At 58.3% G+C, this 57,671-nt stretch carries 54 protein-coding genes, 1 tRNA gene, 3 pseudogenes and 2 riboswitches (1 of these 60 running past the window's edge); of the genes and pseudogenes, 15 read left to right on the top strand and 43 right to left on the bottom strand.

The genetic code is table 11. The features are described 5' to 3' along the window. Together NT179_07690 and NT179_07685 are read right to left on the bottom strand one after the other, a co-directional pair. Positions 1–39, bottom strand: partial view of a formylglycine-generating enzyme family protein gene (locus NT179_07690; GenBank protein MCX5721894.1) — the 5' portion only. The gene continues 795 nt to the left of window position 1, outside the view; only the first 39 of its 834 coding nucleotides appear in the window; it begins with the start codon at positions 37–39; its stop codon lies off the left edge, out of view. Positions 40–168: 129 nt separating this feature from the next. Further along, positions 169–246: transfer RNA gene (locus NT179_07685), tRNA-Glu, on the bottom strand. 173 nt (positions 247–419) lie between these two features. Between NT179_07685 and NT179_07680 the strand changes: the two genes are divergently transcribed. Beyond that, positions 420–926 carry a hypothetical protein gene (locus NT179_07680; GenBank protein MCX5721893.1) on the top strand — a complete coding sequence of 169 codons (507 nt, stop codon included), beginning with the start codon at positions 420–422 and terminating at the stop codon, positions 924–926. Continuing rightward, positions 923–1,465 (top strand): hypothetical protein, encoded by a 543-nt coding sequence (locus NT179_07675; protein MCX5721892.1) that lies wholly within the window; start codon positions 923–925, stop codon positions 1,463–1,465. The genes NT179_07680 and NT179_07675 overlap by 4 nt, the downstream gene beginning before the upstream one ends. 25 nt (positions 1,466–1,490) lie before the next feature. Here the strand turns inward: NT179_07675 and NT179_07670 are convergent, their stop codons facing one another. Together NT179_07670 and NT179_07665 are read right to left on the bottom strand one after the other, a co-directional pair. Next, complete coding sequence (locus tag NT179_07670; GenBank protein ID MCX5721891.1) at positions 1,491–1,640, bottom strand: hypothetical protein; 150 nt, start codon at positions 1,638–1,640, stop codon at positions 1,491–1,493. 153 nt (positions 1,641–1,793) lie between these two features. Continuing rightward, positions 1,794–2,495: a MarR family winged helix-turn-helix transcriptional regulator gene (locus tag NT179_07665; GenBank protein ID MCX5721890.1), complete on the bottom strand. Its 702-nt coding sequence runs from the start codon at positions 2,493–2,495 to the stop codon at positions 1,794–1,796. A 382-nt stretch (positions 2,496–2,877) separates the two neighbouring features. Between NT179_07665 and NT179_07660 the strand changes: the two genes are divergently transcribed. Then, entirely contained in the window at positions 2,878–3,261 is a 384-nt protein-coding gene (locus tag NT179_07660; protein ID MCX5721889.1) for a hypothetical protein, read from the top strand. 417 nt (positions 3,262–3,678) lie between these two features. Here NT179_07660 and NT179_07655 read toward each other — a convergent pair. The 32 genes and pseudogenes from NT179_07655 to NT179_07500 form a co-directional block, all read right to left on the bottom strand. Next, positions 3,679–4,407, bottom strand: a pseudogene (locus NT179_07655) (methyl-accepting chemotaxis protein). 42 nt (positions 4,408–4,449) lie between these two features. Continuing rightward, positions 4,450–6,180: pseudogene (locus NT179_07650) on the bottom strand (DUF3365 domain-containing protein). A 168-nt stretch (positions 6,181–6,348) separates the two neighbouring features. Continuing rightward, a complete protein-coding gene (locus NT179_07645; protein ID MCX5721888.1) occupies positions 6,349–6,684 on the bottom strand; it encodes a hypothetical protein in 336 nt (111 codons plus the stop codon). A gap of 181 nt (positions 6,685–6,865) precedes the next feature. After that, positions 6,866–7,534 (bottom strand): response regulator transcription factor, encoded by a 669-nt coding sequence (locus tag NT179_07640; GenBank protein ID MCX5721887.1) that lies wholly within the window; start codon positions 7,532–7,534, stop codon positions 6,866–6,868. After that, positions 7,522–10,875, bottom strand: coding sequence for a PAS domain S-box protein (locus tag NT179_07635; protein ID MCX5721886.1), 3,354 nt, complete (start codon positions 10,873–10,875; stop codon positions 7,522–7,524). The genes NT179_07640 and NT179_07635 overlap by 13 nt, the downstream gene beginning before the upstream one ends. Before the next feature lie 350 nt (positions 10,876–11,225). Further along, complete coding sequence (locus NT179_07630; protein ID MCX5721885.1) at positions 11,226–11,972, bottom strand: ABC transporter ATP-binding protein; 747 nt, start codon at positions 11,970–11,972, stop codon at positions 11,226–11,228. A gap of 1 nt (position 11,973) precedes the next feature. Beyond that, positions 11,974–13,254 (bottom strand): ABC transporter permease, encoded by a 1,281-nt coding sequence (locus NT179_07625; protein ID MCX5721884.1) that lies wholly within the window; start codon positions 13,252–13,254, stop codon positions 11,974–11,976. A 10-nt stretch (positions 13,255–13,264) separates the two neighbouring features. After that, entirely contained in the window at positions 13,265–13,636 is a 372-nt protein-coding gene (locus tag NT179_07620) for a hypothetical protein (GenBank protein MCX5721883.1), read from the bottom strand. A gap of 3 nt (positions 13,637–13,639) precedes the next feature. Beyond that, the gene (locus NT179_07615; protein MCX5721882.1) at positions 13,640–14,338 is read right to left on the bottom strand and encodes a hypothetical protein; all 699 of its coding nucleotides are present in this window, start codon (positions 14,336–14,338) and stop codon (positions 13,640–13,642) included. Between the two features lie 9 nt (positions 14,339–14,347). Continuing rightward, positions 14,348–15,652, bottom strand: coding sequence for a hypothetical protein (locus NT179_07610; protein MCX5721881.1), 1,305 nt, complete (start codon positions 15,650–15,652; stop codon positions 14,348–14,350). A gap of 10 nt (positions 15,653–15,662) precedes the next feature. Beyond that, entirely contained in the window at positions 15,663–16,016 is a 354-nt protein-coding gene (locus NT179_07605; protein MCX5721880.1) for a hypothetical protein, read from the bottom strand. 629 nt (positions 16,017–16,645) lie between these two features. Continuing rightward, complete coding sequence (locus NT179_07600) at positions 16,646–17,476, bottom strand: SHOCT domain-containing protein (GenBank protein MCX5721879.1); 831 nt, start codon at positions 17,474–17,476, stop codon at positions 16,646–16,648. 121 nt (positions 17,477–17,597) lie between these two features. Beyond that, positions 17,598–19,058 carry a hypothetical protein gene (locus NT179_07595; GenBank protein MCX5721878.1) on the bottom strand — a complete coding sequence of 487 codons (1,461 nt, stop codon included), beginning with the start codon at positions 19,056–19,058 and terminating at the stop codon, positions 17,598–17,600. A 139-nt stretch (positions 19,059–19,197) separates the two neighbouring features. Then, the gene (locus tag NT179_07590) at positions 19,198–19,662 is read right to left on the bottom strand and encodes a c-type cytochrome (GenBank protein ID MCX5721877.1); all 465 of its coding nucleotides are present in this window, start codon (positions 19,660–19,662) and stop codon (positions 19,198–19,200) included. A gap of 318 nt (positions 19,663–19,980) precedes the next feature. Then, on the bottom strand, positions 19,981–22,032 hold the full coding sequence (locus NT179_07585; GenBank protein MCX5721876.1) for a TonB-dependent receptor plug domain-containing protein: 2,052 nt from the start codon (positions 22,030–22,032) through the stop codon (positions 19,981–19,983). Between the two features lie 51 nt (positions 22,033–22,083). Next, positions 22,084–22,208, bottom strand: a riboswitch (cobalamin riboswitch). A gap of 64 nt (positions 22,209–22,272) precedes the next feature. Continuing rightward, positions 22,273–23,073, bottom strand: coding sequence for a hypothetical protein (locus NT179_07580; protein MCX5721875.1), 801 nt, complete (start codon positions 23,071–23,073; stop codon positions 22,273–22,275). Between the two features lie 50 nt (positions 23,074–23,123). After that, entirely contained in the window at positions 23,124–24,650 is a 1,527-nt protein-coding gene (locus NT179_07575) for a cobyric acid synthase (protein ID MCX5721874.1), read from the bottom strand. Between the two features lie 20 nt (positions 24,651–24,670). Further along, positions 24,671–26,047 (bottom strand): cobyrinate a,c-diamide synthase, encoded by a 1,377-nt coding sequence (locus NT179_07570; GenBank protein ID MCX5721873.1) that lies wholly within the window; start codon positions 26,045–26,047, stop codon positions 24,671–24,673. Then, a complete protein-coding gene (bluB, locus tag NT179_07565; protein ID MCX5721872.1) occupies positions 26,044–26,781 on the bottom strand; it encodes a 5,6-dimethylbenzimidazole synthase in 738 nt (245 codons plus the stop codon). Before bluB ends, NT179_07570 begins: the two co-directional genes overlap by 4 nt. Next, positions 26,778–28,250 (bottom strand): uroporphyrinogen-III C-methyltransferase, encoded by a 1,473-nt coding sequence (gene cobA, locus NT179_07560; protein MCX5721871.1) that lies wholly within the window; start codon positions 28,248–28,250, stop codon positions 26,778–26,780. Before cobA ends, bluB begins: the two co-directional genes overlap by 4 nt. Beyond that, complete coding sequence (gene cobM / locus NT179_07555; protein MCX5721870.1) at positions 28,240–29,031, bottom strand: precorrin-4 C(11)-methyltransferase; 792 nt, start codon at positions 29,029–29,031, stop codon at positions 28,240–28,242. The genes cobA and cobM overlap by 11 nt, the downstream gene beginning before the upstream one ends. An 11-nt stretch (positions 29,032–29,042) precedes the next feature. Beyond that, a pseudogene (gene cobJ, locus NT179_07550) lies at positions 29,043–30,292 on the bottom strand (precorrin-3B C(17)-methyltransferase). Continuing rightward, positions 30,289–31,428 carry a cobalamin biosynthesis protein gene (locus tag NT179_07545; GenBank protein MCX5721869.1) on the bottom strand — a complete coding sequence of 380 codons (1,140 nt, stop codon included), beginning with the start codon at positions 31,426–31,428 and terminating at the stop codon, positions 30,289–30,291. The pseudogene cobJ and the gene NT179_07545 overlap by 4 nt, the downstream one beginning before the upstream one ends. Further along, positions 31,425–32,207, bottom strand: a complete 783-nt coding sequence (gene cobI / locus NT179_07540; protein ID MCX5721868.1) for a precorrin-2 C(20)-methyltransferase — start codon at positions 32,205–32,207, stop codon at positions 31,425–31,427. The genes NT179_07545 and cobI overlap by 4 nt, the downstream gene beginning before the upstream one ends. Further along, entirely contained in the window at positions 32,204–33,460 is a 1,257-nt protein-coding gene (gene cbiE / locus NT179_07535; GenBank protein ID MCX5721867.1) for a precorrin-6y C5,15-methyltransferase (decarboxylating) subunit CbiE, read from the bottom strand. Before cbiE ends, cobI begins: the two co-directional genes overlap by 4 nt. Then, positions 33,457–34,107, bottom strand: a complete 651-nt coding sequence (locus NT179_07530; protein ID MCX5721866.1) for a precorrin-8X methylmutase — start codon at positions 34,105–34,107, stop codon at positions 33,457–33,459. Before NT179_07530 ends, cbiE begins: the two co-directional genes overlap by 4 nt. Beyond that, positions 34,104–35,210: a cobalt-precorrin-5B (C(1))-methyltransferase gene (locus tag NT179_07525; GenBank protein ID MCX5721865.1), complete on the bottom strand. Its 1,107-nt coding sequence runs from the start codon at positions 35,208–35,210 to the stop codon at positions 34,104–34,106. Before NT179_07525 ends, NT179_07530 begins: the two co-directional genes overlap by 4 nt. A 2-nt stretch (positions 35,211–35,212) precedes the next feature. Next, positions 35,213–35,590 (bottom strand): hypothetical protein, encoded by a 378-nt coding sequence (locus NT179_07520; GenBank protein MCX5721864.1) that lies wholly within the window; start codon positions 35,588–35,590, stop codon positions 35,213–35,215. Continuing rightward, positions 35,587–36,312, bottom strand: coding sequence for an FAD-dependent oxidoreductase (locus tag NT179_07515; GenBank protein MCX5721863.1), 726 nt, complete (start codon positions 36,310–36,312; stop codon positions 35,587–35,589). Before NT179_07515 ends, NT179_07520 begins: the two co-directional genes overlap by 4 nt. 5 nt (positions 36,313–36,317) lie before the next feature. Beyond that, positions 36,318–36,692 (bottom strand): DUF3209 family protein, encoded by a 375-nt coding sequence (locus tag NT179_07510; protein MCX5721862.1) that lies wholly within the window; start codon positions 36,690–36,692, stop codon positions 36,318–36,320. Positions 36,693–36,705: 13 nt separating this feature from the next. Continuing rightward, positions 36,706–37,887 (bottom strand): NAD(P)H-dependent oxidoreductase subunit E, encoded by a 1,182-nt coding sequence (locus tag NT179_07505; GenBank protein MCX5721861.1) that lies wholly within the window; start codon positions 37,885–37,887, stop codon positions 36,706–36,708. Positions 37,888–38,007: 120 nt separating this feature from the next. Then, positions 38,008–38,209, bottom strand: a riboswitch (cobalamin riboswitch). 80 nt (positions 38,210–38,289) lie between these two features. Continuing rightward, positions 38,290–40,227 carry an acyltransferase family protein gene (locus tag NT179_07500; GenBank protein ID MCX5721860.1) on the bottom strand — a complete coding sequence of 646 codons (1,938 nt, stop codon included), beginning with the start codon at positions 40,225–40,227 and terminating at the stop codon, positions 38,290–38,292. A 448-nt stretch (positions 40,228–40,675) separates the two neighbouring features. Here NT179_07500 and NT179_07495 point away from each other — a divergent pair, with 448 nt between their 5' ends. Genes NT179_07495 through NT179_07480 form a run of 4 tightly spaced genes read left to right on the top strand, consistent with a single transcriptional unit; the run spans position 40,676 to position 41,904 of the window. Further along, positions 40,676–41,014: a type II toxin-antitoxin system RelE/ParE family toxin gene (locus tag NT179_07495; protein MCX5721859.1), complete on the top strand. Its 339-nt coding sequence runs from the start codon at positions 40,676–40,678 to the stop codon at positions 41,012–41,014. Beyond that, the gene (locus NT179_07490) at positions 41,011–41,388 is read left to right on the top strand and encodes a helix-turn-helix transcriptional regulator (GenBank protein MCX5721858.1); all 378 of its coding nucleotides are present in this window, start codon (positions 41,011–41,013) and stop codon (positions 41,386–41,388) included. The genes NT179_07495 and NT179_07490 overlap by 4 nt, the downstream gene beginning before the upstream one ends. After that, entirely contained in the window at positions 41,385–41,624 is a 240-nt protein-coding gene (locus NT179_07485) for a HigA family addiction module antitoxin (GenBank protein ID MCX5721857.1), read from the top strand. Before NT179_07490 ends, NT179_07485 begins: the two co-directional genes overlap by 4 nt. A gap of 40 nt (positions 41,625–41,664) precedes the next feature. Beyond that, positions 41,665–41,904 (top strand): RNA-binding protein, encoded by a 240-nt coding sequence (locus tag NT179_07480; GenBank protein MCX5721856.1) that lies wholly within the window; start codon positions 41,665–41,667, stop codon positions 41,902–41,904. On the opposite strand, the gene NT179_07475 is transcribed toward NT179_07480, so the two are convergent. Further along, positions 41,901–42,383 carry a hypothetical protein gene (locus tag NT179_07475; GenBank protein ID MCX5721855.1) on the bottom strand — a complete coding sequence of 161 codons (483 nt, stop codon included), beginning with the start codon at positions 42,381–42,383 and terminating at the stop codon, positions 41,901–41,903. The genes NT179_07480 and NT179_07475 overlap by 4 nt on opposite strands. Positions 42,384–42,392: 9 nt before the next feature. Beyond that, the gene (locus NT179_07470) at positions 42,393–43,535 is read right to left on the bottom strand and encodes an ImmA/IrrE family metallo-endopeptidase (GenBank protein MCX5721854.1); all 1,143 of its coding nucleotides are present in this window, start codon (positions 43,533–43,535) and stop codon (positions 42,393–42,395) included. 112 nt (positions 43,536–43,647) lie between these two features. Here NT179_07470 and NT179_07465 point away from each other — a divergent pair, with 112 nt between their 5' ends. The 3 genes from NT179_07465 (at position 43,648) to NT179_07455 (ending at position 45,565) form a co-directional block, all read left to right on the top strand. Continuing rightward, the gene (locus tag NT179_07465) at positions 43,648–44,481 is read left to right on the top strand and encodes a DDE-type integrase/transposase/recombinase (protein ID MCX5721853.1); all 834 of its coding nucleotides are present in this window, start codon (positions 43,648–43,650) and stop codon (positions 44,479–44,481) included. A 412-nt stretch (positions 44,482–44,893) separates the two neighbouring features. Next, positions 44,894–45,367 carry a hypothetical protein gene (locus tag NT179_07460; protein MCX5721852.1) on the top strand — a complete coding sequence of 158 codons (474 nt, stop codon included), beginning with the start codon at positions 44,894–44,896 and terminating at the stop codon, positions 45,365–45,367. 12 nt (positions 45,368–45,379) lie between these two features. Then, positions 45,380–45,565, top strand: coding sequence for a hypothetical protein (locus tag NT179_07455; GenBank protein ID MCX5721851.1), 186 nt, complete (start codon positions 45,380–45,382; stop codon positions 45,563–45,565). Positions 45,566–46,118: 553 nt separating this feature from the next. Here NT179_07455 and NT179_07450 read toward each other — a convergent pair. From NT179_07450 to NT179_07430, 5 genes are all read right to left on the bottom strand, one after another. Further along, on the bottom strand, positions 46,119–46,982 hold the full coding sequence (locus NT179_07450; GenBank protein ID MCX5721850.1) for a hypothetical protein: 864 nt from the start codon (positions 46,980–46,982) through the stop codon (positions 46,119–46,121). A gap of 33 nt (positions 46,983–47,015) precedes the next feature. After that, positions 47,016–48,200, bottom strand: a complete 1,185-nt coding sequence (locus NT179_07445) for a restriction endonuclease subunit S (protein MCX5721849.1) — start codon at positions 48,198–48,200, stop codon at positions 47,016–47,018. Next, positions 48,197–49,732: a class I SAM-dependent DNA methyltransferase gene (locus NT179_07440; GenBank protein MCX5721848.1), complete on the bottom strand. Its 1,536-nt coding sequence runs from the start codon at positions 49,730–49,732 to the stop codon at positions 48,197–48,199. Before NT179_07440 ends, NT179_07445 begins: the two co-directional genes overlap by 4 nt. 92 nt (positions 49,733–49,824) lie before the next feature. Beyond that, positions 49,825–51,333, bottom strand: a complete 1,509-nt coding sequence (locus NT179_07435) for a putative DNA binding domain-containing protein (GenBank protein ID MCX5721847.1) — start codon at positions 51,331–51,333, stop codon at positions 49,825–49,827. A 26-nt stretch (positions 51,334–51,359) separates the two neighbouring features. Beyond that, positions 51,360–53,777 (bottom strand): DEAD/DEAH box helicase family protein, encoded by a 2,418-nt coding sequence (locus NT179_07430; GenBank protein MCX5721846.1) that lies wholly within the window; start codon positions 53,775–53,777, stop codon positions 51,360–51,362. Between the two features lie 393 nt (positions 53,778–54,170). Between NT179_07430 and NT179_07425 the strand changes: the two genes are divergently transcribed. The 5 genes from NT179_07425 to NT179_07405 form a co-directional block, all read left to right on the top strand. Further along, positions 54,171–54,425: a helix-turn-helix domain-containing protein gene (locus NT179_07425; protein ID MCX5721845.1), complete on the top strand. Its 255-nt coding sequence runs from the start codon at positions 54,171–54,173 to the stop codon at positions 54,423–54,425. A gap of 39 nt (positions 54,426–54,464) precedes the next feature. After that, on the top strand, positions 54,465–55,454 hold the full coding sequence (locus NT179_07420; GenBank protein MCX5721844.1) for a replication initiation factor domain-containing protein: 990 nt from the start codon (positions 54,465–54,467) through the stop codon (positions 55,452–55,454). 193 nt (positions 55,455–55,647) lie between these two features. Beyond that, positions 55,648–55,911 carry a hypothetical protein gene (locus NT179_07415; GenBank protein ID MCX5721843.1) on the top strand — a complete coding sequence of 88 codons (264 nt, stop codon included), beginning with the start codon at positions 55,648–55,650 and terminating at the stop codon, positions 55,909–55,911. Between the two features lie 234 nt (positions 55,912–56,145). Further along, positions 56,146–57,402, top strand: a complete 1,257-nt coding sequence (locus NT179_07410; protein ID MCX5721842.1) for a hypothetical protein — start codon at positions 56,146–56,148, stop codon at positions 57,400–57,402. Next, the coding region (locus NT179_07405; GenBank protein ID MCX5721841.1) for a hypothetical protein at positions 57,399–57,671 on the top strand (273 nt) is incomplete at its 3' end. The genes NT179_07410 and NT179_07405, both read left to right, overlap by 4 nt.

The raw sequence follows: 57,671 nt of genomic DNA, 5'->3' as shown, positions 1-57,671 counted from the left end.
GCCGATCCCCATCCACCACATGATCTGCCATCTACGCATTGTCACCACCATAACTATTCTCAACACACGACCGCGCCGCCGGCCAGTGTAGCCAGCTCGCGGGATAAACTCAACGAAATGAGAAGAGGGGAATGGCTCGTCAACGAGCGAGAGAAAACGAGGAGAAATTGGTGTCCCCAACGGGATTTGAACCCGTGTTACTGCCTTGAAAGGGCAATGTCCTAGGCCAGGCTAGACGATGGGGACGAGAGACGGTGCGTAAAACGAGCTGAATTCTTACCATACTTCAGACTCATGTGTCACTAGAGGAAGCGAGACGCGCCCAGGCGGCTGGTCGCGTTTCCTACTCGAATTCGGTAGGATACAGGCTCGCACGAATATTGGCGCCTCGCCTGGCAGGCGCCCAAGGAGCAGGACTCATGATCAGACCACGATTCGCGACGTACAGATCGGTGCTCCTCGTTGCGGCCGGTCTAATCGTGGCGAGCTGTGCCCACGAGACCCACCAGACCCGCGAGACCTACCAGGAACGGGCGAAACTGATTAAAGATCACGCCGACTCATTCTATGGCAATCTGAAAACGAACCGAGTGGAGTCCGCGATCCAGAACAACCGAAAAATTGAAGCGATGGCACTCCAGATGGGGGACACAGTCAGGAAACGAACCGGCCAGCCAAGCACGCCGGCGGTCGAGCAGGAACTGGCCTTGCTGAACACCGCCAACGCAACCGCCGCCACCAACTGGCTTGCGCTGGGCCAGTACTACACCATCAAGCGCCAGTACCCTCAAGCCCGCGCCACCTACCGCCGCCTGATCGACAGTTATACCAACTCCACAGACCGGCCCTATCGCGAACAGGCCCTGCGCGCCTTAAAAGACTTGGACAGCCGCCATCCACCCACTACGACAACGGCAAACCCATGAACTACCCACAGGTCCTGCGCCAATCCTTTCGACTCCTGCTCGGCGGGCTCCTCTTGCTCAGCTGGGGCTGTGTCCACCGGATTCATGTGGCCCCAACGCCTCCGGCCGTCTCGACTGCCCCTATTGCTCGATCACTGCAAGTCGTCGTGCCCTTCCTCGCAGTGGAAGGAGCCGACCGTATGCCAGGCATCGCCTTGCTCGAATGGCCGGCGCAGGATCTTCGATCCGCCGTGATCGGCTACATCCAATCGCGCCAGACCTTTGCCTCGGCAAGCGACAAACCGGGCGACCTCACCATGACCGTCAAAGCCTGGCTGAGGCTGCGAGCAGGCGACCGCTACCAATACAAGCTGCGCCTGGAAACAACCCTCAGCCATTCTAAAAAGCAGCCGATCAAGTCCTATCTGGTGGAAAAAGACGCGGCAGGCCAGGAAGTCCGCTGGAGCACAGCCTCCGATCAAACCCCCATTGCAGAAGCGGTCCAGGCAGCACTGGACGATCTCCTTACGCAGATCGAAGCCGACCGCCTCTTGTATTGAAAAGTCGAACTGAAGACGGGGGGAGCTAGGAGGCCTGAGACCGTCGGTCGAAAAGACGCATCACCAGACAGCCTGCTGCCAGACCTGCCACAAACATCGCACAGACCAGCCAGCCGGAAGAAACGCCCGCTTGCCTCGTTTCACGACGACGGAGCTCCCGGCTGAGATTCGGCATATGGGACTCGCCCCCGAGCCATTCATCCTCTGCCCCGAGCGAGGCAGGTCTCTGTTGACGCGGATCGTCCTTCTTCGCTCACTCATCTAGTCCTGCGCTCGTACAATCCCACACCCACCGACTCTCGCTGCTTGTACAAATCGAAAACCCGCTTTACGCCGTACCGGAACCGGTGAAATTGGCCCAGGTCTCATCAGCCTGCGCAACGGAAGCCTGCCTGTACTCCTTGCAATCGACGCGCAGCGCGCAATTACCGAACGAAGCGTTCGCCGAGTCACAATGATGCGGGCGCTCGGCATTGGCATGCTGATTGGGGCGGAAGTCCTGACAGGACACGCACATCCTTGCGACCGCAATCTCGCCCTGCGTTTGGAGGCTGTGAATCACCTTCACCAGGGAGGTGAGGAGCACCACTTGCTCCGGCGACGAGAGGGTCGCCGTTGCCGCTCCCAGCCGATCTGGCGCACCGGGAGAGGGAGCACAGGACCGATTTCCTTTGGCCGTCAATTGCGCCAGCACAACCCGTCCATCGCTCAGGTCTCGACGCCGCCGAACCAACTGTTTCTCTTCAAGCGTGGCGATGACCTCCGACGCAGTCGGGAGCCTGACCGCCAACTCATTCGCCACGGTAGAGATACGGGCTCGTTGCCCCGGCTTCGAGCGAAGCAGGGTGAGGACCTGCCGCTGTAACGGGCCAAGACCGGCGCGACCTTCGCGGCGCCACGTCCGGCTCTTCATCGCCAGCCCGACTTTCTCCAGACCGGACACCAACTGCGCGATCAGGGCGGCAGCCTCCTGTCGGCTGGGCAACACAGATGTGGTCTTCTTGCGATTATTCACTCGTAATTTGGCCATCAGCACACCTCCAGGAATACCAATATTTCGCGAGTCTATGGTGTGGGCTCTATCCGAGTCAAGCGGCCAGGGCCGCGCCATTGCGGCGAATCGCTTTAGTTTTCAAAGAGGACAGCCGATAACAAGATTAGGACTGGAGGGTATTACGGTGAAGCTGCTTCCATTCCCTGAACTGGAGCTGGCAAAACGCGCGCGGACTGACGATCTGACTCGTCTGCTGCAACAGCCGACTGATCGGGAGCGCCGTCCCTGCCAAAACTGTGATACTCCGTGTAAATGTTCCGCCCGCTCAACGAACTGTTGCTGCGGCTGTTCTGCCCGTTGTACTGACGCACCACGATTTCTTTCCACTGAGCCGGACCAGCACCCGATTGAACCGCATATGGTGCCCCTGATCTATGCCCTGTCCAGCTTGCGGATTGTACCGCCCTGCTGGTCCTGCGAAGGGCATCTCCGGCCCATCGGCGGACTCACGCGTCTGCCGCAAGTCTGGTTTTATTCCGCCTCCACCGTCTACCCGGAACTCATCGCCTCCTATTTCACAGATATGAAATCTCGCGGGAAACTGGTCCATCAATGGACTGTGTCCATTTGCCCCCATACCCCCGGCGGCGCCACTCTCTTTCAAATCCAACCGGAGGGACTCCAGTCATTCGAGATTCAGGCAAAAGACCTTCCTTCCCTGCAGAATGACCTCTGTACCATCGGCGACTCCCTCGTGATATCGATCCGGCAACTCGCGCTGAACCTGCTCAACCCACGATAACAAAGACGCAGTCCGGTTCCTTCGCGTCCGACTGCGGGCGCCTCTCCAATGAACAGGTCGAGCCGCAGGACTTTGCATCCACACAACAACATGAACCCGCCTGTCACGAACGTCTGCGTGACAGGCGGGTCAATCGCTGTGGCGCTGAATAAAAAAGCCCCTTGGGGACGGCGATTGGCCAACAGAGGAGGGACGAACCAACCCCGCCGACCAACCGGCGCCCCCAAGAGGGAAGACCTAGAATTCCTCGAACTCACTTTCCTTCTGCCGGCGATCCTTGCCGTTCCCGCTGGCGATCGAAGCCGGTTCCGGCGCAGACATAGGGACAACCGCCGGTTTCTTGAACATCGGTTTCTTCGCCGGCCCGGACGAAAGGGCGCCGGGCCGCCCCTGGCTCTGCTCCGGTCCAGTCTGCGCGAGCTTGAAGGACGCGACCTGGTGCATCAGCTCCTTGGCCTGCTCCTTCATGGACTGGCTGGCGCTGGTCGCCTCTTCCACGAGCGCCGCGTTCTGCTGCGTCGTCTCGTCCATCTGCACGATCGCCTTGTTCACCTGATCAATCCCGCTGGCCTGCTCCTGCGCCGACGCCGTGATCTCGGCGATGATGTCGGTCACCCGTTTCACCGAGCCCACGATCTCCGCCAGCGTCTTGCCGGACTGATCGACCAATTCGCTGCCGTCCGTCACCCGCTGGATAGACTCGTTGATCAAGCCCTTGATCTCCTTGGCCGCGGTCGCAGACCGCTGCGCCAGGTTGCGGACTTCGGCGGCCACGACGGCAAAGCCCCGTCCATGTTCCCCGGCTCTGGCCGCTTCCACCGCGGCATTCAAGGCCAGAAGATTCGTCTGGAACGCGATCTCGTCGATCACCGTAATGATGTCGCCGATCTTCTTGCTGCTCTTGTTGATCTCGCCCATCGCGTCGATCGCTTTGGTCGTGACCGCACCGCCCTGTTCGGCCACGTTGCGAGCCGCAATAGCCAACTGGTTCGCCTGCTTGGCATTGTCGGCGCTCTGCTTCACCGCGGAGGTCATCTGCTCCATCGCCGAGGAGGTCTCTTCCAGCGCGGAGGCCTGCTCGCTGGTCCGTTGCGAGAGATCCTCGTTGCCCTTGGTAATCTCCTCCGAGCCGGTACTCACGCTCTCGGCGGCAGTCCGCACGGTCGCGAGAGTGGCCGTCAAATTCGTGATGGCCCTATTCAGGCTGACCTTCATCTGCTCGAACTCGCCTTCGTAAGCACCGGTCATCTGGGTCCGGAGATCCCCCTGCGCAAGGGCTGTCAACACCGTTTGCGCCTCATGCAGCGGGGTCACGACGGCGTCCAACATCGTATTGACGCCCTGCGAGAGGTTCTTGAAGAAGCCCTCGAACTCCTCCGCGTTGATCCGTTCGCCCAACTGGCCGGAAGAGGCCGCCACGATCAAGCGATCCACGGCGATCTGGGCCTTCTTATCGGCGCTGACATCCCTCCATTCGACCACGTTACCAAGATACTCGCCCTTGTCGTTCATGATGGCCGAGGCCGCCAGGTCCAACGTGAGCGGCCCAATCTTGATCTCCGCCGTACGCGGGAGGTTCTTCGGATCGTCCAGCAATTGCCGCTGCTGCGACGGATTCTTGTGGTACATGTCGATGCTCGAGCCGAGCACCTTGTCGACGCGGAAGCCGGGAATAGCCTTCTGCACTTCGCGTTCCATCTTTTGCAGGTTCGTCTGCGAGGATTTGTTGAGGTACACGATCTGGTAGTTCCGGTCGCAGACGAGCATGTTGGCCGTGGCGCTGTCGAGGGCCGACCGCAACCGCGCCATCTCCACTTCCAGCTTGCGGGTCTCGGTCACGTTCTGCCACTCAAGCGTGTTGCCGATGTACTTGCCCTCCAGGTCATTGATGGCGCTGACCGAGAGCGCAAGGGTCAGCGGGCCAGCCTGAATGTTGGCCTTATGCGGCAGGTTCCGCGGATCGTCCAGCAGCCGACGAATCCGTTGCGGGTCCTTGTGGAAGCTATCGATGCAGGTCCCCACCAGCTTGTCGGTATCGAAGCCAGGAAAGAGGGTCCGGAGTTGTGGCTCTAATAGCTTGAACTGTTTTTTCGCGCCCTGGTTCACATAGGTGATCTTGCAATCGCGATCGATCATCGTGACCGCGGCATTCGCGGCGTCGAGCGCCCCCACCATCTCCTGCTGCTTGGCAGATGACGACTGGAGCTTCTCCCCCATCGCATTGAAGGCCTGGGACAACTGCCCCATTTCGTCATGATTCGTCGCCGAAGCGCGGGTCCCATAATGACCCTGGGCGATCTTCTCCACGGCCTCGCCGAGATGTTTCAACGGGAGAATGACCAGGCTGCGCAGGAGCAGAAATACGATCGCGGCCAGGAAGGCGGCGCCCAGCGCCCCGACGGCATAGAGCACGTTGGTCTTGTGGTCGAGCGCAGCCAGCGCCTTTTCCATCGGCATTTGCACCGAGATCGCGCCGACCATGTCGCCCATCTTCTTGTCGGTATGGCACCCGATACAGGCTTGGCTGTTGATGATATCGGGGGTCATGCGGCGGAACATCATGGCGCCCTTGACCGGCTCGACGCGGATCGACTCGGCCGCCCCGGCCGCCAGCGCGCGGAGGCCTTCTTCTTCAAATGACCCCTGGGGGCTATTGGCAGGATTCAGCGGCGTTTTGCTGATGATGCGCGCCGTATAGAACCCGAGTTGGTTGAGCTCTTCCGACATTTCCCGCGTGGCCGTCGCCGGAAGCGGAACGGTATCGGGGGCGCTGTGATCTTGCGCCACCTTGATCATCCCTTGGCCGGAACCCTTGATCTTGGCCACATACTGGCTGGCGAGGTACCCGCGCGTCACTTCGATCTGCTTCTGAATGATCGTGCCCCGCTCCTGGAGGCGGTTCTGCAAATCATCGCGCATCCCCTCTGCCAGCCAATAGGTGAGGGAGCCCATGCCGGCCAGCACGAGCGGGATCGTGAGCGCCAGAACCTTCGACGCCAAGTTCAGTCGGGACCAATATCGTGTCATGGAAGTACTCCCTGCATGAAATAAATATTTCGCTGGCCCGTTTCCATTCCGCTCATCCATTCACTCTGCGCGATCCGGCTGATCTCTCATGGCGCGCAAATAATCCCTCGCCCCCACCTCTTCCGAGGCCGGAATTCTGCGTCGAGGCGTATAGCCCTGCATCAGCTGCTCGACGATCAGCCGGTCGACCGCGGCCTCGGTAATATCGACGCAATCAGGCGATTGGTCCATCATCGTATTGAGCTGCGTGAGAGCCGCCACCGACTGCTGCTGCTGCGCAACCCAGGCCGATAGAACGGCCAGGGCCTGCTCAAGGGACGCGCAGGGCTGTGCCAGGGTCGGCGGGAGCCCTTCGTGAGAACTGGCTGCCCCTTCAAAATCTGATTGATGATGCATGATCCGGCCTTCCTTCGACGCAGGCGCCACCGCCACGATTGAATGCCACCATTCATCACTTCCGCCTAATATTTATCGGCAGTTACGTAAGACAAAGTAGGGGCAAAAAGTCCTGAGAACGCGGGCTAAATGTCCCGCGGGATAAACTAATGGAGAATAATAATGGAGAGGACTGCGAGGACTAGTCGGGAATCGAAGAGGAGTACTGCTTGCTATATACCACCGCGGCCTGGGAACGGCGCCTGGCACCGAGCTTCTTGAACACGGAGGTCAGTAAATTCCTGACGGTTTTGTCGCTCAATCCCAACGCCACGCCGATGTCTTTGTTGGTCTTTCCCTCGACGATCAACGTCATCATCTGCTGTTCCTGCAAAGACAGCGGATGCGGAGGATTCGGGCCGGCGGAGACATTAGGCGATTGCAACAAGGCCAGCACCCGCGCGGTGAGCGCCGGGTCCAACACGGACTGGCCCGCCGCGACTTGTTCAATGGCGCGGACCAATTCTTCCCCAAGCACGTCTTTCAGCAGATACCCCTTCGCACCGGCCAGAATGGTCGCCATGGCGGCTTCCTCATCGACATAGGAGGTAAGAAACAATACCTTGCAGGCCGGAACGATTTCCAGAATTTCCCGGCAGACCTCGATCCCATTGGCATCAGGAAGGCGCAAGTCCAGCAGCACGACCGCGGGGGTCAACCGGCGAACGGCCTCCACCGCTTCCCGCCCGGTGCCGGCCTCGCCGACCACGACAATTCCGCCGACCCGTTTAAAGAGCGACTGCAGGCCCATCCGGACCACTTCGTGGTCATCGACAAGAAGAACCGTAATCGGCTGCGCTACACCCTGCATGTCGTCTCCTTACCTGGAAGTTCCACCACGATTCGAACCCCCTTCCCTCTGGAAGACTGCACCTCGCACCGGGCTCCGATCTTTTCGGCACGAACCGCCATATTGCTCAACCCCAGGCCCCTGCCTGAGACCTTCCGGCTGTCGAACCCCTGTCCATTGTCTTCAATCACCAACCGCGCCCCTCCGTTGTGTAGAGCCAACGTCACCTGCCCGCTGGTGCCGTGCGAATGCCGCTGAGCATTGCTGACCGCCTCTCGCACGATGAACAAGAGATGCTCCTCTGCATCGCCTGCGAGCCGCGAGAGAGCCTCGGAAGCGAGCGTGACTTGAAAGACGATCCCCCGCGGCCCCTGAGCCGCCACGACAAGATCGGTGAGTATCTCCTGGAATGACTTACTGCTGCTGCTGCTGTTTGCAAGAGGCGCTCCCCCGATGATGGACTCTCGCAGTTCCCGAATCACTCCCTTCAGCGCCGCCAACCCTTCACCGACCTGGGCCCGCGCCGCCTCCGTGTTCTCGCCGATCAATTCCTGGCTCTCTCGCAAGGTCAGCCCCATGGCAAAGAGGGATTGGATCACGCCGTCATGGAGGTTCAACGCCATCCGTTCCCGTTCGTCCAACGACGCCCGCAGCAACAACTCGCTCTGTTTGAGCGCCTGCTCTGCGCCTTGTCGCTCCAGCGTCGCGCCCAGGACGTTGGCGACGGCCTGCAGGAAGTGGATATCGTCCTGGCCGAACGCCCGTAGCGCCTTGGTATGGACGCCCAAGACACCCCACGAATGGCCATTGCTATAAATCACCGCGCTCATGCCGCTAACGACTCCATGTTGATGGAGAAGGGGTGGGCCTGAAAATCGCGTTTCACTGCGCAAATCCCGCACCACGATCGGCGCTCTGGACTTCAGGGTATGGCCAGCCTGAGAATCGAGTCCGGCACTCACGAGAGCGTTCCCCACAAGCCCTTCCCGCCATCCCATTCCGGCTCGAAGCAGGCACATATCGCCGGCAGGCAGCAACTCCAGCACTTTGCAGAAATCCGCCTCCAACGCCTCAGCCACCAGACGCGCGGCTTCGTGTAACACCAGATCCGCGTCGTGCGTCGACAGCGCATAGAACCCCAATTGCGCCACGGCAGCCTGTTGCCTGGTGCGGGAGAGCAACGCGACCTCATTGCGCCGACGGTCGGTCACGTCTCGGAGGATGACCGAACAATAGGTGCGTCCGCCGACCATCGTTTTGGAAATGGCCGCCTCAACGGGAAATTCCTCGCCGGTGGCCCGCAAACCGGCAATCTGGCTCAATCCGCCCATCGCCCGTGGCAAGCTGCCCGACTCGATAAATCTCTGCACCAGCGCTGGATGCCCAGGCCGAACGCGCAACGGCAGCAAGACCTCGATCGGCTGACCGATGATCTCGCCGGCTTTCCATCCAAATATCTTCTCAGCCATGGCATTGAACACCACGACCCGCCGATCCTCATCGATCGTCACGATGGCATCCATCGCCGACTCGATAATGCCTTGCAACCGGGCCTCGCTGTCATGCAAAGCTTTCTCGATCTGCTGGCGGAGGGTAATGTCGCGGACGATGCCATGTACGCCGACGACGGCCCCGTATTCTTCAATCGGCGCGACATTGACCTCCGTGGGCACAGCCCTTCCGTCTTTGGCGGTAATGGAGAGCTGCAGCGACGGCAGGAACTCTCCCACCATGGCGGCCTTGAATGCGTTCACAGCCTTGGGGAGCTCCGACACGGAGAAATATTCTGAAAAATGGGACCCGATCATCTCCTGGGGAGTATAGCCGAGGACTTTCTCCGAAGCGGGAGAGACATAGATGATTTGCCCCTGTTCGTTGAGCCGGTAAATCACATCGATGGCACTCTCAGCCAGCAGCCTGAACTTTTGCTCGCTCGCTGCCAGCGCCGCTTCTGCCTCTTTACGGGCAGTGATGTCCTGGATCTGCGACACGAAGTACAACGGATCTCCTTGCCTGCCTCGGACCAGCGAGGTGCTCAAGGCAATCCAAATCGGGTGGCCGAGCTTGTGCAGATAACGTTTCTCTACGTAATAGGCACAGAGCTCGCCGGCCAGCAGTTTGTCCACGCTGGCAAGGTCCGCACCCAGATCGTCCGGATGGGTAATGGCTTGGAACGTCAGCGCCGTCAACTCTGGCTCTGAATAGCCGACGATCTCGCACAAGGCGCGGTTGACCTGCAGCCATCGTCCGTCCGTTCCCACGAGGGCCATGCCGATCGTGGCGTTCTGGAACGCGCCGGCAAATCGTTCCCGACTTTCCTGGAGCGCTTCCTCCGCCTCGCCAGCCCTCGCATGTTCTGATTGGGCCACCACCCCTACACTTTTCAGCCGCCGCAAGGCCCACAGCAGCCCCAGTGAGAGCGGCAGGACTCCCATAAGCCCGAGCAGGCCCACGAACAGCACGCGAGTTCGGATCGGAGCAAGCAACGTGCTGCGGTCCACCCGCAAAAGCACTATCCACTCTGGATTCACAGAATCCCGATAGCCGTGCGTCCTGGCAAACCCGGTCACGACCGGCACATGACGGCGGACATGCAGCTCCTCGACAAAGCCAATCTCTTCGGACTCCGCACGCAGAAACGACGGGACCGCCAGCTCTCTCAGATTCGACGGCACCGCGCTCGCATGCTGCAACGAATTTACAAAGTCGAGTCCTTCGCTGGTCACAAATTGATACTCGAGTGCGGAGAATGGCGTCGTATCGATACTCAATGGCTCCCACTTTCTCGTCACGGTATCTCCCAAAACCGACAGACCCACCCGCGACAGGACCACGCCGCAGAAGAGGCCGCTGGAGTCAGTGATCGGCGCTGCAAAAGACACCCCGGCGCCGACCTCCTGCCCGGCCAGCTTCGTCGATTCCCATTGATATATAACCTTCACGCGACCGTCACGCATCTGCTCAAACCATGGGCGGTGACTGAAATCGCTACTGGCCAGCGAAGCATTCGTCGTCGTCACGACGTGACCCTGCGCATCGAGCATGGACAGCGATTCATACAGAGGATAGGCCTGGCTCACCCACTTCAAGTAGGTCGATATAAAAGATGTGTCGCGACAGCGGCTGGTGAACGCTCGCGCCATCATCTGTGCGTCGCCCCGACGCTCAAACACGATCCGATCCAGCTTGTCGGCGACCTCGCCTGCGGCCAGAGCCAGCGTATGCCCAGTGGTCTCCAGCAGCTGGCGCTCGATGATAGAGAGGGAGATCCATCCAATGAGCAGCGTCACGGCAAGAATGCTGCCGATGAGCAGGGACAACTGTCGCGGCCCATAGGAGATGAAACTTGCATTACCGTTCATGCTGCATGTCCGCGGTGGAGAAATCAGGCGCGCGTTCTGAATTGCGCCAGAGTGTTCGTCCGGCTTCCAGCCGTGGCCCCTCTCGTCATGGAGAGAAAACCGCCTGCACCGTTACCCCAATAGCAATAGACCAATTCCCCCTCTTACCCAAAACAATAGTTCGACGTGGAGGAGGTGAGTAGATATACCCACCCTACCCCAACACCAAAATCCAGGCCACAAATATTGGGAAAATGACTCGTATCTCAAGTGGCGGGAGATCCACTATTCCGGTTTGGAGCCAGAGGGAGCGTCTTCTTAATCGAATCAGGCCGGTGCGATAAGGCTGGGCGGCGGCGAGAGCGGTTCGGCTACGTGCGGGCTGGTACGGGCTTCGGCTTTGGACCGACAGTACCGGGAAGGGTTGCGCCATTCCGGAGATCCTCATCCTTGACGATCCGGCCATCTTCCAGCGTAATGGCTCGGTCCGTCTCATAGCCGAACACTGGGTTGTGCGTCGTGATCAGGATCGCCAGCCCTTTCTCGGCCGCCAAATGTTTGAACAGCGCGATGATGGACTCGCCCGTCGCCTTGTCGAGGTTCCCGGTGGGCTCGTCCGCGACCAGAATCTTCGGATCCACGATCAGGGCGCGCGCGATCGCCACCCGTTGCATCTGCCCGCCTGACAATTCTCGCGGCAAATGGGTGGCCCGGTCGCTCAGGCCGACCATCCTCAGGACCTCCGCGGTTCTGCGCGCATCGGTTCGGCGCCCCAGGAACATCAGCGGGAGCTCGACGTTCTCCGAGACCGTCAGCGTCGGCAGCAGGGAGAACTGTTGAAACACGAACCCCAGCACCCCGCGCCTGACCTCGACCAGCTCGTCCTCGGAGAGCCCGGCGACCGACTTGCCCGCCACCATGAGCGTCCCTGCCGTCGGCGCATCCAGGCAGGAGAGCAGGTTGATGAGCGTCGTCTTGCCCGAGCCGGAGGGGCCGAGAATCGACACGATCTCGCCGGTCCTGATGGAGAGGTCCACCCCGTCCAGCGCCTTGACCGTCTCGCTGCCACGATAGTAATACCGCTTGAGCCCGTGGGCCTCGATGATGGTGTCGTGCATCTCAGCCTCCCTTCCCGATCGCTTCGACTGGCCGCATCGACGATGCCCGCCACGCAGGATAGAGCCCGGCGAAGAATCCCAGCACCACGGTGACAAGCACGGTGTATCCGACGAGGGCCGGAGTAATCTGCACGATCGACCCCGATACGCCCAGGTTAGCCAGCGATTTGATCGCCTGCTCGACAAGGCCCGCGGCAATGACCGCCATCGCCGAACCGGCCAGGGCGCCGACAAAACACACCATCAGCGTTTCCAGCCAGATGAGCTGAAAGATGCTGCCGCGCCTCGCGCCAAGCGCTTTCATAATGCCGATTTCCGCCGTGCGCTCGTACACGCTCATGAGAATCGTGTTGATGACCCCGATGAGGGCGACGATCACGGCGATGGCGGCCACCGCGGCAATCATGGTCTGGGCTGTGGCCACGAGGTTGATCAGCGTGCTCTTCACCTGCTGCAACCCGACCACCTGGACCTCCGGCAGCTTGAGCCAGCGCGTTTCGAACTCGCGCATCTTGAACGAACTGAACTCTTTGAGCTTGATGCCGAGGATCGTCAACTGATTCGGCCGATTGAAATATTCCCGCGTCACATCGATCGGCAGAAAGACCGTTCCATCGTCCTGCGTGCCGGTCCGCTCCAGCACACCCACGACCGTGAATTGATACAGGACGGGATTGGGCTGGCCCGCCGGGGTAATTGAAGCGTAGAAACTGTCGCCGACCTTGCGCTGCTCGTACTCGGCGGCTTCAAAGCCCAGGACCACCTCGTCCTTGCTCCCGGGCGAAAACCACCGGCCATTGGCGTACCCCGGACCCTTCTTGAAGGCGAGCCACGGCTTCATGACCAGGAAACTCGGCACATCGATGCCGCTGATGATCGTGAAGTTACTGGCCGCGCCTTCGTCACGGATGCTGCTGGCCTGCTTCTGCGCCACCCCCACGAAAATCGGCGTGATGCTTTCGATATCCGGATCGCTCTTGACCTGCTGGTAGGTATCGCCAGGCAGATAGAGCAACCCTGTCCCTCCTTTGAGCATCATGGTCGCGGCCTCGTAGGGACAGCCCTTGGCCATGATCATGACCTGGTAACCCAGCATGTCGATGCTCTTGTCGATGGCCCCCCGGTAGCCCAGCATAAAACCTCCGAGCGACACGGCCACCGTCACCGCCAGCGCGACTCCGGCGACGGTCAGCCCTGTGCGCACCGGACGCCTGCGCAGATTCTTGACGGCCAGCACGACATAGCGCCGGAGCACAAACGGATCTCGCGTTGTCTCGTCCATTATGTCCTCCTCACTCGAATTCGACCGCGCTGGCGACAAACTGATACCCGTCGCCATAGGGCACGATCTGCCCCTCCACGCGAGCCCTATGTCCGTTCCTCCTCGGCGCCACCATCGTGATCTGCTCCAAATCGACCCGCAGCATCTTCGTGCCTGAGAGAAAAAAGAAATAGCAGCCCATAGTGGTGCATTGCTGCCGGACCGTACCCTCGATGGCCAGAGTTGTGTGCAGAAAATCCTTCGGCCGCTCGATGAGATCTGCAACCTCAGCCTTCGGCACTCCCGCGAACGAGCCATACTCGTTGGGCAGACTTACCAGGTACCAGATGACCACCGCCCCGACGACGAGGGAGAGCGCGCAGAGGACCAGTATCGTTCTCATACCCTACTCCTTTCGGGCCTTCGCCTTCTCGGCTGCCTGCTTGGCTCGCTCGAAATACGGCTCGAACTTCTTCCCGTACACGAAGAAGTCGATCAGGATTAAATTCTTCCGAATACCGCGGAGGGACGCCTCGTAATCAGGTCTGCCGCTTGGATCGAATGACGGCGGCGTAATGGCCGCTACTTTGTCGGCCTTCGCGCCAGGATCGACGGTGATATAGTAATCGTGCTTGTAGAAGTCCCCGAGCGTCAGGCCCTCGAATTGGTTGAGGAACTCCTTGCTCCTCAGCTGGCGCGCCGCCGGGCTTTCCAACCGCTGGAAAAAGAATCTCCTGATCGCAGCGGTCTGCGGGTCCATCGACAGAAACACCTGGATCACGCCACCCTTCCCTGGCACGTTGACGCCATGAACGACCCCGATCTTACTCTCTCCCTTAAAGACGCTATACACGGTATAGGGGGTCTCGAACGTCTCATAGATCGGATCAAGGTCGCTGCCGAGACGTTCCCGTAGGGCGCTGAAGAGCTCGGCGCCATTCTTGAGACGTGGAAACTCATTGAGGTCCTCTTTGTAGGTCGTCATCTCGGGATAGAGATACTTTAAGTCCTCAGCCGGATTGCTCAACGTGCACCCAATCGCGGCAAAGGCATACTGAGGCAACGCGAGGACCGCGACCATCAGGCACATGACGAGACTCTTCATCCGCGCCTCCTACTGATAGAAATAATATTGCATCGTCGCAATGGTGCTGTGCGGCCCTTGCATCTGCTCGACTTGGCGCTCGACATTGAGTTTGATCCAATGCAAGTTGGAATTACCGATGTCGTTCCTGAAATACCAGGAGATCTCGCCGATGATGGACGCATCGGCGCCCAGCCCCTCCTGCTGAAAGCGCCGATATTGCGTGGAGACGCCCCACTGTCGCGAGGCGTGAAGATATTCGGCTTGATAGAGCTGCGTGAACAGATTGCTGGACAGATCGCGGCCTCCGCTGAGTTCGGACGTGACAGTGAGCAGACCGGTCGGCACCGCCTGTCGATAGCGGCCATCGAGGCCGACCCGCTTCGTCTCCACGCGATTCTCGTTCCCTATGTTTACGGCAAGAATGCGACGGCGCGTGATGGCATCGGGAGACAATCGCTCCCCTCCCAGAATCGATAAGCCACCTTCCAGCCCATATTCGTAACTGTACTTATTCGCCAAGCTCAGCCTGATTGCACCGAGTCCACTCTGGCCTTTGAATTTGAGATCGTACCCGGAGCCGGCCAAATAGTAGACGTCATAATTCACATCCGGACTGATCGCGCCCCAGAATCCTGTATACCAATCCCGCTCAAATCCAAAGTTACGGTCATTGGACAGCTGAAGCACCGTGCCATGCGTATCGGTCTGAAGGTTAAGCCCGAACGGCACATAAAACCGGCCGGCGCGAAGGTTGAACCGCCCGACCGTATCGCCACGCTGTTCATCGCTCAACAGAGGATTGAGCACGTTGTACAGGTCCAGATAGGCGTTGTGATACTCGAATGCCCAGCCGGGCCGACCCTGGCCCTCCATATCGTTCTGCACGGGGTTGAATCCATCTCGACGGACCAACCGCCCCTGGAAATCGAAGCTGGCCAGGGTCGCAGTCGCCGTCGAGAACTTCTTGAGCGCCTCGAAGCCAACAGACTGGCGGCTGGCGGTCTTGCCCCGCTCGTTCATGTCGAACTGCGACATGACTTCCTTCCTGAATCCGAAATTCTCGGTCAACAATGTCTCTCGCCATGAGCGAGAAGCCTGTTCCGGCGTGGCCTGCGGCGCCGGAAGTTCGGCAAGGTCCGCGAACGGGTCTATTTCTGAGCCGGCAGCCGTTTCCTTCCTCTGCTTCTCGTCTGATGGCGCCGCAGATATCGATGGCGCGCACAGGCCAATCGCAACGAGCGCCACTGCCGCGGCAAGGAATTGTTTCTGGATCTCGAAACGCACCACAGATTCCTTGCCGCCAATGACCTGCCAATTGCGCGCGGCGCCCATGAAGACTGCTTTACGAATGCCCCCTCATGTCTCGATGCGCGCCTGCGATCACCTCAGCCTCTTCAGCCGCCTTGGCATAGATGGCCGCGAGGCTTTGGCAGTGCTGGACCATATCGATCTTGGGGGACATCACTCCGCGCGAACCAGCTTCAGGATTCTTCTGATACTCCTCCGCCATGACCAGCATGTCCTTCGCGCGCTGGCGGAGATGGGCGGCCTCCTTCACATACCAGGTTTCCAACCCTGCGTGGTCGTTCTTGGCAACCAGGTCTTGAGGCGGACTGGCAATGACTGCGCATGCCACGACTCCCACCATCATCAGAACCGCAACGAGACCTCTCCATACGTTCTTATTCTTCATCATGATTGCACCCTCCCTTGTTAGACGCATTGGGAATGACCGCCCCAGTTCCATCACGTTCGAAGCCTTGTCTGCATTCCGGTGTTACGCGCCCACGAAAATGAGACAGCAGGCCGGACTCGAAACCGAGCATCGGGCAGCACAGGTGATAGCAATGGAACGACTGCAAGGAATGGACGGAAGACGATCAGATGCGAAGCACAGAAATCTTAAGCAGGAGATCCCGGGGAGGACTGCCCGGGAGAGAATCATGCAAACGGCTGCTGTGTGAGATGCGGGCGACAAGAAGAGCCAACGAGGCGGTATCTTCAGAGCAGATCGAGTGACAGTCCCTGGAGAGGTGGGGCTTATCGGCGGATTGTACGCCGAGTGTCTTAAACGCATCGCAGAACTGATAGACAGGTGGTTCATCTGAAGTTGAACAGCCATTGCCCATGGCACCAGCCATAGCGCCATTCACCGGCAGAAGACAGGCATAGGCATTGAAGCTCAACGCGAGCAGGAGCGCGACGAGCGTGCAAGCTAGAGCCGAACGGGAGCGATGGGACCGTACTTGCATGGCGCCAGTCTATCCCCCTCCATCCCGGGCGTCAACGGTGTTACTCATACACTTTGCCACGAGGTACAGGGAATTAGAATCGATCGAGCAACTGCTGTTTCTTGGCTCGGTATTCTTCTTCCGTAATCAACCCTTGCGCCTGCAGCCGTTTCAGCACCTGCAGCCGTTCTTCAAGGGACAAGGGGGGAGAAGCGATCTTGGGAGCGCGAGCGGGCGATTGAGTCCCGGCTGAGGTTTCCTGGGAGTCTGCCACCGCAGCCGGCTCTCTTAAGAGGAGCGCCTGATAGGCAATCGCCAGTTCAGAGGGGGGCGAAGTCAACAGACTGGGAGCGGAGCCGGATTCTCGCACGATCGTCTGATGGCGGCCCGCGACCAGATCGTACGAAGGACCGGCGTCTGGACGCAGCGGGCGCTCCCACAGCAACTGGCGCGTACTGGGCATCGTGACGGCCTTCCGATAGTTGGCTACGACGAGATGCAGCGCGGTCCTCTCCCGATACCATCCGCCGGTGGTGAGCTCCGTGAGTCCCTGTGAGGTCGTGCGACTCAGTCCGAACACGACCCATTCGTTGGGTTGCGCGTGAGCAAACGCTTTACTCAAGGTCGCGCTGAGGTAGGTGATGTCCTCTTCGGTGAAGGCCGACAGTACCGGTCCTTGCGGCACGGGAATGATCAGCCCATCGGCCTGACGCTGGACATGCAGTGCCGTGAGGATGGCTGTCCAGTCCTCAGGGCTCAAGACGAACGGATGTGTGAACCGCTGGGAGCTCACCAGGCGATCGTCAGCCGTGGCGGCTTGCAGCCGGACGAAACGGTCCGCCTCTTCGCACTGTCCACAGGCGATCCTGGTGGCTGGCGCGGCAGCCACAGACACTCCGCCGGTTAGCAGCAGCAATCCTGCCATCAGACACAGACCGATTGAGATGTGTCTTCCTTGTAATAGTAATACGCGCATCACCGTTCTCACTCTTTCTCGGACGCTGGTGCAGATTTGCTGCTCAATTAGCTCTGACCGTCAGTGTGCCTCAATACGCAAAATCAAATCCGACGAGCATGGTCTGGCCCAGCAAATCGCCGCCTGCGGTACCGACTCCCTTCGACCGGTAGGTATTGTATTCGGCATGCAGTGCAATATCGGTCCGATTGGACTGGTGGATGTAATAGCGGGCCAGGACCGTATGGGAGTCTACGTTATTGTAGTGCTTGGCGAAGGTCGGGTCACCCTGGCGCTCGTTCCGGATCACATCATATCGATAGGAAAATAACCAGCCCGGCGTCTCGAACACCGGAAACAGCGTCGGATACCAATCCAATTCGGCGAAAGCCCCGTTCCAGGATGCGTTCTGCGCGTTGACAATGCCTTGCGACAGGAACAAGTTTTTGCTGTCGTTGCCATGCATCAGGGCGCCAAAAAGGTTCCACTGGCCGTCGAAAGTGAGGCTCGCGTCCACTCCAAGGCGGCTGAACGGTTGTCCGCTCCCGGCCACCGCCTGACAGGTCGGACAGGTGGCATTCACCACGGTGGGGGCATTCCCATAGGCGCCAAAGAGTCCGATCCGGTGACCGGTCACGATGCCGTAGCCTCCGAACGACTGCGTCATATGGCCATAGAAATTCACGTTGCGGCCTCCCGTCCCGCATGTGGTGCCTTCGGCGCAGCCGCTGAGCGGGCCGGAGAATGTGTTGGTCGTCAGTGCTGCAAGGCTGTACCGGAAGTAGCCGTCGGTCACGGACGTTTTCTTGATGCCGCTCAACTCGCCGCCCGGCTGGTTTTCGCCGATCGCAAAGGAGTTGGGATTGCGATAGGAACTGGTCGAGGTCCCGCTAATGGTCGAGGTGTAGGGCGTGCCAGGCAGGTAGTGATACATCACAAACCGCGAGTTCAGGGTCGGGCTCCGCTTCTCGCTGAAGGGTACATCCAACTCGAACTTGCCGACCCGCAGATTAAGCAGATAGTCGCCTGGCTCGCTCTTGACGCCCACGAACCGTTCCAGCCTCATGAGCCGCACATAGGCCGCCTCCAGATCGCTGTCGCTGGCGCCGGTCCCGAACCCGGCGCTCCCCAAGCCGGGGGTAAACACGATCCCAAAAGCAATGTCGCGATGGATGGTTCCGAAACTTAAGATATCGAGGCCGGTGAAGCCGAACCCGCCCGTCGTGACGCCAGAGCCATCAGTTTTGACGTTCGCCCCCTGATACCCGACCGTCGTCCGGAATGAGAGGGGCCAGTAGCCCATGGTGATGCCCTCATGGGTCGGCAAGTCCTGGTCTGCCCCCAACTGATAGCCCTGATCGCGGAAAACATTCCCGAAGTCGTTCAACTTCGGGAAACCCGGAACGTGGCAGACGTTACAGGAAAAACCGTACTTGCGGGCAAAGGCCGGAATCGCATTGGCATTCTGGACCAGACCGCTCCATTCATAACTCAACAGCGCAATTAGCCCGAGCGCCACGATGATGAGGCTTTTCGTTCGAAGGTCCTGCATGATTTATTTCTCCTGACAGCTGAAACGTGAAAGGCCAGGGTCAGCCAGTCCCACCGGAATCGCCTCGGCGACAAGAGCTTGGCCGGCACTTCCTGGGAAGCAGCATGAGCGTTGTTCGTGAAATTGTGACATGAGGCGCTTACGCTCCCGCCTTGCAGAAGGTCCGCACATAGGCGACTAGTTTCCAGCCTTCGTCTTCGCTGAGCATGTGGGGAATAAGGGCCTGCATACCGGTCCCCGGGCTGCCGTATTTGATGATCCAAAAGAGCTCGCCATCATCGCGTTGCTGTTGGAACGCGCAATCCGTGAAGTTGCGCGGAGGATGTTTGGCCTGCATATGGCTCGCGGGGCCATCGCCTGCTCCGCCCATCCCGTGACAGAGAAAACATTGGCCCTTGCCTTCGTAGAGGGCTTTCCCTGCTGCCACGACATCTGCATCAGCGGTCCGCGTATCGCCGAACGGCGCCTGCAAGGCTTTGGCCTCTCCCGAGTGGGCCGTAGGTACTCGGTCCTCTGCTGGCGGCTGAGAGGTACAGGAGAGCGTGACGACTGCGAGCAGCAGTCCCACGACCAGGGCGCCCTGAGCCACGAATCTGTTTTTCATCGTCATTGTGCGTCCTCCTCGGGTAACAAGCGCTGCGTCATCGTGATCGAGAGCCGATCCCACTCTGGCCACCGCGGCAGACTTCGTCACAGTTCGCCGAATCAACAGGGGTCGCTCCTTGCCACGGACAATAAAAAAGCCCAAGGCGCCTTGTGGCGCCTTGGGCTCTGGACTATGGGTTCTCTGGCCTAAATCGAATGAGCGTATGAAATTGTCTCGCAGATTAACGAGCCAGCCGACGGGAAGTCAAGCGGCGGGTGATCGACGGCTCCGGTTTTGACTTTCGTGACTGCGAAGCCAGGGTGAGAAGGCGCTGATTCAATAATGCCAGGCCAGACCAGCCGAAACGGCCCTGGGGCCGCCAGGCGTAAATTGCAGTCCATTCACCGGGGCTGCATCCGTGGCGAGCTTGGTTTCATAGGCTAGCTGCGTCTGCCGCCAGGAGACATCCATTAGATTTTGAATACTGAAAAACCCTTCTATGTTCTGCCACCAGCCCTTCGAGCGCGGACGGTAGCGAGCCACGAAGTTGAAGATGGTCCAGGGCTGGGCATTGATGCTGCGATCCTGCATCAGAGGCCTGGCCCCCAGATGCACCATCTGCAGCGAGGCGGCCAGCCCCATCGGCAAACGCGCCGTCAATTCGCCATGTCCGGTCATGGTCGGGGCCTGAGGAATCGGATTGCCCGTCTCGCGAAACTCCGCCGAGTTCAGCGTCGCACTGCCGGAGAGGGACAACCAATCCAGCAACTGAATGCGGCTGCCGAGATCCGTGCCATACCGGCGCGTGGCACCGAGAATCTGCGTCGTCCCGAGGTTGCCCTGATAGACCAGCTCGGAGGTCAGGTCCATAAGCCAGAAAGAGGCGGAGATCTCAAACCGGTCCCACTGTCTGGTGCGAAACCCCGCTTCGTACCCTGTCGCCTTCGGCAGGGCTTGGACGTTGGAAGAACCCACCACCGCTCTCGCGTCGTTACTGTGGAAGCCGGTTCCGGCATTGAGAAATATTTCGGTGCCAGCCCAGGGACCGAGAATCAGGTTTCCCTTGGTCGACGTGATCATTGCATCGGCGCTCCCGCTCGGATTTTCTGCACAGCTGCCCTGACAAAGATTCCGCACGTTGAACTGAAAGAAATCCGCCCTCGTCCCTCCCGTCAGCCTGGCCCAGGGCATCGGCTGAAATTCCAACTTGAGATAGGGCGAATAGGAAGCCTCATGGATCTTGCTATCCGACGTGGTCCCGAACAGGACTCCTTGCCGCTGACGGCTCAGACGGACATGGGCCTCATCCACGCGAGTCTGCATGCCCACCGTGGCAGAACTCTCGATGTCCAGCAGCTTCCCGCTCTGGCGATAGCCCAGGTCCCCTCCATAGACATAGCGCCGATCGGCCTGCTCGATCCCATCGCCATTCGTCGAGTCATCGACAAAGAAGGTGAAATCGGAGATCAGATTCAGGGAATAATATTGGAGATAGGTTTCGGCGAACAGGGTTCCGCCTGACTGGGTATCGTAGCTGTAGCGCACATGGCCGGTGGACCGTTGGGTCTTGCCTCCCTGGTAACGATCAATCGAACCGAACCGGGAGATGAGCCCGGACTCCACGGCACGTAGCGGAATCTCCCCGGGGCTGTTCCAGCGGCCCTGGTAGTAGGTGCCAGTGACCGTGAGTTCAGAATGCGTGGTCGGATTCATTGTCGCTTTGGCCAATCCGTTAATCCGGAGAGCCCGGTTGGGATCGACAAAGGGGCCATCGGTATAAAACCCTTCCAGCGCGACCAGCGAACGGACCTTGTCCTTCGTGGGAGAGAACATCAAGAGCTGCCGCTGGGTATTGAACTGTCCGCTGGAAACCTGGACCACCCCCTCCTCGACAACATCCCTGGTCACAAAGTTGACCGCTCCAGCCGTAGCAAAATCACCGAACTGGACCTGATAAGGCCCTTTATAGGCATCCACTCGCTTCATTGTTTCAGGAATCAGAAAGTTCAGATCGAGGTAGCCCTGACCGTGGGCATGACTGCGGAGATTGATCGGCATCCCATCCAGAAATCCGGCGAGATCGGTCCCGTGATCTGCGTCGAACCCGCGGAGCAAATAATTATCGGGCTTACCAGGCCCTCCGCCAGGGTTGGTGGTGATGAGGCCCGGCACCAGGCGCAGCAAATTCGCCGGCCGATCGGTCGCTTGAAGTTCGATATCCTGTTCCGTGACGGTATATTGAGACGCGGCCTCGAAGTGCGAGTCATGCGTCGCCCTCACTTCGACTTCCGGAAGGATGATGGATTCATCGGGCTCTTCCGTATGCCCCCATGAACTCCAAAACATCGCAAAGACAAACACGATGATCCCAAGGATCTGACGAAACACGACTCACTCCCCTTTGCTCCCGAAAGGTTTAGGTGGAGGCTCCAGACACCCAGGTTTCCTGACTCTCGGCTCGTCCTACTCTCTGCGCCTTCCCATCCTTGCGGACAGTGGTCGATTGCAGATTTCGTCCCCGATCACAGTTGCGGACCAGTGGCGGCTTCTACCGCGCTTCCCTTGGGGTACATGGGCTATCAATTCATTGGTTTGGAAATATTGCTGCTATCGCAAGCCTCCTTTCAGTTACGCCACCCGGCACTTGGCTTTTATCAGGGCTGTCATAAAGGCCAACGACACAGCGCCGAGCACCATGATCGTGAGACCCATATCGCTGATCGGCAGAGCAAAGGAAGTAGGCTGGAGCAACTTGATAATTCCAATGACGTAGGCCAAGCCCACGACCGTCAGGGTCATCATGCGGTTGCCCTGGATGGCCATCGTGGTGGCAGCCAGATACATCCTCCGCACGACGAGTCCATTGATCGAGTCTGTCACCACCATCCCCAAACTGAAGGCGACACCGATCAAGAGCGCGCCAAACAGGCCATAGCCCATCGTTCCTGCTAGGGCCCAGGCAGACATCTGACTGGCCGTCTCGAACCCCAGCCCGAACAAGGCGCCGATCGGCACGGCGCTCATCGGATGAGTAATGTTGAGCAGCTGCCTAGGCAGGAAATGGCCAATGATGCCATGGCTCGGAGCCGTGGCTCCACCCGGCAATGTGACCAGCCGCACCAGATTCAACGTCCCGATGGCAAAGAGGAGGAGGGCCGACAGGACCCCGCTGACTTGCAGCACGGAGTTGCTAAAGGATTGCAGATACTCAGCCGCCAGCGCGATCAATCCCGCAATCAACAAAACGGACAGCGCATGGCCGAATGCGAACCAGGTTCCCACCCAACGGCTCATTCTTGGATGCCGATCGACCGAAGCCCTCGTCATGCCATCGATGGCAGTCAGATGGTCAGGATCGGCTCCATGGCTCAGCCCCAAGGCAAAAGCCAGCCCCAGTAAGGGCCACAGACTACCGTCGGCTGGATTCATAAACACCCTTGTCGATCATCGCGCTCAACCGAAAAATAATGATGTATCGTTCACCTGGGAGAAACAGAACAAAGGCCGGTGAGACGCCAGAGCAGCTCGCAGTCGATGTGCGCTCGCACCACCGATTCCAGCCGGTCATATTCCTCCTGCTTCGAAGGAATGCGCTGAATCGAGGCGGGCGCTGAAAGGCCTTTGCGCCGCCGCAGAAAGGAAAGCGTCCGTCCCCTGAGCGATTCATTCTCGAACAGGCCATGCAACATGGTCCCCACCACCAAACCCTCGCGACCGATAGCCCCGTCGCTCCGCACCTCCGCTCGCCCGTTCCGCGAGCAAATTTCGAAGGGGCTCGCCTGCCGGTTGCCTGGCTCCACCATCCCCATGTGGATTTCGTAACCTCTGATCTCCTCGTCGAGGGCTGCGCCATCGGTGAGGAACGAGGAACGCAGCACATGGGCAACAACTTGCGCCGTCATTTTCTCACGCTCGAAACTGGTCCGTAGCGCCAATAGACCCAACCCCCGCACCTGAACTTCAGAAGATTCCACTCCATGGGGATCATCGATGACTTCACCTAACATTTGGCAGCCGCCGCAAATGCCCAACAACGGCTGACCCTCCTTGGCACGCGCCTCGATCGCGCTGGCGATGCCGCTGGCCCGGAGCCAGGCCAGATCCGCCACCGTATTCTTCGAGCCAGGCAGAATCACCAGATCGGCGCCTGCAATGTCATCCGGCTGGCCGACGAATCGCACGACGACCCCAGTCTCATGTTCCAACGCTTCGACATCGTCGTAATTCGAGATGTGCGGCAATCGCACCACCACGATATCGAGCTCCTGTTTGGAGGGTCTACGGCGTGCCATCCTTGCTTCGAGCGATACGGAATCCTCGTCGGCAATACGGAGGTCCTTGATATAGGGCACCACGCCCAGCACCGGCTTGCCGGTGCGCTCAGTGAGAAAATCGAGCCCCGGTGTCAGCAACGCCAGATCGCCTCGAAACTTATTTACGACGAAGGCTGCGATCCTGGCCCGCTCGTCCTGCTCCAGCAATTCCATCGTCCCGACAAAAGAGGCGAAGACGCCGCCCCGGTCGATGTCCCCCACGAGGAGCACCGGCGCATCCGCCAGTTTGGCCACATGCATGTTGACGATGTCGCGGTCCTTCAAGTTGATCTCGGCCGGGCTTCCCGCCCCCTCGATCACGACGAGGTCATAGTCCGTTCTAAGCCGCGCGAGCGATTCCTCGATCACCGGCATGAGGCGCGGTTTATAGTCGTGATACTCCGTCGCGGTCATGCTGCCGATCGGTTTGCCCTGCACCACGACCTGGCTGCGCCGATCGCCTTCCGGCTTGAGCAAGATCGGATTCATGTCCACGGATGAGAGAATGCCCGAGGCCTCCGCCTGGACCGCTTGCGCCCGCCCGATCTCCAGACCATCGGCTGTGACGGCTGAGTTGAGCGACATGTTCTGCGACTTGAATGGCGCGACGCGCAATCCTTCGCGGCGGAAAAATCGGCAGAGGGCCGTGACCAGAAGACTCTTCCCGGCAGAGGAGGCAGTCCCCTGAACCATGATGGTGGGGGCCAGTCCGCTCACCGGACCCTCCTCGCATGGGCCGAGCAGGCCTGCACGAAACCCTGCGCCAGGATTGGATTCGAAGCCCAATGGGCATGGACATAGGAGGCCAGCGTATTGCCCTGACGATAGCCCTCTTGAAAGACCTCGCCTCCGCGGCGACGACGCACGTTGTAGGTGCACTCGATCGACGCCGGAAGACGAAAGTCCGAATAGCGAAATTGATGGCCGCGGAACTTTAGGCCGGCTGGACCGAGCATCGTGTCGTCTTTTGTTTCCACCTCGACATAACCGAGCGCCTGTAAACGATCTTTCATCTCCGCTTCGCCTGGAATGAGCCCCACCATGGGATGCAACGTGCCATCGAGCGTCCTGATGCCATTGGACAAATACATAAGGCCGCCACATTCGCCATAGATAGGCCCTTGAGATTCGGCAAAGGACCTCACATCCTTGCGCATCGAAAGATTCCGCGACAGATCCTCCGCATGAACTTCCGGGTAGCCGCCCCCGAAATAGAGACCGTCCACATCGGGAAGGTGCGCATCGTGAATGGGGGAAAACCGCACGAGCTCTGCGCCGAGGTTCTCAAGACGGCGGAGGTTGTCGTCATAATAGAAATGGAAGGCCTCGTCGAAAGCAAGACCGATTCTGCATCGTGTCCCCTCCCCGACGATCCGTGCCGTCGCAGGAATTTCAGGAAGAGCCGGCGCGGATTGCGCCAACGCCACGATCGCATCGACATCGCACCACTCGCTCACCCGATCGCCCCAGGCCACGAAGACATCTTCAGGCACCGTCGCCCGGTCTGCGCTATGCAAACCCAGATGCCGGTCCGCGAAAGCCAAGGCTGCTTCCTTGGGCAACCCGCCCAAGACGGGGGGCTTCCCCTCCGTCGCCTTGCGGAGCAAATCCAAATGCCCACGGCTGCCGAGCCTGTTACAGATGAGACCGGAAATCTGAAGATCCGGATCAAAGGTCGAGAACCCTTTGGCCAGAGCCGCAATGCTGCGAGCCATACCCCCCGCATCGCAGACCAGCAGCACCGGCGCCTGGAGCCACTTGGCGATCTCGGCGGTCGAGCCTTCGTCGCTCGTCGGTGATGCCCCATCGAACAGACCCATCACCCCTTCGAGCAAGGCGATGTCGGCCCCTTGCGAAGCATGCATGAAGGTCGAAAGAACCGCCTCGCGCCCCATCATCCATCCATCGAGATTGTGGCAGGGAGCCGCAGCCGCGCGAACGTGATAGGTCGGGTCGAGATAATCCGGGCCGCACTTGAAGACGGCGACTCGCAACCCGCGCGCGCGCAGAGCCCGGACGAGCCCGACCATGACCGTCGTCTTGCCGACGTTGCTGGAGATGCCGGCAATGACGAGACGTGGAATCGTCACGAGTCGATCTCCGTCTGCGCCGGCGTGGCTTGCGCTCCGTCGATCCGGCTCGTTTCCAGCGCGTGGAGCAGATCAGGCCTGGGCCGCTCGTCCCACTTGTCATGAAACACCAACTCATGCAACGGCAGCCTGGGCAGCCAGCCGTTGCTCTCAAAAATAGGCCGTTCAGGAAAACTCTCCACGAACCCGACGCAGAGATAGGCCACCGGAATGATCCGCTCGGGAATTCCGAGGATCGTGCGGAGGACTGCCGGCTCCATGATGCTCACCCAGCCGACTCCGACCCCTTCTGCCCGCGCGGCCAGCCAGAGATTTTGAATCGCACAGCAAGTGCTATAGACGGCGGTTTCCGGAATCGTGTTCCGTCCGATCACCGTCGGCCCGAACCGCTCCTGATCGCAGGTGACGCAGAGGTTGAGGGGCGAATCGAGAATCCCCTCCAGCTTGAAGGAGAGATATTTCTCGCGGCGCTCCTGGTCGAACGTTTCTGCTGCGCGCAGCCGTTCGACCTCGACATGGGCTCGCACCTTGGCGCGGGTCTCGCGATTCTCCACCACGAGAAAATTCCAGGGCTGCGAAAGCCCGACCGATCCTGCCTGATGCGCGGCCATGAGGATGCGAGCCAGGGTTTCGTCAGGAATGGGATCAGGAAGAAAGGCTCGCATGTCGCGGCGGCGCGTGATCGTTTCGTACAGGCCCCGGCGCCAGGCTTCCGGAAAGGCATGATCCGTCATAGTTTCCCCACCATCGACCGAACAAGAGAGACCAGCGATGCCACATTGTCTTCCTCAGCCAGAACCACAGATTGAGCCCCGCATTGGCGCGCCGCTGCTGCGGTCTGAGGCCCGATCGCCGCCATCGGCAAACCCAACAGAGCCTGGCCGAAATCGCCCGACAGGACGGTGCGAGCCGCAGAGGAACTGGGCAGCACCACAAGATCGATCGGCGGCAAGGGAGAAGTCGGCATCCGATGCACATACCGATAGGCCGCCACCGCTTCGACCTCCGCGCCGATCTTCGTCAGTTCATTGCGTAAGTTGGGACGGCCCTCCTCCGCTGTCACGAGAAGAAATGGCCCCTTCTGAAACAACACCGACTGCTCTCCCACCGCCTCCTGACAGGCGCCTCGCAGAGCCACAACAGACTCGATGCCATGCCGTGACAGGGCCTGCGCCGCCGCTGCTCCAACCGCAATGACCGGCAGGTCGAGGGTGGGAACATGGGACAAGACCGCATCGACACCGGCAGCACAGCCGAAGACGATGCCGCGGAACTCATGGAGCCGAGCCAGGGCCTTATCGATGGGAGAGCCTCCGTTCAACGAGACTGCTTCGACCTCGGGGATTTCCAGTACCTCTGCTCCAAGCGAACGGAGTTCCGCTGCCATCGCAGAGAGGCCCGGGCGAGCGCGGGCAACGAGCAGCCGCCGTCCCACCAAAGGGCGACGCTCGAACCAGGCAATCCGTTCACGCAATCCAACAACATCGCCGACGATGACAAGGGCCGGGATGGCGAGATCGACATTTCGTATCTTCTCTGGAAGGGTCGCCAGGGTACCGACAATGACATGCTGTTCTGGAGTGGTGGCAGAGGCGATATAGGCAGCGGGAGTCTCAGCTGAGCGGCCTGCCTGGATCAATCGCTGAAGATTCGCCGAAAGTTTTCTGGCCGCCATGAAGAGCACCAGGGTGCCCTTGCCGCTAGCGGCCTTGGACCAATCAGTAAGACTCTGGCTCCCCTCGACATCATGGCCGCTCAGGAAGGTCACATCGGAGGAATGCAGACGATGGGTCAATGGAATCCCCGCATAGGCTGCTGCGCCAAGGGCGGATGAAATACCTGGAACGATCGTGCAGGGAATGCCTGCTTCCGCCAGTTCCTCCGCTTCTTCCCCGCCTCGCCCGAAGATCAGCGGGTCTCCCGCCTTCAATCGCACGACTGTCCTGCCAGCCTTGACGCGAGCCAGCACCTCCGGATGCAATCGATAGCCTATCGCTCCCTCACCATGACGCCGGCCCACTGATAGCAGCTCAGCCTCAGGCCTGACGAGAGAAAGAATAGCTTTCGAGACTAGCTCGTCGTAGGCCACGACATCCGCGGCCCGCAGCAGTTCCAGCGCACGGACCGTGAGCAGGCCCGGATCGCCAGGCCCTGCCCCCACCAGATAGACCATGCCTGCTCGAGTCTCTGGCTCAGTCGGCACGAATCTCTCCTTGCTTCTTCACAACAGGCTCACCCTTCCGGAACCGATGGGTAAACTCCGGATCGTACAACTTCGAATTGGCAAACTCGGTGGCCGTGAGGACACGCCCCACCAACACCATCGAGGTCGAGTTGAGCTTGGCCGCCTTGGCCTTGTCGGCGATATCAGCCAGGGTCCCGGTCACGATCACCTGATCGGGCCAGGAGGCTTTATGAACGATGGCCACGGGACAATCAGCTCCATACGAGGGAGTCAGGGACCGCACGACATCCTTGAGAAGCGTGATGCTGAGAAACAGTGCCAACGTCGCTTGATGCTTCGCCAGGTCTTCCAGCTTTTCTCCCTCCGGCATCGAGGTCCGTCCCTCCGCCCTGGTCAGGATCACCGTCTGAGACAATTCTGGAAGGGTGAGTTCACGGCCCAGCGCCGCAGCCGCTGCGGTGAAGGAGGAGACGCCGGGAATGATCTCGTAGGCAATGCCCAACTCTGTCAGTCGGCGCATCTGCTCGGCGGTGGACCCGAAGATCATCGGATCTCCCGTATGGACCCGCGCCACATCCTGATCCGCATCGCGGGCTGCCACGATCACCTCGACGATCTGTTCGAGCGTCATCCCCGACGAGTCCATCACCTTGGCGTCGGGCCTGGCATGGGCGATGACTTCTTTAGGGACCAGCGATCCTGTGTAGAGCACGACGGGGCAGGACGAAATCAACTCCGCCCCGCGAAGCGTGAGGAGTTTCGGATCGCCCGGACCTGCTCCAATAATATAGACACGCATCTATGACTCCTTTACGTACACTTCAACACGGTCTCTCGCACAATCTGCCAAATCTCTGCCGGGATCTCTCCCAACCATCGCGCATCGATATTGCCAACGGGCGCTACGCGGTTTTCCTGCTTAGGATCGGTCACCAGGCGCCAGAGGCGATCGCTCACCGATCCATTCCGCTGGATCACGAACCGATCGACCAGCAACCCGGCCAAGGCTTCTCCCTCGACCGTCATCGTCACGTACGGTTGTGGCACCTGAACCGGACGGAGCGGCGAGAGCCTGATAAAGGGCCGTTCCATCGCATCGATCACGCCGGGAGACTCGAACCCCACCGCAGCAAAGTCGCAGGGCTCCTTGGGATTGCCCACCAAAAAAAACTGTCCTTCCGTCTCGGCCAGAATGGCTCCGGCTAAACGTCCGACCAGCGCCATCAGTCCGCCTCCGAGGCAGGAGGCACGACGAGCGAAAAACCCGGCCTCTGTCCGGGAAGAACGGCTCCGTCGAAACTGTACTTATTGGTATAGCCGCGCGGCGTGACCATATAGCCCTCGAACATGAAGGTGTTGCTCGACCCGATGATGACGGTGGTCAACATCCCGATCTCGTAATCCAAAAAGTTATCCAGATCGGTCAGAATTACCTGTTCCATATCACGATAGGCGCTCTTCACCAGGGCCACCGGCGTGTTTCCCTCGCGGTGACGCCGGATAATCGCCTGGGCATCCACGATCTGCCTCGTACGCCTGCCGCTGGCAGGATTGTATAAACCGATCACGAAATCCGCGCTGGCAGCCGCCTCGATCCGCCTCTCGATCACAGACCAGGGGGTCAGCAAATCCGAGAGCGAAATCGAGCAGGAATCGTGGACCAAGGGCGCACCGACCAGGGACGCGCAGGAGTTGAGCGCGGTCATCCCTGGAATGAGCCGAAGCTCCGGCGAGTCGCCCCTCTTCCAGCCCATTTCTTTCAACACCTGAAAGACCAGGCCTGCCATGCCATAGACTCCCGCATCGCCGGAAGAAATCAACGAGACCGTGGCGCCATCCCTCGCCCGCTCAATGGCGGCACGGGCACGTCCGATCTCTTCCGTCATCCCGGTCTTGATGATCTCTTTTCCTTCGAGCAGATGGCGAACCAGCTTGATATAGGTACTGTAGCCGACGACGAGCTGGGACTCGGCAATCGCCTTCAAGGCCGCCGGAGTGGCATGGTCCTGCGCGCCAGGCCCGATGCCCACGACATAGAGAATTCCTTTTGCCTCGCTCATAGGCTGCCCACCTCCATCTGCCGTTTCACAAAGGCCCGCCGCGCCACGGCCAAGGTCATCGATCGTCCCGCTCCCGGCTCCGTATAAATTTGCTTGGGTACGAGGAGCTCGTCCGCCCCTGCTGCGAGCAACGCAGCCGGCTCCGACACTCCGCGCGAACCGACATGCTGTTTCACCTTCTCCGAGGGATTCTGGATGCCTGGCACCACGTCCAATTGCTCCGGCGGATAGGTGCGCAGCGGCCAGCCATATTTCTCGCTCAAAGCCAGCAACGCCGGCTCATCCTTCTTCACGTCGATCGTCGCCAGCTCTTTCACCGACTTGGGGGAGAGGCCCTGCTTGGCCAAGATGGCCAGGACTCCCCGCTCCACCAGATCGGGAGCCGTGCCTCTATCGCAGCCGATCCCGAGCACGAGACTCTTCGGGCGATAGATGACAGCATTCTTCCAATGGGCCGGATGGGACAAGCCGATCTCGCGATCCGTGGCGATCAAGAGAATTTCAAACGCCTCCGAGTCCACTCCCTCCAGCGAGGTGGCGTAACGGACCCCTTCCGGCAAGGGCTTCTCGGCAGGCCACCAGTCCGGCTCTCCCGTCTCCTGCACAAAGAGCACATCGGTCGCATTCACCACTGCGGCGCAGCCTCTCGTCACGTTACGGTCCGCATCGTCGAGCGTCCACCCCAAGTCGCGGCCCAGAATATCCACCGTCAAGGTGCCGATCGCATCGGACGCGGTCGTCACCACCGATTGCGCGCCCAAGGCGGTCGCGACCCGTTCGGTAAATATATTGCCGCGGCCGACGTGACCAGACAGGACACAGATCGAGAAGCGGGCTGCGTCGTCGATGCAGACCACCGCCGGATCGACCTTTTTATTCTTCAAGAGCGGCGCGATCATCCGCACCACCGCCCCGACACTGATAATGAAAATATGGCAATCGTAGGCAGGAAAGGTCTCGATCAACGTAGGCCCCATCGGCAACGGCAAACGGAGCGCACCGGCTGGCGCAGAGGCGATCAGCTTCTCCGACACGAAGAGGTCTGCGCCCGACAGCTGTGGCAGCAAGCGGGAGGCAATCGCGATCCCATGCTTCGTAATGGCATAGACCGCAAATGGTTTGCGCTCGACAATCATGCCCCAGTCTCTCTCGTGGCCAATCTCGGTGTCGCAGGCACCAGGCCTGCCAACAGCCCGCTCCGTTCCTTGCGCGACACGATGATCATCGCGAAACAATCGCCCCGCTCGGTCTGGATCGTGCGAATATCCCGGACGATCCTCTGTTCTGCCATCGTGGCCTTCGACACATAGACCGCCCGGTCGACGAGCCCCTGCCGCTCCAGCGCTTCGACCACCTTGGGAATTTCTGTCCCCATCTTCATCAAGACGACTGTGTCGAACATCTCCAGCACCTGACTCAAATCCTCGACCCCATAGCTCGCGGGCAGAATGGCGATCCGCTCCTGCCCGTCCGCCAGAGGAATGCCGGTCACGGAGGGCACAGCCATGATCGAGGACACACCTGGGACGACTTCGATGCGGATACCGGGCCAGCGCAGCGGAGCTTCCCGGCGCAGATAGATGAAGGTGCTAAAAAGCGAGGGGTCGCCTTCCGTCGCGAAGGCAACCGACAGCCCTTTCTCCAGCCGCTCCCCTATCGCGGTGAAGGCCGCATCCCAGGCGGGCCGCAACCGCTCCGGATCCTTGTTCATCGGGAACGTCAGAAAAATCCGTTCCTGTCCCGGGATCTCGCCCAAGGTGGGTTTGAGGATCTTCCAGGCCATCGACTCTCCGTAATCGGAGCTGCGTGGCAGAGCGAGGACCTGCGCTTGCTTCAACACATTGAGCGCGCGGAGCGTAATCAAATCCGGCGCGCCAGGACCGACTCCGACTCCATATAATGTTCCGTAGTTCATGAGACCGCTCCTGTCTGGCTGGGCTTCTCGACTGAAAAGATTTGAATCGGGTTCAAGGATTCGTAACGAAGGTAATGGGCCAAGGGTTCAGCGCGCGACACTTGGAGCAAGGTCACCTCCGGCACCAACCCGCGCTTGCGCAGGCTTTGATAGGTCTCAGCCACATTCTCCAGCGTAATGGCGTTCACGACCAGACGGCCGCCCGGTTGCAGCCGGTCCATGACGACGTCGATGATCTCTTCCATGCTCCCCTTGCTGCCTCCGATGAAAACCGCATCGGGCGCCTCCAAGCCTGCCAGCGCTTCCGGCGCCCGGCCTGCAATGACTCGCACATTGTCCACCGCATGGGCCAACAGATTTTCGCGGCAGATCTCGGCGCCTTCCGGATCGACCTCGATTGCGTAGACCAGGCCTTTCGGCGCGAGCAAGGCTGCCTCGATCGACACAGATCCAGAACCAGCTCCGATATCCCAGACCACACTGTCCGGCCTGATCCCCATCGCAGCCAACGACAAGAGTCGTACTTCGCGCTTCGTGATAAGACCCTTCTTCGGCATCCGCTTCGCGAATTGATCCTCATGGAGGAAAGGAATGGTGCAGGGAGCACGCCAGGAGGGATCGGAACGGACGAGCAACAGCACGTTGAGCGGCCCGATATCCTGACAGGCGGCTAGAGCCGCCACGTCGAATCGCCGGACCTTCTCATCCGGGCCGCCAAGATTCTCACAGACCCAGGCCTCCCAGGCAGTCTCTCCATGTTCGACCATCCGCTGGGCCAACACCGATGGCGAATTCTTTTCATCGGTGAAGATCGCCACCTTGGCCTGGCCCTTGAGCCTGGTGAGAAATCCCTCGGACGAGCGGCCATGCAAGGACACAAAGGCTGCGTCGTCCCACTTCAAACCGGCTCGGGCAAAGGCCCATTGCATCGAACTGGGCTGAGGCAGCACCTCGACATGCTCGGCCCCCAGCCTCTTGACCACCAGACTGCCGATACCGAAAAACAATGGATCGCCGGACGCCACGACACAAACATTCTGTTCTTCTGCCAGTTCCGCCACCCGGTCGAGCACCGACGCCACGCCTCCCTTGAGGACGATCTTCTCGCCCTGAAACTGCGGGAAGAATTCAAGATGGCGCTCGCCACCCACGAGCACCCCCGCCTTCATGACCGCATTCACGGCGCGGCTCGTCAGGCTTGCACAGCCGTCGTCCCCGACCCCGATCAAGGTAATGGCGCGTCTTGGACTCATGCAGGAGCCTTTGCCGAGAGGAGCAACAGGGCATGGATGATCGCGACGGCGATGGGGCTGCCCCCCTTGCGGCCGCGGGCCACGATAGAGGGAGTCGAGAGTTCCAGCGTGACTTCCTTGGACTCAGCCGCCGACACAAACCCGACCGGCACCCCGATGATGAGAGCCGGCTTCGCATTCTCCTCGCGAACTAGGCGAGCCAGCTCCAATAACGCCGTCGGGGCATTGCCGATCGCCACCACCGCTCCATCGAGCAGGTTGAGGCGATGGGCCTTTTTCATGGCCTCGATCGCGCGAGTCGAGTTGTTGGCCTTAGCCGTCGAGATCACATCCTCATCCGAAATAAACGAATAGACCTTGCAGCCGTAGGAAGAGAGCCGCTCCTCGTTCAGGCCGGCGGAAATCATTTTCACATCGACCAAAAGGGGACAGCCTCCTTGAAGGGCCGCCACCCCGGCGCGCACCGCGTCGGGATGAAATCGCATCAGGGTCTTAAACTCGAAGTCCGCCGTAGCATGGATCACCCGGCGCACGACCTGCCATTCATCTTGGCCGAAATCGTGCGGACCTGCCTCCTGGTCGATGATCGCGAAACTACCATCCTCGATGCTCCGCCCGAGCGCGGTCATCTGTCTCATATCATTCATGTATGAACCTCCGGGTAACGACCGAGCAACGAGCCGCCAAAATCCACCAGACAGGTTTCCACTGCCAGCTTGCCGCCCGCGTGGCCCTGACAATGTTCGACGACCTTCTTGCAAATCAGCGACGTAATACCGACGAGACCAGCCTCGCGGCATAACTCAAGCACATGGCGGGCTGTATTGGCCTGGCGGATGGCCGCCACCAACTCCTCCGATGCGGACAACTCGACTGCCAGCGAAGCCAGAAACTCCATATCCACTTCCGATCCCGCCACATGGGTCTGCATCTTACCGTTGGCCATCTTCGAGAGTTTCCCCATCATCCCGACGATGATGGCTCGCGCAATCCCTCGCTTCGCACATTGTTTGATTCCAACGCCGATGAAGTCGCCCACCTGGATAAAGGCCTGTTCCGCCAAATGAGGATAGAGGGCCATCGCATACTGTTCCGACTTGCCTCCGGTCGTGAGCACCAGTTCGCGCAAGCCGCCAGCCGCTGCGACATCGATCTCCTGCATCACGCTCGCCTTAAAGGCCGCCGTGGAATAGGGCCTCACGATGCCGGTCGTACCGAGGATAGAGATGCCACCCAGGAGACCGAGCCGCGCGTTGGTGGTCTTCTTGGCCATCTCTTCGCCGCCAGGCACGCTGATCGTCACGACCGCGCCCCCGTAGGAAGCGCCGGCAAGTTCTTCTCCCACCATCTCCGTAATGTTGCGCCGCGGAACCGGATTGATCGCAGGCCCGCCAATCTCCAAACCCAAGCCGGTCTTGGTGACGGTGGCGACACCCAGGCCTCCCCTAATCTCGATACCAGGCTCGGTGCGCAGCTCCACTTCTGCCGTCAACTCGGCCCCATGGGTACAGTCGGGATCGTCGCCTGCATCCTTGATGATGCTGCAAACCACGCGGCCGTCCAGACGCTCGCAACGGGCAAGGGCGAATGTGACTCTCGCCCGATTCGGCAGGGTCGTTTCAATTTCAGACAGCATGGAGCCCTTCACGAGACAACGGGTCGCAGCCTTAGCCGCAGCCGCGGCGCATGCGCCGGTGGTAAATCCGGTCCGCAGCCCCTTCCGATCTTTTGGCGGTACGCTCTTGTCCATGCTCATGTACCAGCACCTTCCGCCAAACCACCGAAACGCTCACGGATCTTCGCCGCACGTTCAGAGCTGTAATTCTCTGTCTTCGCCCGGTTCGTGCCCCGGAACGACATGCGACAGAGCAAAGCCCCATCCGCCCCTATTAACTCAAGCGCCACATTCGCCTCGTCCTGCTGCCGATAGATCAGCCTGCTTCCATCTTCAATCTTGAGATGCACATGGGTCTGGCCCTCTTCGCCAAGTGTGACCCACTCGGTCCCCTGCCGCAGGACCACGAGCCCATGGACCTCGGCAATCGCACCGGACGAACGGACGATGACGCTTGTATCCCCATACGCAAGCGCTGCTTCCAGCGCTGAGAGAATCTGCTCCCGTCCGGTCATGCGGATTTCTTCGGCATATTGAAAAACGATTCCACCTGGTCCTTGTCCACGGCTACTCCGGCAATTACCAGATCCTCGAGCAGCGCCTGATTCACGGCTCCATCGCCCGCGATGAAGGCCTGGGTAAGATCGCCGCGCGACAACACCTCATGGAGAATGGCTCTGGCCTGAGGAATCCTGTCTTGATGACTGACCGCAGGGATCGCTTCAATCCTCACCTCGCCACATGCGGCAGGAATCTGCCCCCTCACAAACTCTTCCGGAAGAAAATATTCTTCCGAGGTTCGCAGCCAGATGAGCAGGGTCTGAGGCAGCAGCGGCGCAAAGCGGGTTGCGCGCACAAACCCCAGCGCGGCGGTAATCCCTGTATCAGTCGCCAGGATCAGAGTCCTGCCGGAAGCCCCCTCTCTCGGACAGAACTTGCCCCAAGGCCCGCTGAACGAAATATCCGTCCCAGCTGTCAGCCCATGCACAAAGGCGGAACCCAATCCCTCGGGGATGCGCTTCACTGCGAGCTGAAAACGCAGTTGTTCCGCATCGCCGGTGAGAAACGAATAGGCCCGCTTCACGGCCTTGCCGCTCGGCAAAATAATTCGGCTGTCGAGGATGAGGTACTGTCCGCCGACGAACCCCAAGGGCTCGGTCGCGCAGAGATCGAGGAGCAGGGTATCGGGCCCCAGCCTCTCGGTTCCCACCACATGAGCCGTCTTCGCCACAGCCATCGTGTCTACCCGGCTGGATAAATCTCATGGACAAAATCATGCATCTCGTCGAGATCGCGGTAGAGATGCATGAGCCCCTCGATCTGATGCGTCAGGTCGAGCTCGACCTTCTTCGTCAGCACAATGAGGGTACGCAAGTACGGCAGCTTCGGATCGTCGGGACGTGTCGCGGACACGCGCTGCTCCAGCGCGGACACCGCGCCTTCATAAAATTGCTTGAGCGACGCCAAATCCTTGGCCCCGCACATAGAACGAATCGGTCCCGGTTGATCGGCCCCGGTCCCCAGCTCGGACAGCTCGTGCTGCCGCTCTGCTTCATTCTTGATTCCGAGTATGTCCATCAACCCCAACCGCAGCCCTGCGATCTCATGACAGGCCATCGTCTCTCCTCCGTTACTGCATAATGTTGTCGACCAGGCGACTGACCAGCCGATCGCCCAGCAGATGCTCCTCGATCAATTCCTTGGCATCCGTCTCTTTCACGCCCCGGTACCAGATGCCGTCCGGATAGACCGCCACCGTCGGACCCTCTCCGCAGCGGCCCATGCACGAAGTCTTCGTCACCCGGATATCCAGCTCGCGGCCCGTTTCCTTGATCAGCCGCCGCAAGGTGGCAATCAACGTGATGCTCCCGGCATCGGCGCAATCGGCATTCCCGCAGACCAGCACATGTTTGGCAAGCGGACGATGGGCATGGACGTGCGGCATAGCCTGCGCATGGGTGAATCCGTGCCGTAGACTCCAGAGCAGCGCTTTGAGCCCTCCCACCTTCCCGGTCACGGCGGACACAGGCACGCGATATTGGCAGGTGTCGCAGGGAAGCGGACGTTCTCCCTCCATCGCTTCATGGAGCCGCTCATCCATTAGCGTGATCAAACGATCGTCGATTCCCAAATGAGGCGCGAGCTCAGTCTTGATCCAGGGATAGCGAGCCTGAAACGATTCCACCTGTTCGCGAATCTGAGTGATCAGCCGCCCGCCGAAGAGAAAATAGGGCACCACGACGATCCGTTCGGGACGCGAACGGGCGACCAGTTCCACCGTGTCCTCGAATAGCGGTCTCGTGACGCCGACGAAGCAAGGCACCACCCACCCGATCTCGCGCCCTTCGGCAAGGAGGCGCACAACTTTGCAAAAATCCCCGTTCGCGTCCGGATCGCTGGCGCCGCGGCCCACGACCACGACGGCAGTCTTCGCAAACTCGCGGACACCTTCCAGCGATGCCCTCGCCCGCTCGAACGCCAGCTCCACGAGATTGGGATGGACACCCAGGGCGTTGGCCACGGTAAAACGAACGGCAGGGAAATCCTGCCGGGCCTGCGCCAACGCGAGAGGAATATCGTTCTTCACATGCCCAGCGGCAAAGAGAAATAGCGGCAGCACGACCACCGAATCGGTCCGTTGCGCCAGCTCGCGAAGGGCGTCAGCCAGCGACGGGCGAGCCAGCTCCACATAGCCGTGCGCCACATCGAGATCGGGACGCGCCGCGCGATAGGTCGCCACCAAGGACTCGAACTCGGCATTGGCATTGGGATCGCGGCTGCCATGCCCGACGATGAGCAATCCCGTGGTCATGCGACAGGGACCGACCCGGGCCATGCTGCAGGCATAAAAAAACCTCCGGCTCCACAACAGGAACGAGAGGTCGCTTGCCCAAAAGGCAGGAGAGATCCTCCGTGTTACCGCGCGGAGAAACAATGCCATGTCATCTCGGATAGGTCTCCTGGCTCGCAGGTTCAGAAGGTCGGACCTTCAACGCTTCCCCCAACCTTCCCCGACGAGGTCGTCGAGTGGCTGAAACAGGGGGTGCTTCCCACTTACAGTGGCGGGACCGCGCCGGATTTTCACCGGACTTCCCTTTTTCGCCCTTACGGGCATCCGAGAGGTTACTGACTTATCAACAGTGATACGTAACGCGGGCTGACAGGCCCTGTCAAGCTGAAATACTAGGAAGCCAACCAAACAGGCGTGAACTGATTATCTCGGGAAATCCGGGGCATCTTTGACGATCATGTGCCCTAAATATTTTGAGCCATTAATGTTCAAATGGTTTCGATCCCGGTACAGCAACTGTCCGTCCTTCGCCATCGTACAGAGCTTGTCGTCGCAAAAGTATTTGACGGTGTGCAAAATTTCCGCCTGCCCGTTCGTGAGCACCACGGACTCAAGAATGGGATAATAGGTTTCATACTGGCGAAAGAAATAGCTGCGGCTTTCGGCGCAGGCACTTGTCCGGCTAAACATTCTCTCGTACTTGCACTTCGGCGGGTCGAACGTGAAATTCGGGACATCGTCTGTGACGTACACGGCTTTATGGGCGGTAGTGAGCAGGTCAATCGTTGCCGCTAATTCATCTCTGAACTTGCCGCGGTCCATCATCAATCCCGTCCGCCCGTTTCCACTCCACTTCGCCGACAGAATTACCGTGCGAAGACGTTCATCCCCGACTACATGGCTGAAGATATGCTCAAACTCGTGATAGCTCGTGAAGGGCAGGCTCGTCCTAAAGTAATAGACCACGTTCATACCAGGGAGCGCTTCTGCGAGCCCTAGAAACAAAGGTTCCGCATGGCTATCGCCGATAATGGCGAGATCGACATGGGTATCCTTGCGGGACTGGAAACATCTGACAGATCCGTTCAACTGCACGGCTTCGTTTCGGATACTGACCGGCGTGCAGGGATAAAACGTGCGGCCAACATATTCATGAAACTGATCCTGCCCGATATCGCCATCGTTTTTAATCTCTTGCGGACTCATGCCCTCTTTCCATAACAACCCGCCCTTCTCCTGGTTGAGGCCAGCGACGAGTCCCACGGCAAGCATCAACACCATCAACACGATGACTCGTGCCCTGCCAGGCTTGCCAAATCGCACAGGCCGCTCGATCAATCGATAGGTCAACCAAGCCAGCACTATGGAGATGAACACGGCTGCAAGCCGCACCTCGACTACAGGCGTTTCGCTTTCGATGACCCGTGCAAATGCGAGCAGGGGCCAATGCCAGAGATAGAGAGGAAAGCTGATCAGGCCGAACCACACCAGCAGGCGATGGGAGAGCACGGCGCGATTGAACCAGGCCTGCGCGCCGGCCGAAATAATCAGCACCGCGCCGACCGTTGGCAGCAAGGCCCACCAACCGGGGAACGCCCGTTCTTTCGTGATGAACACGACACCGGCCACAAGAAGCGCCGCTCCGCAACACGATTGCAGACTGTTACTGCCGATCTTGCATTGCTGCAAGACGCGCGGCTTGAAGAGCGCCACATAGGCCAAACAAGAACCGCTCAACAGCTCCCAGAACCGGGTCTGCGGAGAGTAGAACGCGGCGACCACGTCGCTATTGGCCTTCCAAATATTGAAAGCGAAGGAGATGGCGGTGACGACTAGAGTTACGAACAGCAGATTGAACCGCCGCTTCCACGCGCACCACAGCAACAGCGGCCAGAGAATGTAAAACTGCTCTTCAATACCCAGCGACCATAAGTGGAGCAATGGCTTCGTCTCAGCGCTGTTATCGAAGTAGCCGGATTCCCGCCACAGGGCAAAGTTCGAAATGAACAGGGCTCCGCGCACGATATGTTTGCTCAGCTGCTTGTATTCATCGGCAAACAATGCAAACCAGCCGAATGCAAAGCTCGCGACAAAAACCACAAGGAGCGCCGGGAATATCCGTTTGATGCGGCGGCTATAGAACTCGACGAAACTGAAGCTGCTGCGCTCCAGATTTTCAAAAATGATCGTGGAGATTAAAAAACCGGAGATGACGAAAAAGACATCGACGCCGATAAAGCCGCCCTGGATCGAGCTGGGGAACGCGTGAAAGGCGACAACAGCGAGCACGGCTATCGCCCGCAACCCGTCAATATCCGCACGATAGGGGGGATGAGTGAGTTCAACCGCCTTAGTGCTCAATGCATGGCCATTCGTTCTTACGATTTTCTTCAGAAGCGCAGCCCACAGTGCTACAACCGCGGAGGGAGGTCAAGACGCTAATGTTGATTTTAGCCGGCGGCACGCAGGGAAACGGGAGGGAAACCTTATCACCTATGGACTCTTGGTGAGCCGGCTGGGGGTCGAACCCAGGACCCTCGCCTTAAAAGTGCTAAAAGGCAAATAATATCAACGGCTTGATATTGCGAAGGTTTCCCCGTTTTATCTTTGCAAGCAAGGGCTTGAGCGGTTTCTACTGATTCGATTGATTCTGAAGAATTCGATCTGTTTTGAAAATTTTTAGCACAAATTTAGCACAGCACTTTGGACCTCAAAAGGCCTGAAACGGTCCGCCAATCTAACTTCAGCTAGTCTCTTGCGTATATGCCAAATATGGCATAACATAGCACGAGATGGCCTCGTAGAGGAGATGAAGCCGATTCATTTTGTCGGAACGTCACGGAAGAATATTCGCAAACTTCCGGACAGCGCACAGGAAACGGCTGGCTTTCAGCTATTCAAAGTCCAGCAGGGAAAAGAAACGGATGATTGTGAACCGATGCCGGGTGTCGGATCAGGAGTCCGTGAAATCAGGGTTCGGGATGAAAACGGGGCCTATCGAGTCTTCTATGTGGCCAAGTTCGAAGAAGCCGTGCATGTCCTCCATGTGTTTGAGAAGCGTTCACAGAAGACGGCGAGGGCTGACCTAGAATTCGGAAAGAGCCGATATGCTGATCTGCTCAAGTGGAGAAGGGAAGAAGGCCTATGAAACGCGCCACTGTGACGAAAGGCAGTGGAAATATCTTTCGAGACCTTGGGTTTTCGGAAGAACGATCCGCGGAACTGATTCTGAAAAGCAGTTTATTGCAGGCGCTTCAGGAGACCATCAGGGAACGAGGCTGGAAGCAGGCAGAAGCGGCAACCCAACTCGGCATTGACCAAGCCAAGATCTCTAAGCTACTCGCCGGCCAGATGGCCGGGTTCTCGGTCGAACGTCTCGTTCACTTCCTCTCCTTGTTGGGCCAAGATGTAGAAGTCACTGTGCGTCGAGCTCCGCGTGGACAGCGATTCGGCACAGTCCGCACGAAGGTATCGAGACGATCGAGCACGTTAGCGGTATCTCGATCGGAGAAAATGCCATGATCAAGAACGGAATGCGTCCGGTCCATCCCGGAGAAATCCTGTTCGAGGAGTTTATGACGCCAGCAGACCTGCCGATCAACGCCCATAGGCTTGCCAAGGCCCTCGAAGTTCCCGCGAATTGTGTGACGGCAATTATTAAGGGACAGCGTGGTATCACGGGCGATGCCGCGGTGTGTCTGGCGACGTTTTTCAACACCACAGCTGAATTTTTGGTAGTGGGTCAGTTTGAAATTTGACCTCTAAGATTTAAGCTTCGCACCATGCTATCATTTCCGCATGGCAGTCAAACGCAAGAAGCGCCCACGCGATCCCATACAGCTCGCGAAGCTCATAGGCGACATAGCCACAGGTCAGACTGAGGATCAGGTGGAGAATGGCAAGAATGCTGCCGCCTCTGAATTGGGGCGCATTGGAGGTCTCAAAGGTGGTGCGGCTCGGGCCAAGAATTTACCCCCTGAGCAGCGAGTTGAAATTGCGAGGATCGCCGCTAATGCACGGTGGGAAAAGAGCCGCTAGCTCGCCTTCGCTGCTTCGTCAGGACCATTCTTTCGCCAGTTAACATCGTCCAAGAAATCAAGGGGCATAGTAATAGGCTCTTCGTCTTGATGGATGCTATTCCAGTGATCAGCATCTAGGGTGAGATGATAGGCATCACCGACCATCTGTTCACGTCGTTGGACTAAGCTCTTAAGCATCGGCTTTCGTTCAGCTTCATCAATATCAATCCAGAGATATAGCTGCTGGCTGCCTTGTGTAATAGCGATGGCATGGTTCGCTCGATATGGCCTATTGGTCTTCTTGTCGTATCGGACTTCTTCGCGTGCGGACTGTGTAAATTCCTTGGCTAGCATATCGAGCGGATCGGGAGGGGTCGGAAGCTTCCATCCATTCAGGGCTGCAAACTTTGCGACCTGATGCATATCAACTTCTTTATTACCCGTCTGCTCCTTGTAGAAACGGATAAATCTCTGTCTCTCTTGATTTTTTGTTCCCATAGGTTCCCCCTAAATTCCCACTGGTGCAATATCGCCCCAGCCATCCACCAGGGCGCTCGGCGCGACGACAGATCGAATTTTCACAAGATGTTGACGGAAGCGATCATACCTACCTGTTTGGCGCTGCAACTGTCCTGCGACGAGCCCTGGATGAATGTCTAGGGTCTTTGCAAATCCCAGAATGTCCCGCTCATTGAAAAATGGAGATTTGCGAGCGATAAAGCGTGCTAGAGATTGCTGGGGTACGCAGAAGTTTGCTGCCGCTTCATTGGCAACGCGCTCTTCTTCTGAAATGTTGGGCCCAGTGCCAGCGCGCTCTCCTTCAAGTTCGGCATCCAGCATAATGGAAGCCTGCCCGTGCTGTCGCAAAACGTGTTCAATCTCATGTCGGAGGACGAACCAAAAATTGTCAATCCGATCATGGCGCAAGGACATACCAATAACGGGAGAGTGGTCATTCAACCAAAAGCATACGCCATCAATTTTAGCGGATGTAAGAGACTCAACAATGACATATCGGATGCCGCATTCGGCGAGAATGCGAGGAACTTTACGAGCCTCTTCAGGCGCGGAAAGCAGCAGGTTAAGGCGGTTCACCGCATCACGTACTCCAGCCGTGGAATATCGTGCAACGAGCATCTCACTTGCGATCTCCTTCACTCGATAAATCCATGCGAGTTGAACGGAGGTCGCAGGCGTGAACGTACTTGTTTTCTTGGCAGCATGGGGAAGAACTTCTATCTCGTTAACTGAGTTCACGCCGAAAAACTTTGTAAGAGCTGCTTCAACCTTTGGCACATTGCGAATATCATCAGCGTCTAGCCAGCCACGCTTAATCATTTCTGAAACCGGCAAATCCCCAAAGAGATGAGCGCGAGTTGCACGGCCCGGATCTGGACGTGCGATGATGCGAGCTTGGGCCAGGTCATATACCTTTTGAAGTTCAAGAAACTTCTCAGCAGGAGTACTAAAAACATCTCCAACCAACAAGGCAAAATCGGCATCCACTGCCTTTTTGCCAGAAATGATCTTGCTAATGACGGTCTCATCAATCCCCAGCACAATGGCCAAGACACGCTTAGACCACCCCCGTAAAATCAACAGCTCTTCAATGAGTTGCCCTGGTGTTCTATAGTTATTGTCTGCGTGCATGGCCATCATGCTATGCCAAACAGCCAAACCGTGTCAAGGCTAAACTTGCCAATTTTGGCAAACTGACCTTTATGCTTGACACTTAAGAGATTAAGAGTCATATGCTTGACTCATGAACAGGCTATCTAGAGAAAAGCGAGCCAAAATTCTCGGCATGCTGGTTGAGGGTGTTTCAATTCGCGCAATCTCTCGCATGACGGGCGCGAGCAAGAATACCGTCGTCAAGCTGCTGGCAGATGCAGGACAGGCCTTTTCCGAATATCAGGATCAAAAGCTGCATAACCTGCCGTGCAAAAGAATCCAACTCGATGATATTTGGAGTTTTGTATATCCCAAAGTGAAGAATGTACCGTGTGCTGTTGCTGCCCCTGAGATTGCAGGTGATGTCTGGACGTGGACGGCCATAGATGCTGATACCAAACTCATCGTTTCATGGCTCGTCGGAGATCGAAGCGGGGAAACAGCCTGTCGTTTTGTGAGGGATTTTGCGGATCGCCTCAAGCATCGTGTTCAGATCACGACCGATGGACACAAGGCCTATCTCCAAGCGATTGAGGAAGCGCTTGGGAATGATGCCGGCCATGCCATGCTTGAGAGGATTTATGCCGCGCCATCACAGACAGGCACTACACGATATCGCCCGGCTGAATGCTGCGGAACACGTACCCATCGGGTAATAGGCAATCCCGACCCTGCACATACCTCGGCGAGCTTTGCTGAACGGCAAAATCTCTCAATGCGCATGAGTATTCGTTGCTTCACTCGGTTAACCAATGCCTTCTCAAAGAAGATCGAGAATCATTTATATGCGATTTCTATCTATTTCATGCACTACAACTTCTGCCGGATTCATCAGACATTGCGCGTAACGCCAGCGATGGAAGCTGGTATTGTCGGTCATGTCTGGAGCTTGGAAGAGTTGGTGGCGTTGATCGATTCAAACTGACCCACACGCTGAATTCTGGATGAATCTGCAGATGACCTATGAGCTGCGCCTCGCCGAAAGAGCTTTGCCGAAGAAGGTCATCAAGCACATCGAACAGCACAGGGATGCGCTTGTCTCGGACTGATGATGGCGCGGCACACACAGGCTGAGTAATAAGTCAGACGAGGTTCCCTCTTCGAGATCAGCCTGGAGATCGGCGCAAGCGGTCAACCTTGGCACATTGGTTAGAGCGGGCGTGTCACTCAGGCAGGAAGCTGTGGACCGTACGGCGAGAAAGGATTCCCGAACTAGAAAATCAGGACACGTTTCATAGGCCGTTGACTAGCATGAGACTAAAGAGTAGCTTTTCTTACGAGTGCTGAACACTCCAATTATTTTGACTACTCTTCTCAATGTGATTGAGCGAAATTAGATGCGAAAAGATCTTTGGCAAGCCATGCTCGATGCAGACATGAATGTGCGGTACTGGAGATACCTCTGTCAGCGTTATTTGAAGCGAGAACGAACCATAAAAGTATTTTTAGCGGTCACCTCTTCTGGTACGGTTGCTTCCTGGACCATTTGGGGAGACCTTCCATTCCTATGGAAATTCTTTTCTGCTTTGTCGGCCCTGATCGCAATTGTATCACCAATCCTCAATTACCAGGGAACGATAGAGTCGCTTTCCACCCTTAGCGGAAAATGGTGGGAAGCAAAACGAGATTATGAGAACTATTGGATGCGGCTTGAGAGTGCTCAACCGCCAGAAGAGCTTGGAAAAGAATTTCACTCAACAAAATCAAGAGAAAGTGAACTCATAAAAATGGAAACAAAGCTCCCTCACAACGCTCGACTTTTGAAGCGCAGCCAAAAGGAAGTCCTACAATCACGTGGCCTCACTAACTAAGGAGGTACTGTCATGAGTTCCGACTCTGAAGACAGAAAGAAAGAGGATAGAGAACAGGCACAGCAGGCAGAGCGCGTGAAAGATCACCGAGATGCATGGGACAGGCCAGAAAAAGACTTAATACAAAAGGTTGAAGCACCAAACCCATGGCCAGACCCACCACCCAGAGGGACGGACAAAAATCCAGACAGGACTTAAGAGTTGTCTCGATGTAGGGATCACACCAGGATCACAAGAAAGACATGGAACCATTCTATGTAGGCATCAGATTCTGTACTCACACTTTCCAATCGCCTTGCTATAGGGGATCAACTGCTGGGGTAGTTGCCTGGCCTTGCCATTCACGCTCGCACGAGAGAGGCCAGGCTGTCGCTCGTTGTGCGCATCGAGCGACCCCCGCTTTATCGTGGAGGCTCTACGAGCAAGGAGAACAGCTTGGCCGCGCCCTATCTCCTCCTGTTCGTTAGTCAATTTTCAGTCTAGCAGGCTGCGGGAAAGCTATTTCGGCACATCAGAAATTCGATGGCCTGCACGTCTGGGAGAACAGAACACGCCCCCTGCAGGATAGCCGTGCGAGACAGGCGAGACGGGCCAAACGAGGTGGGAACCCAATCTGTCCATGTCGCGTTTTTCGCGCCTGGACGCGCTCACGACATCGCAGTAAGGTCGAGTCCACCTGCCGCCGATAAGGTTCATTTCAAACGCGAAAAATAGAATGACCCGGTTTTCTCTCCTAGCGTCTTGCGCAAGCTCACACCTTTTTAGAGCCAAGTTGTTGAAGCAGCGCTGCTATCATCGTAATCACTGCCGTTGCATCAGTACGGCTCCACTCGATCTGGCTTGCTACTTCGTCAGCATGCCGAGCGGGATGAGAAAGAATCTTCATAGCGCGCCGAACGAGACGGAGTCTTGCTGCTTTGCCTTTTGACCGAACATCTTTGAAGAATACCTGAAACTCTGCGTCTTGGACGTCACTGTCACCCATAGCAGTTGAGAGCGATTCCAGGACATCTCGACAGCAACCGACTGCTTCCCGATACTCTCCTCTATGCAAAGCTTGCTGGGCCTTCCCGATATAAACTACCGCCTCCGTCAGTTCCGGCGCCAAACTTTCTGCCAATTCAGGAATCTCAAGAAGCATGATCTTTCGGTATCCAAGCTCATTGAGGACTTCTATCCAGGCACCTTGGTTCACTTGGTGCAACAGGTAGCCACTGGACGCCCGAAGCAATCCAGTTCCCCCATGGAGTTTTCCCCAGCATGTCATAGAGACATTCACGCCGATGGTGAGCCCTTTTCCTTGTCGCAGGTCCTCAATAGCTTGGAGTTGACGTAAGCTGAGATCTGCGACGAGAAGAACAGGAAAGCTACCCTCATATGGCCCAATTGAAAATTGGCCAAATTCTTGGAACAACCTGAGTGAGCCGACATAGCGACCTTCGATCTGCAAGTCACCTGTAAGCCCGTGGAGGATTGCGCCCTCCCCTTCTGGCATACGCATGAAAATCAGATCGACATGGACGAGAAGGCGATAAACACCCAGGCCTGCTTGCCCCTGCACTCGAGCGATTTTCACTTCTGCCACTACTCTTCCATTTAAGGTAAAGTGTCCCATCGTTTCCATCCTCAAGCGAACATGGATCTCAGCCTACAATTCTCCCCGAAAGGCACGATGCAACATTGACTGAAAAAGATCGTCCAGACGGCGGCGGCTGGTGGCTTGCTCGGCTTGCACGGTGCGGATTTCGGACACGCGGGAGGCAAACTCTTTTTGCTGTGGGAGTGGAGGGAGAGGAAAAGGCATTTTGGCAAACCTAGCCGCACCGAGATGTGCAACGTTGGATGTCTTGCTGCTGATGTTGGCAAAATTGCCTCCTCGGAAATAAGCGAGGAACACGGCTAGCGCGAAGTCAGGCAAAACCCTCTTTCTGTCTGGCTGAAACCGGACGAGCGTGTTCTGGAAGCAACAGTCGGCAATTTCATTCCGCCACATGGCAGGTCGGCCAACTAGCTCGGTGCTCTGGCCTTCGTTTAAAAGAATGTCTCCCTCCTCAAGCCGGTATTGCGCAAAGTCTCGCTTATCGAAATCCATTGAGAGCAAATCGCCAACATCTATTTCGTCCTCATAGACGTTGGCGACACGGACGTATGGACGTGTGAACTTTCCTGTCTGATATTTTGGTGCTCGCTGCCTCCCAAGTTGCACCTTTCCAGCTTCATCAATTCGCACAACAGACCAGCTCTTGGGGCTGGTAAACGGGTCGCCGAACATTTCGTGGAAGAGTGCGGGAATGAGGGCGCCGGTGCAACTGTCGGCTTGGACGCGCAGCTTCCGCAACTCGTCCGCTTCATCCAGCAGCTTCACCAGCCGCTCCTGCTCTGCCAGCGGAGGAACAGGTAATTGAAGCCTCGCTAACTCCGAAGTCTTCATCGAAGGCAGGTCTGCTTGGTGAGCAACGCCAGACAGGTCAATTCCACAGAGCCAATAGTAGGCGAAGCGCGTATTCAGCAATGGACGCGGGACGATGACTGCGAGGTGGCTGACGACATGAGCCTCGATTCCAAGAATTGCCCGATGGTTGAGCCTAATGGAAGCACCGCTCTTCGGAACAAGGATTGAGCCAACGGGGAAACGTTTCAGTCTCACGGATGCCGATGGTGAAAGACGGTCTTTAGTTTCAGCGAGGCAGGTGGATTGTCCCAGCCTGCCAACGTCTTGCATCCGAACGAAAGGAACACCGTCTTCTGCAAAGTCTTCAGGTCGCTGCGGTGCGGGATTGCCAGCAGTTACTTGAGCAACGTCACCCAACGGCTTGGTCGGCCAGCGTTTCATTTCTTTCCACTGATTTGTGCAAGTAGTGCGTTGCCACGCTTGATGATTTCATTTTCCAGCTTGAGCACATCACCGAGAATTTCTCTTGGTGAATCGTGAATGGCGGCCTCAACGGTGATGAGCTTGTAGCGGCCAGCTGCGAGGCTCCAGTCATGCTCTCGAATTTTTTCAATCGGCACGCGGTAGCTGTTCGGACCTTCCTCGCGGTTCGGCCATTTGGCAAACACGTCGGGAATGTCATTGGCGTTGATTGGCGTGCGCTTATCGTCGAGACTGTAGCCGTCGGCGGTCAAATCATAGAACCAGACGCTTTGCGTCGGCTTGCTCTTCTGGAAAATCAATGCGGCGGTACCGACACCGGAATAGGGCTTGAACACACCGCTGGGGAGGCTAATGACGGCTTGCAGGTCGCATTCGGTTAGGAGTAATTCGCGCAGGCTCGTAGCCGCGTTGTTTGAGCCGAAGAGCACGCCGTTGGGCACGATGACGCCTGCCCGTCCACCGGGCGCGAGATGATCGATGAACCATTTGAGAAAGAGCAGTTCCGTGGCGCGGGTGTTCAGTTTGTAATTGAGATCAGACAGAATGCTTTCGTCCTGCACCTTTCCGGCGAACGGCGGGTTGGCGAGAATGACATCGAACTGTTGGCCTGGATAGGCGCCGCCGAAACCGGTGGTGAGCGGGTTCAGCATGGAGACCCGCGCCTTTTCCAACTGGTGGAGATAGAGGTTGAGGATGGCGATTTTTACCATGTTGGCGTCGTTGTCGAAGCCGGTGAAGGCATGCTCTTCGAGGAACTTCCATTGTGCAGGCTTGAGCATCCCGCCGTCCGCGAGGCCGCGCTTCAGATCTGCCGATTTGGTGTGCTGCCGGAGAATGTGGGTGAAGGCTGAGATGAGGAAGCCCGCCGTGCCACAGGCCGGGTCACAGATTCGCTGCCCAGGCTGAGGGTCCACGAGCGATACCATGAGGTCGATGATATGGCGCGGGGTGCGGAACTGGCCGTTGGTGCCGGAGGCCGACAGCTTGCTCAAAAGATACTCGTACATGTCGCCCTTGAGATCGTGGCCGTCGTGGGCAGACAAGTCCATGCCATGGATAGCTTGTATGACGGCACGCAACGTGGGACGGTCGTAGATCTTGAGGGTGGCTCGGCTGAAGAGGAGCTTGCCGGTATCGGTCAGGCCGGGAAGCTCGTGGAGCTTTTCGATCGCGTCGCGGACGGCGCTGAACAGTTGGTCGCCTGTCAACGTGACGAAGTTGCCCCAGGCGTAGCGAGACCATTTGCCGGAGAAGATGCAGACATATTTCTTGTCGAGGCTCGCCAGAACGTTATCTTTCTCCGTCAGCAGGCGCAGGAACAACAGATAGGAAATCTGCTCGATGGAATCCATCGGGTTGTTCACACCGCCAGCCCAAAGGATGTTCATCAGCTGGTCGACCTTTTGCCGGAGGCCGGAGGAAAAGAAATTCGAGGGCGTGGCAAGGGCCTGAGCGACCACTGAATCGGACTGTACGGGAGGCGTGCGCATGGGTGTTCTGGGATCCTTCCTGAGTTGCTCTTTACGGGCCAATCAGGCCATCCGGATAACAACAGTTTTATAAGCCGTTGGATTGTCTGACATTATGCCTTTCCTCTTCGTTGTTTTCCTTCGAGGGTAGAAAACAACTGGATTGGGGGAGGCATGTTCGGTTTGCTATAACGCCGGGCGCGAGTACCTGCTGCCGGGTTGAGGATAACCAACAAGCCCTGTTCCAGCCACTTCTTAATCTGCTTGGAGGCCGTCAGCACATCGTCGGTTTCCATCGCCTTGCGAACTTCGGTATTGCCGATGGAGCCATGCTGATCGATATGCCGACTCACCTGCTCCCAGGCAGTCGGCCTATGATCGTTGAGCAGGAAGACAATGACCGCTTCACGCTGAACCTGTGGACGAGTCTGGTAGAGCGGCGGGTACAGCCCGACCGCCTGCATGGTACCGAACATCATCCGTACGCCCTCACCTGCATCGAGATTCGGTGGAGAAGGAAACTCGCGGAGGTGGTTAACCAGGACGGGGTTGCGGGTATGAGTCCCGATGGTGCCGATATTGGCGGCAGTGACAGGACCGGCCAGCAAGCCGGGGCTTTCCACTTCGATGCGATCGGAGAAGATGCGGATATGCACATCGGCAGGCAGACGATAGTCCCGGTGGATCAGGGCGTTGGTGATGGCCTCCTTGATGACACGAACGGGATAGCTTTGGACGATCTCGAACCCAAGCGGTCCCATCTGCACCCCGCTGGCTAATTCACTCACGACGTAATCCGTGGTGTCCTGAATCTGACGAATGATTGGGCCGGAGATCGTTCGCGGTGGCTTGAGCAAATTAGTATGCGGATCGGTCTGAACTCGATTGCCTCGATAGTGGAACACACGAACGGCTGCCTTGCCGCTGAGAAGGCCTGAGGGCTCCTCGGCAAAGAGCAGCACGGCTGCACGGGTTGGGCGCAGCCTCCCCTGTGCATCGGGCCTGGCCAGGCCGATATGGCGCAGGGCCTCGGCAATGGGGCGCGTCAGCCGGCGATGCTGGGCATACTGCTTCCAATAGTCGGTATCGAGTAATTCCACATCGATCGGTTCCAACTGTGCTTCCACAGAAATCGTGCCGCGCGCAAAGGACAAGTCGTTGATCTCGTTCGCCGTCAATTCCTTATTGCCCTTATCGAGACGGACCCATGTGCCATCATCCACAATGGAATGGATGCGATTACTCTTCTCGATTTTCAAGAACACAACCGACCCCTTGGTGCCATCACGGAGCGTACACCCTATCTCGACGGGCGAACATGGGAGCAGGTTCGGTTCCGTAATCCGGGACTGAAGCTGTCGGCGAAGTTCGTCCCAGTTGGTCGGGTTCTCCTGAATGCCGTACACGCGGGCGCGGCCCTTGGCCTTGTCGGGATCTTCGAACCCCAGCGCGATGATGCCGCCTTCGCTGTTGGCAAGAGCCACAACGGATTCGAGGGCGGAGGTCAACTTGCCCGCCAGGCGCTTGCACTCGAACTGGCTACTCTCCTCCCATTGGAGAAGGTCGTCGATGAACGTGTCATCGAAGGGAGGGTGAGCTTGTGGTGGTACCGTTTGAGTCATCTGCACATCCGTGTTGAATCAGCCCCTCACGGATGAGGGCCTGAGGAACGTTGCGACCCAGCCAATGCACTCTGCCGGACGAGCGTAGACTGGCGCAAAGCCTCGAAGACCTGTTCGCGGCCTTCGAAGCGAGCGAGCGCAGAGACACCGCCCAACTGATTGAACTGGCTGGCAGTAAACAGGGTCATATCTCCAGCCATGAAGCGCCGGAGTGCCGTTGAATCTTCGGCCAAAAGTTGCGCCGTGGCGTCCACCCATTTCTGCTCGCTGTAACGGAGATTGAACCGGGCCGCAATAGAATCCACGGTGTCGGTCACAATGGCTTCGCGCGTCGGCAGCGGCTTACGACCGAGCGCATTATAGACGAAGGCCGGTGTCGTTGCGGGAACGCCATAGGAAATAATGAGCTTGTCCGGCGAGTAATACATCTCCGGACGATGGTAGAACCGCTCGTTGAGAATGGTTTCGATAGCGTCGTCGTCTTCGGCTTCAACGGCGGCTTTAAGCGCGGGCGTCTTCTCAACGAACTCCTGGATGTCGCGCTCGTAGCCGCCACGGAAGGTCATGATATCCACCTTCTCGCCATTGGGCCCAACGATACGGACCTCATGGCTCACAAGAGTGTCTATCCCCTCCCACGTCGGAACCACACGCGTTGGTTTTTGCCGTGACGGAGGCTCTGGCTGACCTTCGGCAACTACACTGTATCCACCATCACCCCGGGCATAGGAACCAGTGGCAACGGTCGGCTTCTTTTCACGAGGAACCTCCAACGGTACCGAGTAGTCGTAATGCTCCTCGAAGTATTCTGCGACAGCACAAAAATCCAGGAGGTAGAAGCATGACTTCTCGTAGGCGGTGTGGCCGACCATGAACGTATACAGGCGGGTGCCACGGCCTTTGATCTGGATATATTCTGTCGGGGAAAAGACCGGGCGAAAGAGGCCAATGTTGAGCAGGTCGCGGCAGTTGTAGCCGGTGGAGAGCATGTCTACGGATACCGCGATGCGCTCGGCGCGTTTGCCGTCGCGGAACTCCTTCGCCAGCACTGACGCCTCTGGAATGCGCGATGTGATCGTCAAGGCAATGCCGGGTTGCAGCTCGTTGAAGATCTTCGTGAGGTTGGTGGCATGCGTCTGATTCACCGCAAAGATGATGGATTTACCGATGGCCCCAGCCGGGTCTTTCTGCGCTTCCTTGAGAAACGCTTCGCACATGAGGCGGTTGCGAGTGGGCGTGAAAATCTTCTTTTCTAAATCCTGGACTTTAAAACTCTCCTCCTGCTCGCTGACGACGACTGCCCAGCCGGATTCGGCGAGTGCCTTCGTCGTGATATCGGAGCGAAGATCGAAAATCTTAGGCAGGCAGAGAAACGGGCCTTCGGGGTCCTTCACGGCGTCGATGATATCGTAGCGAAATGTCGGAAAGCCCGGCTTGCACCCGAAGTAATGGTAGGTGTCGCGCAACTGACGAGCTTCCAAGGCCTGGGGGTTCTCTTCTGCCAATTGTTCCAGGTTGATGTTCTTGAGGTAGGCCTTGGGCGTAGCGGTAAGCCCTATGCGCGTGGCTTGGAAGAATTGGACAACTTCGCGGGCATCGCCATAGATGGAGCGGTGCGCCTCATCATTGATGACAAGATCGAAGTAGAACGGCGTGAACTCTTCGCGGTAGCGGCGGTCGGTCATGAGCGATTGAATGGTGGCCACGACCACCGAGGCACCCAGAAGTTCACCCGTGCGGCGGGCCGTCTTATAAATGACCGGCTTGAACTCCGGCAACACGACAGCAAAGTCCTCAATGGTCTGCTTCGCAAGTTCGATGCGGTCCACAATGAACAGGACGCGCTCGGCATTGCGGCTCATCAGAAACTGGCGGATCAGTGCGGCACAAAGCAACGTTTTACCGGTGCCGGTGGCCATTTCGAGGAGGAACGTCCGAAGACCTTTGGTATCGAACAGGCGAGCGATCTCTTCCATCGCCCGAATCTGGTAGCGCCTCAGAGTGAGGTCGTGCTTGAGATGACGGAGATACTCGGGCGCAATGATTTCACTTTCGAGGGGGCGCGGCGGCTGAAGATTCTTTAACCGGATCCGTTCGAGGTCTTCTCGCGAAGGCAGACGCTCGATGCGGTAGGCATCACGCTGGTCGGCACGCTCGTAGTTCCAAAACCAATGCTCGCGACCGTTGGACAGAATGATAAACGGAGCGTTGAGATTTTCGGCGTACCCACGGGCCTGTTCTTTTGCGTCGTAAGGGTCGAGGCCTTCGCGCTTCGCTTCAAGCACACAGAGCACCCGGCCGAGGCTGTCTTTGAGCAGGTAGTCCGCTCGCCCATTCCCTGTATGCAGCTCGAATTGGACTTGCTGAGGCTTCAGCAAATCCCACCCGCTGAACTCTAAGGCTTTGTCGATGAGGATGCGGGAGAAGGCTTCAGGTTGGCTCATTGTCGCTCGAATTCCTCAGTCTCAGAGGTGGTGCCGCAGAATACCCGTTTCCCCGCGAGAAAGCACCCCACTTAGGAGGAAGACAGAAATGGACCCATTCATCTTCGTCACTTACGTTCAATCCTGTAGTCATCGGCAGGGAAAGATCGATTTTTGCCACCCTCTCTTCCTTTTTTGCGCCCTCGACAGCCTCGTAGACACCTGCTCGTCCTTCATTCTCGACATTTAGGCTTCCTCTGGCTATCGCATCGGAGTTGCATTTCTCCTTTCCCGCTGCCTTTGCGTCAACTGCCCTAAACTGCCACAAGCTGCCGCAAACTGCCTAATTCATTTCACCCGCTCCCACCGGTAAGGTCAGCACCGTCACGAGCATCATCGGAAGGAGATCCTCGCATGAAGCGCACGCTGTTATCTGTGAAAGAACTCGCCGAGGAATTGGGCATCAGTGTGGATTCCGTCTACCGCGCGTATCGGTCGGGAGAAATTCCCGGGGCCCAAATCGCCCGCACCATTCGATTCGATCTGCAGCAGGTCCGCCAGGCCATGGAGGCGCGAGCTAAGGCCATGCCGAACAGTCAGTGCACCAAGCGGCGCGCGACCGCCGGCACGAGCCGGCGGCGCGCACAGCCAAAAGCCCCCGGACGGTAAGACGGGGGCTCGCATAGCAGAGGAAGGAAAGGACCGTTTATGGACGACCGCATCTTTACCGCAACCATTGATTGGCTCGCGTTCACTGTCCCTCAGGCGACGGTCGAGGAGATGAGTGCCGTCGTCGGTGGAGACTGGTTCGAGACGACGACGGGCTTTCGTGGCTATCCCACCTGCTGGCTCACCAATCAAGGCCGACACGGCGTCGGCAAACTCGGGACGGGTGCCCATCGCAATGCCAAAGAAGTCCACGTCGATCTGTCCGCCGGGATCGTCTCGACCTGGGATGAAGCAAAAATCCGCAGCGTTCTGGCTTGGATCTTTGCTCGCGAGGGACACATTACCCGGATGGATGTGGCCCTGGATGATCGAGCAGCCCTGGTCTCCATCGCACAGGTCAAACAGGCCGTGGGCGCAGGCCAGGCCGTAACGCGGTCACAGAAGTTCCAGGTCATTGCCGGGTCCTCGCTCCGAAATGGCTCCTCCACTGGCGACACCCTCTACTTCGGCAGTCGGGAGAGTCAAACCATGTTGCGTGTCTATGACAAACGACTGGAACTCGAACAGAAAGACCGAGCCGAAGCAAAAGACTATGGCGTCCGATGGGAGCTCGAACTGAAAAAAGATCGCGCACAAGCCTGCGCCAAAGCCTTGCTCACGCTGGAGCCGGACGATTGGCGGGAATTCCTCGTCGGCGTGTTGCGCTCCTATGTCGATTTCCGTGAGACGACCCACGAGGCAGAACCCTGGGAGAAGTACCGGGCACCGTTGCTCTCGTGGTGGGCCTCGTTGACCGAAGGGTTCAAACGTTGCCGGCTCGTGGTGGAGAAGGTCCAGCAGACGCTGGATGACGTGTGTCAGTGGCTCGGCCAGTCCATCAGCGCGATGCTGGCCCTAGCCTATTGCCGACGGGGTGAAGCTTTCCTCCGGGAACTGATTTACGCGGGCTCGAAAAAATGGAAGGCGCGGCACCTCGCCATGCTGAATGAGGGGAGGAGTAAGCGCCCCTATGTGCTTCGTCCGATCTAAGGAGGGAACACCGATGTGTCCAGGCTGTGGAGCAAGAGGCTGCGGGTGCCGATGGGAGCCAGGGGCGCTGGTGCTTACCTGTCAGGAGTGCAAGACAGAATTTACGTTGGTCACAAAAACACCCGGTCATTGGGCCGGGGTCACTGGGTCAGACAGAACACTGACCCGTCATCTCAACCAGGAGGGCCGCATCATGATGGTCAAAGCCGAAGGCAGTGTGCAGGGGTATGTCGAACGGAAGGGCAAGGAGAACCGGGTCTATCGGTCGATGGATCTCTATGTGAAGGGCAAAGATCCGGGGAACCTGCGGCTGAGCATCCCGGAAGAGCATCACAGCCTCATCGAGATCTGTAAGCAGTCGGAAGGCAAACAGGCGCGTGCGTCGGTAGAGATTCGGAAGTTCGAGCAAACCGGCAAGATCTTCTTCGATCTCGTCGGGCTGGAAATTCTGAAGTAAGGCCCGACCACGGGAGGAAGGCCAGTGGACCTCACCATCACGATGATCACGGTCCTACTCATGGCCTTCCTCTCCGGTCTGCTCCTGGACTGGTGAGGGACGGCGGACCTTCCGCGCGGGACGCCGTCCACAAGAAACGCACAAAGGGATCGCAATGGTCTGGACGGATCTCACGCTCGTCAATCAGTTGGAGTTTTCGGCGTTGTTTATCCTCTGTTTCGTAGTGGGGATCGTATGCGGCAAAGGCTGAAACTGGCGCTGTATCTCGGGTTCGTGGATCTGCTCACCTGCTATCTGGTCGTGCTGCCGGTCTCTGCGTTCACGGGCGCAGAATCCATGACCGGGTACGTGCGCCGGGCCACGGCCGCGAATGTCACGGCCATGATGACCGCCTCCAGGGCGGCGACGTTGTCCGCCCTCGGCAGTGCCATGACCGCATCCACGGCTGGGTCGGTGGCCGTGCGTGTGGTCACGTCGTCGGCTGGGTGGCCGCTCTTGGGAATCGCCGTGGGTATGACGTTGGCCATGGTCTACTACGACTCCACGAAAGTCGCCGCGATTAAAACGGCGGCAGCTCCACCGGCGACGTACACGATTCCAGGGTATACCCTGCCTCCTGGTGGGACGATTCAGTTCTGCTCAAATTGTTATTTTGGGGGTGGCCCTGGCTGGTCGGTTCGTGTGCCGAATCATCCGCCGTTTGATGCAAGTCCTGGGTGTGCGGGCACGGCGAACGTGGGCCCGGTGCCCGCAGGCTGGGCGGGGTGGTATTCGTATGGGAATGCAGCGGGATGTCAAGCGCTGCACGCCACGACGACCGATTCAAGTTCTGCGGTGTTGGCGCCCGCGGCTCCACTGACTACAACGGATATTCAGAACTATTTAGGGGGCCTGGCGCCTTCGAATGCCAATTCGATGGAATCCAATACCCTGCCGGTCGGGTCTCAGGGTACGCCGACTCCTGCGAATGCCACGAGTTCGATCCCCGTTCCGTCTGCGGGCTTGACGACGGATGTCGTGCCGGCTTCGCAAGTGGCGCCGACCGATGTGGTCGTGAACCCCAATGCGACGCCTCCGGCTGGAACCACGACCACCACAAGTTCTACGCAGCCGACGACGACGACCGCGACCAAAACCACGACCACGACCACCAATCCTGATGGGTCGACCACGGCCACTTCGACGGAAACGGCCACCGAGGCGGCGACGACGTCGTGCGCGGCGGGGAATCACGAACAACGATCGTTCGGGGGAATTTTACAAGTCCATATGGATCTCTGGGCCGGCAGTGGCCTGTTGTCGGCGCTGACTCTGCTTAAAAATCTGACGTGGCCTAGTGCGCTCCCTTCCTTTGCCTTGAGTTCGACGCTGTTTGGCAATTTCACCCTGGATTTCAGCGCCTGGGCCGGCATGCTCACAGCCTTGCGCTCCATCATCATCGCGATAGCCGGATTCGTGGCCTATCGCATCGTCTTTGTGGGGTCAAAATGACAGGGCTCCTGAATCTCATCTACTGCTTCCTCCTGGATATGATCGCCAGCTTCAAAGACATCTGGCTGCTGGGCTGGGATTCGCTGCTCGGTCCGGTCGATACGATCCTCACGTCGATTGGAACCGGTGGCTTAACGGTGCCGGTGATTGCCGATCAATATGCCTGGGTACTGGGCGCGACAGGCATGTCGCAAGCCATGGCCATTATTGCCAGTGCGATGGGTGTGCGGTTCCTGTTGCAGTCGGTGCCGTTTGTCCGGTGGGGGTCC

It is taken from the genome of Nitrospirota bacterium, from assembly GCA_026387665.1.
GTDB lineage: Bacteria > Nitrospirota > Nitrospiria > Nitrospirales > Nitrospiraceae > Palsa-1315.
The sequence above is the reverse complement of the archived record's forward strand: the minus strand, read 5'-3'. Positions and strand labels throughout refer to the sequence as shown.

Bases quoted from the DNA above. Each gene is read 5' to 3' on its own strand.
- NT179_07680 (MCX5721893.1), top strand. From the start codon at position 420: ATGATCAGACCACGATTCGCGACGTACAGATCGGTGCTCCTCGTTGCG.
- NT179_07675 (MCX5721892.1), top strand. From the start codon at position 923: ATGAACTACCCACAGGTCCTGCGCCAATCCTTTCGACTCCTGCTCGGC.
- NT179_07670 (MCX5721891.1), bottom strand. From the start codon at position 1,640: ATGCCGAATCTCAGCCGGGAGCTCCGTCGTCGTGAAACGAGGCAAGCG.
- NT179_07665 (MCX5721890.1), bottom strand. From the start codon at position 2,495: ATGGCCAAATTACGAGTGAATAATCGCAAGAAGACCACATCTGTGTTG.
- NT179_07660 (MCX5721889.1), top strand. From the start codon at position 2,878: ATGGTGCCCCTGATCTATGCCCTGTCCAGCTTGCGGATTGTACCGCCC.
- NT179_07645 (MCX5721888.1), bottom strand. From the start codon at position 6,684: ATGCATCATCAATCAGATTTTGAAGGGGCAGCCAGTTCTCACGAAGGG.
- NT179_07640 (MCX5721887.1), bottom strand. From the start codon at position 7,534: ATGCAGGGTGTAGCGCAGCCGATTACGGTTCTTCTTGTCGATGACCAC.
- NT179_07635 (MCX5721886.1), bottom strand. From the start codon at position 10,875: ATGAACGGTAATGCAAGTTTCATCTCCTATGGGCCGCGACAGTTGTCC.
- NT179_07630 (MCX5721885.1), bottom strand. From the start codon at position 11,972: ATGCACGACACCATCATCGAGGCCCACGGGCTCAAGCGGTATTACTAT.
- NT179_07625 (MCX5721884.1), bottom strand. From the start codon at position 13,254: ATGGACGAGACAACGCGAGATCCGTTTGTGCTCCGGCGCTATGTCGTG.
- NT179_07620 (MCX5721883.1), bottom strand. From the start codon at position 13,636: ATGAGAACGATACTGGTCCTCTGCGCGCTCTCCCTCGTCGTCGGGGCG.
- NT179_07615 (MCX5721882.1), bottom strand. From the start codon at position 14,338: ATGAAGAGTCTCGTCATGTGCCTGATGGTCGCGGTCCTCGCGTTGCCT.
- NT179_07610 (MCX5721881.1), bottom strand. From the start codon at position 15,652: ATGGGCGCCGCGCGCAATTGGCAGGTCATTGGCGGCAAGGAATCTGTG.
- NT179_07605 (MCX5721880.1), bottom strand. From the start codon at position 16,016: ATGATGAAGAATAAGAACGTATGGAGAGGTCTCGTTGCGGTTCTGATG.
- NT179_07600 (MCX5721879.1), bottom strand. From the start codon at position 17,476: ATGGCAGGATTGCTGCTGCTAACCGGCGGAGTGTCTGTGGCTGCCGCG.
- NT179_07595 (MCX5721878.1), bottom strand. From the start codon at position 19,058: ATGCAGGACCTTCGAACGAAAAGCCTCATCATCGTGGCGCTCGGGCTA.
- NT179_07590 (MCX5721877.1), bottom strand. From the start codon at position 19,662: ATGAAAAACAGATTCGTGGCTCAGGGCGCCCTGGTCGTGGGACTGCTG.
- NT179_07580 (MCX5721875.1), bottom strand. From the start codon at position 23,073: ATGAATCCAGCCGACGGTAGTCTGTGGCCCTTACTGGGGCTGGCTTTT.
- NT179_07575 (MCX5721874.1), bottom strand. From the start codon at position 24,650: ATGGTTCAGGGGACTGCCTCCTCTGCCGGGAAGAGTCTTCTGGTCACG.
- bluB (MCX5721872.1), bottom strand. From the start codon at position 26,781: ATGACGGATCATGCCTTTCCGGAAGCCTGGCGCCGGGGCCTGTACGAA.
- cobM (MCX5721870.1), bottom strand. From the start codon at position 29,031: ATGCGTGTCTATATTATTGGAGCAGGTCCGGGCGATCCGAAACTCCTC.
- NT179_07545 (MCX5721869.1), bottom strand. From the start codon at position 31,428: ATGATTGTCGAGCGCAAACCATTTGCGGTCTATGCCATTACGAAGCAT.
- cobI (MCX5721868.1), bottom strand. From the start codon at position 32,207: ATGAACTACGGAACATTATATGGAGTCGGAGTCGGTCCTGGCGCGCCG.
- cbiE (MCX5721867.1), bottom strand. From the start codon at position 33,460: ATGAGTCCAAGACGCGCCATTACCTTGATCGGGGTCGGGGACGACGGC.
- NT179_07530 (MCX5721866.1), bottom strand. From the start codon at position 34,107: ATGAATGATATGAGACAGATGACCGCGCTCGGGCGGAGCATCGAGGAT.
- NT179_07525 (MCX5721865.1), bottom strand. From the start codon at position 35,210: ATGGACAAGAGCGTACCGCCAAAAGATCGGAAGGGGCTGCGGACCGGA.
- NT179_07520 (MCX5721864.1), bottom strand. From the start codon at position 35,590: ATGACCGGACGGGAGCAGATTCTCTCAGCGCTGGAAGCAGCGCTTGCG.
- NT179_07515 (MCX5721863.1), bottom strand. From the start codon at position 36,312: ATGGCTGTGGCGAAGACGGCTCATGTGGTGGGAACCGAGAGGCTGGGG.
- NT179_07510 (MCX5721862.1), bottom strand. From the start codon at position 36,692: ATGGCCTGTCATGAGATCGCAGGGCTGCGGTTGGGGTTGATGGACATA.
- NT179_07505 (MCX5721861.1), bottom strand. From the start codon at position 37,887: ATGACCACGGGATTGCTCATCGTCGGGCATGGCAGCCGCGATCCCAAT.
- NT179_07495 (MCX5721859.1), top strand. From the start codon at position 40,676: ATGAAGCCGATTCATTTTGTCGGAACGTCACGGAAGAATATTCGCAAA.
- NT179_07490 (MCX5721858.1), top strand. From the start codon at position 41,011: ATGAAACGCGCCACTGTGACGAAAGGCAGTGGAAATATCTTTCGAGAC.
- NT179_07485 (MCX5721857.1), top strand. From the start codon at position 41,385: ATGATCAAGAACGGAATGCGTCCGGTCCATCCCGGAGAAATCCTGTTC.
- NT179_07480 (MCX5721856.1), top strand. From the start codon at position 41,665: ATGGCAGTCAAACGCAAGAAGCGCCCACGCGATCCCATACAGCTCGCG.
- NT179_07475 (MCX5721855.1), bottom strand. From the start codon at position 42,383: ATGGGAACAAAAAATCAAGAGAGACAGAGATTTATCCGTTTCTACAAG.
- NT179_07470 (MCX5721854.1), bottom strand. From the start codon at position 43,535: ATGCACGCAGACAATAACTATAGAACACCAGGGCAACTCATTGAAGAG.
- NT179_07465 (MCX5721853.1), top strand. From the start codon at position 43,648: ATGAACAGGCTATCTAGAGAAAAGCGAGCCAAAATTCTCGGCATGCTG.
- NT179_07460 (MCX5721852.1), top strand. From the start codon at position 44,894: ATGCGAAAAGATCTTTGGCAAGCCATGCTCGATGCAGACATGAATGTG.
- NT179_07455 (MCX5721851.1), top strand. From the start codon at position 45,380: ATGAGTTCCGACTCTGAAGACAGAAAGAAAGAGGATAGAGAACAGGCA.
- NT179_07450 (MCX5721850.1), bottom strand. From the start codon at position 46,982: ATGGGACACTTTACCTTAAATGGAAGAGTAGTGGCAGAAGTGAAAATC.
- NT179_07445 (MCX5721849.1), bottom strand. From the start codon at position 48,200: ATGAAACGCTGGCCGACCAAGCCGTTGGGTGACGTTGCTCAAGTAACT.
- NT179_07440 (MCX5721848.1), bottom strand. From the start codon at position 49,732: ATGCGCACGCCTCCCGTACAGTCCGATTCAGTGGTCGCTCAGGCCCTT.
- NT179_07435 (MCX5721847.1), bottom strand. From the start codon at position 51,333: ATGACTCAAACGGTACCACCACAAGCTCACCCTCCCTTCGATGACACG.
- NT179_07430 (MCX5721846.1), bottom strand. From the start codon at position 53,777: ATGAGCCAACCTGAAGCCTTCTCCCGCATCCTCATCGACAAAGCCTTA.
- NT179_07425 (MCX5721845.1), top strand. From the start codon at position 54,171: ATGAAGCGCACGCTGTTATCTGTGAAAGAACTCGCCGAGGAATTGGGC.
- NT179_07420 (MCX5721844.1), top strand. From the start codon at position 54,465: ATGGACGACCGCATCTTTACCGCAACCATTGATTGGCTCGCGTTCACT.
- NT179_07415 (MCX5721843.1), top strand. From the start codon at position 55,648: ATGATGGTCAAAGCCGAAGGCAGTGTGCAGGGGTATGTCGAACGGAAG.
- NT179_07410 (MCX5721842.1), top strand. From the start codon at position 56,146: ATGCGGCAAAGGCTGAAACTGGCGCTGTATCTCGGGTTCGTGGATCTG.